The organism is Allobosea sp. P2_A10, assembly GCF_056405115.1.
The window spans coordinates 559,528-615,265 of the sequence record NZ_JBFUCS010000001.1; the positions used below are offsets into that span (position 1 = coordinate 559,528).

A 55,738-nucleotide genomic window follows, 5' to 3' on the forward strand; every position below is an offset into this window, starting at 1 on the left:
TCGAGCCTATTCGGCACGATCTCGGGCAGCGCCGTCGCCAACGTCATGGTCACCGGCACGATGACGATCCCGCTGATGAAGCGCACCGGCTTCCGCGCGCCCTTCGCCGGCGGCGTCGAGGCGGTGGCCTCGACCGGCGGGCAGATCATGCCGCCTATCATGGGTGCGGCCGCCTTCGTGCTGGCGGAGTTCCTTGGCGTCTCCTACGCGCAGGTGACGATCTGGGCGTTAATCCCGGCGGTGCTGTTCTACGTCGCATGTTTTGGCGCAGTGCATTTCGAGGCGCGCCGGCTCGGCCTCGCTGGTATCGCGCGCGCCGACCTGCCGCGCCTGCGCAATGTCATTTCCGAGCAAGGGCATCTCTTCCTGCCCGTGCTCGTGATCCTGGGAATGATCTACGCCGGATACAGCGCGCCGCTTGCGGCGCTGGCAGGGACAGCTGCCTGTTTCCCTGTCGCGGCGCTGCGCAAATCCTCGCGCGGAACGGTGACCTTCGCCAATCTGCTGGCGGCTCTGATCGAAGGCGCGCGCGGTACGCTTGCCGTGGCGCTCGCCTGCGCCTGCGCCGGCATCGTCATCGGCGCGATATCGCTGACCGGCATCGGCATCGTCTTCACGCAGGTTGTCATCGCGGCGTCCGACCAGAGTCTGCTGCTGGCTTTGATCCTGACCATGATGGCAGGCATTCTCCTCGGCATGGGCATGCCGACGACGCCAGCCTATATTATCATGACGGCACTGCTGGTGCCGGCCCTGATCAAGCTCGGCGTGGTCGCCCCGGCGGCACACATGTTCGCCTTCTATTTCGCCATCATGTCGGCAATCACGCCGCCAGTGGCGCTGGCAGTCTATGCTGCGGCAGGCCTCGCCAAATCCGACCTCTGGGATACCGGCTGGGATGCGGTGAAGATCGGCGCGGCCGGTTTCATCGTGCCGTTCATGTTCGTCTATGAGCCGGCGCTGCTGATGATCGGCGACTGGCCGACGATCATCAGCGCGTCGGTCACGGCGACATGCGGTGCACTGATGCTGGCGGCCGGGCTGCATGGCTTTCTGCTGGCACGGGCCACGGCGGTCGAACGGACGATGCTGCTGGCCGCTGCATTCAGTCTGATCAAACCCGGACTGCTTACCGACCTTCTGGGCCTGGCCTTGGCCGCCGGCGTAGTCGCGTTGCAATGGCCGCGTCGGGAACAGACAGTCCAGGCCGTGCCAGTTGCGCCGGTGATCGACAACGTCCAGAACGGCAGCTGACGGCGCTTCCGCGTGCTCTCACGGACAGGGCGACCGCTGCGCGGAACGCCTCGCCCTCACACGAACTGCCCGTGGCAGTGCTTGAACTTCTTGCCCGAGCCGCAGGGACAGGGCTCGTTGCGACCGACCTTGCCCCAGCTTTCGGGGTCGTCGGGGTTGCGGTCGAGCACCGCCGTGTCGGCGTCCATCGCCGCGTATTGCAGGCCAGTCGAGCCGTAGTCGCCGAATGAGGGCGGCGGCAGTTCGTTCTGGGCCGGCGGAGCGCCGTCCTCGGGCTGCTCGAAGCGAACCTCGATGCGCATCAGGTTGCCGGTGACCTGCTCGCGCAGCCGGCCGATCAGCGAATCGAACAGCTCGAAGGCCTCCTGCTTGTATTCGTTCAGCGGGTCGCGCTGGGCGTAGCCGCGCCAGCCGATGACCTGCCGGAGATGGTCGAGCGTGACGAGATGCTCGCGCCAGAGCGTGTCGAGCGTCTGCAGCAGCACCTGCTTCTCGACATAGGCCATCACCTCCTCGGTGTTGCGCTCGATGCGCGCGGCATAATCCTCGTCGGCGATCTTGCGGATGCGCTCGCGCAGTTCCGCGTCGGCGATGCCCTCTTCCTTGGCCCACTCCTCGACGGGCAAATCGAGATTGAGGAACTGCATCACGCCTTCCTTGAGCGCGGCGGTGTCCCACTGCTCGGGATAGGCCTCTTCCGGGATATGGCGGGCGACCTGGTCCTCGCAGACGCCGTGGCGCATGTCGTCGATGGTCTCGCGCACGCTCGCCTGGCGCATGAAGTCGCGGCGCTGCTCGAACACGACCTTGCGCTGGTCGTTCATGACGTCGTCGTATTTGAGGATGTTCTTGCGGATGTCGAAATTGCGGGCCTCGACCTTGCCTTGAGCCTTCTCGACCGCCTTGTTGATCCAGGGATGGACGATCGCCTCGTCCTCCTTGAGGCCGAGCTTCGTCAGCATGCCGTCCATGCGGTCCGACCCGAAGATGCGCATCAGGTCGTCCTGCAGCGACAGGAAGAATTTCGAGCGGCCGGGGTCGCCCTGGCGGCCGGCGCGGCCGCGCAACTGGTTGTCGATGCGGCGGCTCTCATGGCGCTCGGTGCCGACGATGTAAAGTCCGCCGGCTTTCAGCACGCGCTGCTTGAAATCGGCGACTTCTGCGCGGATGCGCTGCTCTTCGGCCAGACGGTTCGGTCCCTCCGGCATATCGCCGAGATCGTGGCGGATGCGCATATCGGCATTGCCGCCGAGCTGGATGTCGGTGCCGCGGCCGGCCATGTTGGTGGCGATGGTGATGACGCCGGGCGCGCCGGCCTGGGCGACGATATAGGCTTCCTGCTCGTGGAAGCGGGCGTTCAGCACGGCGAAATAGTTCGACGGCTTGCCCTGGCGCGCGGCGGCATAGACCGGCTCCAGCGCGTCGGGCGACGTGAAGTCGATCTGCTGGAAGCCTTCCTTGACCAGCATCTCGGCGACGAGTTCCGAGCGCTCGATCGAGGTGGTGCCGACCAGCATGGGCTGGCCGATCTGCTGGGCGTCCTTGATCTCGCGGATGACGCCCCGGACCTTCTCCTCGAAGGTCCGGTAGACCTCGTCGTCCTCGTCCTTGCGCGACACGGGTACGTTGGTGGGGATCTCGACGACTTCGAGCTTGTAGATCTGGAAGAACTCGTCGGCTTCGGTCGCGGCCGTTCCGGTCATGCCCGCCAGCTTGGAATACAGCCGGAAATAGTTCTGGAAGGTGATCGAGGCCAGCGTCGCGTTCTCGGGCTGGACGGTGACGTGCTCCTTGGCTTCGAGCGCCTGATGCAGTCCTTCCGAATAGCGCCGGCCCGGCATCATGCGGCCGGTGAACTCGTCGATGATGACGACCTCGTCATTGCGGACGATGTAGTCCTTGTCGCGCTGGAACAGCGAATGCGCCCGCAGCGCCTGGTTGACGTGGTGGACCAGCGTTACGTTCTGCGCGTCGTAGAGGTCGCCCTCCTTGAGCAGCCCGGCCTCGCGCAGCAGCTCCTCGATATGGTCGTTGCCGGCCTCGGTCAGCGACACCGCGCGCTGCTTCTCATCGACCTCGTAATCGGTCTTGAGCAGGCCCGGCAGAACCTTGTCGATCTGGACGTAGAGCTCGGATTTGTCGTCGAGCGGGCCGGAGATGATCAGCGGCGTGCGGGCTTCGTCGACCAGGATCGAATCGACCTCGTCGACGATCGCGAAATGGTGGCCGCGCTGGGACATCTGCGCGACGTCGTATTTCATGTTGTCGCGCAGATAGTCGAAGCCGAACTCGTTGTTGGTGCCGTAGGTGATGTCGGAGGCGTAGGCGCGCTGGCGCTCCTCGTCATCGATGCCGTGGACGATGATGCCGACGCTCAAGCCCAGGAAGTTGTAGAGCTTCGCCATCCATTCGGCGTCGCGCCGGGCGAGGTAGTCGTTCACCGTGACGACGTGGACGCCCTTGCCTTCGAGAGCGTTGAGGTAGCATGGCAGCGTCGCAACGAGCGTCTTGCCTTCGCCGGTCTTCATCTCGGCGATGGCGCCCTCATGCAAAACCATGCCGCCGACGAGCTGGACGTCGTAGGGTCGCTGGCCGAGCACGCGTTTGGCGGCTTCGCGCACTGTCGCAAAGGCCGGCACCAGCAGATCGTCGAGCTTGGCGCCATCGGCGATCTGCTGCCGGAACTCGACGGTGCGGGCCTGCAGCGCCTCGTCGCTGAGGGCTGCGACCTCTTTTTCGAGCGCATTGATCGCCGCCACGCGGGGGGCGTAACCCTTCACCCGCCGGTCGTTGGACGATCCGAAGAGTTTCTTTGCGAGCGCGCCAAGCATGTCTGGCCTTTCGATACTGGAGCCTTCGCCTGCGTCGGCGGAAACCCGCGCGCGAGCGATCAGCCCGATAATTCTCAATTCGACCGCGTGTTTAGACGCGTGCGGGTGCGCGGTCCAGCGCGCTTTGCATCGGGTGCGGCCCCGCGCTTGCGACCGAATTCGGGGGAGATGTGGGGCTTTGTCGCGCTTCTTCCAAGGGAGCAGGCGGCGCGAGGCGTCCAGGCGCGCCCGCAAGGCCGCAAAGCTTCGTGATCGCAGCGCCCAACCTACTGAACCGCCTTGCCTTCGCCGCGTTCAACTGGCAGTGCAGCCGAAATCCATGATTGACGCCCTCCGCGAAAGGCCAAGCCCGATGACGCCGTCCCGCATCGCCATGCTGTCTCTCGGTTTCGTGCTCGTCGCGACGCCGGCCGCCTTCGCCCAGACCGCCAAGGCGGAGGCCGACAAGATCGTGGCCAAGGTCAACGGCATGGCCATCACCGAGCGCGAACTGGCGCTGGCGACGGAAGACCTCGGCGAGCGGCTGGCCCAGTTGCCAGAGGACCGCAAGCGCGACGAGGTGATCAACTACCTCGCCGACCTCAAGCTCGGCGCCAAGGCCGCGACCGACGCAAAGATCGCCGACGGTCCAGAATTCGCGGCGCGCCTCGCCTATAACCGCGACAAGGTTCTGCTCGATGAATACCTGTCGCGCGAGGCCAAGAAGGCCGCCACGCCCGAGGCCGCCCGCAAGCTTTTCGACGACACGGTGAAATCGCTTCCGCCCGAGGAGGAGATCAACGCCCGCCACATCCTCGTCGAGGAGGAGGCGCAGGCCAAGACCGTGGTCGAGCGCGTCAAGAAGGGCGAGGACTTCGCCAAGATCGCGGCCGAAATCTCCAAGGATCCGGGTTCCGGCAAGGAAGGCGGCTCGCTCGGCTGGTTCTCGAAGGAGCGCATGGTGCCCGAATTCGCCGAGGCCGCGTTCAAGCTCCAGAAGGGCGAGGTTTCCGAGCCGGTGAAGAGCCAGTTCGGCTGGCACGTCATCAAGCTGGAAGACAGGCGCAACAAGCCCTCCCCGGACTTCGCCGCCGTCAAGCCGCAGATCGACCAGTATCTCGAGCGCAAGGCCCAGCAGGACATCGTCGTCGCCCTGCGCGACAAGGTGAAGATCGAGCGGCTGGACCAGCCGGCGGCTCCCGCCGAGCCGAAGAAGCCCTGACGCCGCACGATGCGGCGTTTCACACAGCCTTCTTCAGCGCCTCGTTGATGCGCGTCTGCCAGCCGCTGCCCGTCGCACGAAAGCGCTCGACCACGTCGCGGTCGAGCCTGAGCGTGACCTGAATTTTCGTCGGCGCGACCTGCGGGCCGCGCTGCTTGGTGTTGGGGAAGGCAGCGAGAATTTCCGCCGGCAGTTCCCAGCCGGGCCTGGCCGTCCGGAAATCCTCTACGGTCCATTCTGGGTTCTCATCGTCGAAGACCACTCTACGGGACATGTCGTCTCATCTCCTTGTTGCGAGCGCGTCGCAAACTGATGGCTCGCAACCGGCCATCTCTGCTGACGAAAGCCAGGCAATAGGTCGCGCCGTCGATCAGCCCCCAAGCGCGATAGCGACTCTCGCCATAACCGAACCGGACATCTTCCTGGAACGCCACAACTTCGATATCCCTCGCCCGAGCGAGGGATATTCCGTGCTTGGCCACGTTCAACTCGTCCTTCGCCGGGTCGAACTCGACATCCATGAAGCAATGTAACTACGATTTGCCCTTTGGCAAATCACATTGCGTTCTGCCTTCGCAGGCCCCTCTGCATCGCCTTTGGCAAATCACATTGCGTTCTGCCTTCGCAGGCCCCTCTGCATCATCCCGACCTTGTCTTCCCGCTCGCCCTGCGGCACATCAGCCTCCCCACAGGAGGCGCTTCGATGGCCGGCAAGGATGTTCCCGTTTCTCCGCTCGCGCCCAAGCGCCAGCCCAGGGTGCCGCCGATTCCAGGCGTGCGCTTCGCCACCGCCGAGGCCGGCATCAAGTACAAGGGCCGCACCGATGTCTGGTTCGCCCTGCTCGATGAGGGCACGCAGGTCGCGGGCGTCTTCACCCGCTCGAAATGCCCCTCCGCCCCGGTCGACTGGTGCCGCGAGAACCTGAAGCAGGGTTCGGCGCGCGCGGTCGTCGTAAATTCCGGCAATGCCAACGCGTTCACCGGACTGAAAGGCCGCGATTCCGTCGCCCTGACCGCGAAAGTCGCGGCCAAGGCCGCAGGCTGCAAACCCCATGAGGTCTTCATCGCCTCGACCGGCGTGATCGGCGAGCCGCTCGACGCGACCAAGTTCGAGGGCGTGCTGCAGGATTGCGCCAAACGCGTCGCCGATGGGCCGTGGATCGATGCGGCCAAGGCGATCATGACCACCGACACCTTCCCCAAGGCGCTCTCCCGCAAGGCGAAGATCGACGGGCACGAGGTTGTGCTCGCCGGCATCGCCAAGGGCGCGGGCATGATCGCGCCGGACATGGCGACGATGCTCTCCTTCGTCTTCACCGATGCCCCAATCGCCGCGCCGGTGCTGCAGGCGCTGCTCTCCAAGGGCGTGAAGGGCTCGTTCAACGCCGTCACGATCGACAGCGACACCTCGACCTCCGACACGCTGATGCTGTTTGCCACCGGCAAGGCGAAGGCGCGCGGCGTGCCAGCCATAACCGAGATCGGCGATCCCCGCCTCTCGGGCTTCAAGCGGGCGCTGAATTCGCTGCTGCTCGAACTCGCCCATCTCGTCTGCAAGGATGGCGAGGGCGCGCGCAAATTCGTCGAGGTCCGCGTGGCCGGCGCGACCTCGTCGCGTTCGGCCAAGCGCGTCGCGCTCTCGATCGCCAATTCGCCGCTGGTCAAGACGGCGGTGGCCGGCGAGGACGCCAATTGGGGCCGTATCGTCATGGCCGTCGGCAAGGCAGGCGAGCCCGCCGACCGCGACCGGCTCGACATCTCCTTCGGCGACATCATGGTTGCCGAGCAGGGCGCGCGGGCCCCGTCTTATGACGAGCAGGCGGTCTCCGACTACATGAAGGGCGAGCACATCGTCATCACAGCCGATCTCGGATTGGGCCGGGGCAAGTCAGTCGTCTGGACCTGCGACCTGACCAAGGCCTATGTCGAGATCAATGGCGATTATCGCTCCTGAGGGCGCACCCGGGTCCGGCCCCAGCCGCGCCTTCGTCGTCGGGAACCTGATCGCCTGCTCGGCCTTCTGGGGCTGCAGCTTCCTGTTCATCAAGCTGATGCGCGGCGAGATCTCGCCGCTCGCGATCGCCGCCGGGCGCGGGCTGCTCGCCATGACGGCGCTGGCGCTCTGGGTCGCCTGGCGTGGCCAGAGCCCGATCCCGCGCCGCCACGAACTCAGGCACTGGCTCGTGCTCGGCACCACCAATGGCTGGGTGCCCAATATTCTCGTCGCCTACGCCCTGATCCAGCTCGCCAGCGGCCCAGCCGCGATGATCCAGGCCGCAGGCCCGCTGGCGACGGCGATCTTCGCGCATTGCCTGTTCGCCGAAGAGCGCCTGAGCGGGCGTCGTCTTATTGGCATCGTTCTCGGCATGACCGGCGTCGCGCTGCTGATCGGGCCGCGCCTCGTCGAGGGCGGCGGCACGGCACTGGGCGTGCTCGCCATGGTCGGCGTCATGTTGGGCTACACCATCGGCAATCTCTACGCCCGGGCCGTGCCGGCGGTCTCGGGCGATCCGGCGCGGCTTGCGCTCGGCCAGCAGACCGTCTCCGGCATCGTCGCGCTCATTCTGACGCTGGCGTTCTCGGGCACGGCGGCCTTCGGTCCGATCCGCGACCACATCCCCGCCATGCTGGCGCTCGGCCTGCTCGCGACCGCCATTCCGATGGCGATCTTCATGCGCCTGATCCGCGCGGCCGGACCGACGCGGGCGGCGATGACCGGCTATCTCGTGCCGACGGTCGCGACGATCATAGGCGTCGTCGTTCTGAACGAGACGCTGGAGTTGCGGCGGGCGATCGGAGGTTGCATCATACTGGCAGGCGTCTTTCTGGTATCGGGAGCGCGGCGCGTCACGGGGGACTGAATGCGGCTCGTTCTGGCTCTGGGTCTCGTCGCGGCACTGCTGACCGCCTGCGTCGATCGCAAGCCCGGAACCGTCGCCTTCTCGGTCGAGGAAGCCGCCTTCATAAAGAAGCCCGGCACGACCGTCGTCGCCGGCCATGCCTTCCGCACCAAGGCCAGCGCCGTCGTGGTCAACGCGTCGGGCCAGGTCGTCCGCCTCATTCCAGCGACGGGCTTCTCGCGCGAGCGTTTCCGGCTACTTTTCGGCAACCGCAAATACATCCCCCATACCGGCTACCCACGCGACGACAATCCCGACCCGCGCTACGCCGAATACTCACGCACCACCAAGGCCGAAGCCAATGGCCGCTTCGCTTTCGAGAACGTCGCGCCCGGCGAGTATTTCGTCACGACGCAGGTGATCTGGGGCGATGAGGACGCGCTGTTCCGCGAGGGCGGCGTCGTCTATGACACGGTCACCGTGACGGGGAAGGAAAAAGACCCCGTCAGCGTCATCCTCTCCGGGAATTGAACCGACCTTGAAGCTCCTCTTCGTCGTCGCCTGCGCCCTTGTCGATGCCGACAACCGCGTCCTTGTCGCGCGGCGCCCCGAAGGCAAGGCGCTGGCGGGCCTGTGGGAATTCCCCGGCGGCAAGCTCGAGGCCGGCGAACGGCCCGAGCCGGCGCTGATCCGCGAACTGGCCGAGGAACTCGGCATCACCGTGAAGGAGGACTGCCTCGCACCGCTGACCTTCGCGAGCTACGCCTATCCCGATTTCCACCTGCTGATGCCGCTCTATATCTGCCGGCGCTGGGAGGGCATGGTCACCGCCCGCGAAGGGCAGGCACTGAAATGGGTCCGGCCGGGCAAGCTCAGGGATCTGGCGATGCCGCCGGCGGACGAACCGCTGATCCCGCATCTGGTCGATCTGCTGGGGGTGTGACCGGCAGGCTCTCCTCGCGCGCGAGCTGAAACCGCTCGAAGCGCTGCAACTCCACTTCGATCCGCGCCTTCGTCTCCGCGCTCTCGTGACCGTCGAGCCAGGTCCATTGCTGGATCAGCAGCTTGCCCGCCGCGCGGTAGGTCTTGAGGTCGAGCACCGCGACGATCCGGTCTCCGACCAGCACCGGCAGGCCGAAATAGCCGAAGACGCGCTTCTCCTTCGGCAGATAGGCCTCGAACAGATGCTGGTAGCCGAAGAACAGCTTCAGCCGCTTGCGCTGGATGATCAGCGGGTCGAAGGGCGAGAGGATATGGACGAGCGTGTCGTCGGCGGGCTCTGCCGGCTCCAGAAGCGCGCGCGGCATCCAGTGCGGCGATTTTTCCGCGCCTTCGAGCAGCACGGGCACGAGATCGCGGCGCTTGACGCGGGCCTCGATCAACTCGGCGACGGCCTTCTTGCTGGGGGCGTCGAGATGGCAGATCGAATCGAGGCTGACCAGCCCCTGCGCCCGCAGCGCCCGGTCGAGCAGATAGGCTGTGACCTGCCGCTCCGGGGCCGGCGTCGGGCGCTTCTCCCAGCCGAAATGCCGGTCCATCAGCTCATAAGTCTTGAGCATGCCGGCGCGCGCGGAGACGACCAGTTCGCCATCGTAGAAGGCGCGTTCGAGCAGGCCCTTGGACGGCTTCTTGCTCGCCCAGAGATGCGCCTTCTCGGTCAGGACATCGTCGTCGATGTCGCGGATCGTCAGTGCACCGTCCTTGGCGATACGGCGCAGAAGCTTGCGCGTCTCCTCGCGCCCGCCGACCGCCGACCAGCGCCGGGGTTCCTCGCGATGGGCCTTCATCGCCGGCAGGAAATAGCGGATATCGGCTGAGGGCACATAGGACAGCGCATGCGTCCAGTATTCCAGCACGCTCTTCTCGACCGATTGCGCCTGGACGAGATCGGCCCGCGCATAGCCGGGTATGCGGGCATAGAGGATATGATGGTGGCAGCGCTCGATCACGTTGATCGTGTCGATCTGGACATAGCCGAGATGGGCCACCGCGGCCTTCGTCGCCTCCGCCCCCGCGCCGAAGGGTTCGGCGGTGTCGAGCCGCTGCGCCCGCAGCCAGATGCCGCGCGCCTGCGCTCTCGGCAGCGTCAGGACTTTCTTCGCGCGGGGAGCCATTCCAGAACCTCGAAGGCGGTATGCGGATCTCGAAGCCGACGCGAAAGCGGCAGCCTCACGCCAGCATAGAGCAGCGCCGGCCGGCATCTGTCACCAGCCCGGCCGATGTTCCCGGGGGAACAGCGCGGCCAACCCCCTCACCCCTAGGCTTGCCTGCATCGGCGCAGCGTTTTCGCCGCAAGCCTGGAGCCAGGACGATGTTCCGCAAAACCCTCATCACCATGCTGATCCTGCTGATCGGGGCCGGAACCGCGCTTGCCCGCTCTACCCTGAACGGGCGTCCGCTCGGTCCGACCTTCGGCATCGGCATCGGCGACAGCGATGTCAGGATCGGCGAGCGGCAGCCTCAGCCTCGCAAGCTGGTCCGCTTCCGCGTCTCCCGCCCGGTCACGTTCAGGGTGGCGAGCCAGCGCCGGAGGTCGGGACCGGTCGTGATGGGACCGGGGCCGGGATTCGACTGTCCCTGCATCTGCCGCGCCGTCAGTGGCGGGCAATACTTCTCCCTGCGGCCCACGTTCAGAACTCGCCGTTGAGGCCCATCCGCGCGCCGCCGAAATTGCCGCCGGTCAGGCTGACCCCGGCATTGATGGCGATCGGCATCGCGAGGTTCAGCCGGTGCGCGACGCCAAATCCCGTCGCCCATTCGCCCTTGTAGACCGCCGTGTTGCCGGTCCAGCTCGTGCGCCCCGGCGCCGATGGCATCGAGGCCGATGTCATCGCCATCGCGGCCGCCGTGCCCTGGCGCGCCTCGCGCCGGCCCTCCCTGGCATAGGCGGCCAGCCCGCTGACGCGATCGTTCAGATCGGTCATGCGCTGGTTGATCGCACCAACGTCGATCGACGCCGATGCGAGATTGCCGGCGGCGTCCGTCGTGACGACCTGCGTCGGGCCCGACTGCGCCGCGCGGCTGGCGGCCGAGGTGATGCCGGGCAGCGTGTAGGTGCTCGCCGCCGTGCCGATGGCGACCTGCCGGGGCCTGCTGGCGACGGCGCCCGCGCCAAGCGCGGTGGAACCCTCCGCCCGCGCCTCGGCTCCCGCGCCGAGCGCGACGCTGCTGGCGCCCACTGCGCGGGCCTGCGTGCCGAGCGMGGCCGATCGCGCGCCCTCGGCGCTGGAGCCGAAGCCGGCCGCCACCGCATCCTGGCCCGAGGCCGCAGCTGCTGCATAATTGCTGGTGTTGTTGCCGGAGATGACCCCGCCGGCGCGATCGAGCGCGGTCAGCGCCGAGCCGACATCGGTGTAGATGCCGCCACGCAGGACATAGCGCGGCCCGGTGAAGCTGCCATCGATGTTGTAGGTCGCGCCGCCGCCCAGCACGGTCGTGACATTGCCGCCGACCGCCCGCAGCTGCCGCAGATTGACCGCGTCCGTATCCTGCGTTCCGCCCGCGACATTGGTGATCTGCCGCTCGGCGCCCACCGCCCCGACCGACAGCGCCCCTTGCGTCGACGCCACCCCAACGCCGCTGAAAGCCTCCCTGGCTCCCCCGAGCCCGGCGCGCAACGCGACCGAGCCCGCGCCGAGCGCCACCCCGCCCGCGGCCGAGACGGCCGTATCGCGACCGAGCGCCACGCCGTCGGCCGCCGACACCCCGCCGCGCAGGCCGATCGCGACCGCGCCGGTCGCGGCCGTGGTGGTGACCGTGCCATGGCCGAACGCGATGGCGTTCTGGTCGGCCGCGCTCGCCGTCGGACTCGTGGTGCTGCCRAGCCCGGTGATCTGGCCGCCGCCGATCGCGATGCCGCCGGCGGTATCGACCGTGACGTTGTTGGTCTTGAGCCCGCACTGGCCGGGCGCGGTGATCAGATTGCCGTTCTGGTCGATCGCGCTGAGACCGATCGACTTGCCGCTGAGCGCATCGCGCAGGTTCAGGTTCACATTGCCGACGATGCTGTTCAGCACGGGGTCGAGCAGCCCCGCGAGCAGGCCCGAGGCCGCGCCGGCGATCGGCTGCAGCACCGGGAGATTCACGCTGAGCCCACTGCAAACATCGACGACGGCTGTTGATTGGGCGCGGGCCGCATGAGGTGACATGGCTGCGAACGGCAGGGCGCAAAGCGCGGCAGCGGACAGGCGTTTCATCTGCAACTCCTTTGAAGCAACCATCGGTCCGCAAGAGAGGATTCAGGTTGCAGCAACTATAAGTTGCATTGCTTAATGCGATACTAAAATTCCCTCTCAGGTTGTATTATAGTCGCAAAAAGATACGTCACGAATGACGTCAGGATGGATCCCAGACCGTGACCACAGGTCGGAATGAGGAGGGCCGGAGGCAGACCTGACACGGCAAGGAAGCGACCTTCCTTCGCGGGCATGGGCTATGCCGTCGGCTTGCGCGTGTTGCCTATTGACGAACCCACACCGTCATTCCGGACAAGCCGCGAAGCGGCGCCGATCCGGAATCCATCGAAAGGAACTGCGCCTTACGATGGATTCCGGGTCTCCGCTTCGCTGTGCCCGGAATGACGCCATAGTTCCGCGAAAAATCAGCAGCCTTGCTAAGGCGTCGCGGATGATCCGGCGAGGACGGCCGCAAGCGCCTCGCGCGTCAGTTCCGCCATCGCCATCTGCGCCTTGAAGGCTTTGGTCTTCTCGCCGGGGTTCATCACCAGGATCACCGTCTCGGTGCCCGGACAGGCTGGATCGGCGCAGAGGATTTCGTTGACCGCAATCGCCGCCGCGTCCTTCAGGCCGAGCATCTCGCGAACCTCGCTCTTGATCCGCATCGACAGGGCTTGCGCCTGTGCCTTGTCTGCCCCGCCCTTGCCGAACAGGCCGAGCCGCATCGCCGCGCTCAGGCCGCCGGCAGCGTCAGCACGCCGGCCATGCCGTCTTCCGTGCCGAAGGCGAGGCGCTTGCCGAGCTTGTCCCAGGCGAAGGCGGTGACGCCGCTGCCTTTTTGCGCCGGCCAGACCAGCAATTCCGAGGCGTCGGTGAGCCGGATCATCAGGATGCAGCCATCGTCATAGCCCACGGCCAGCACCAGCGCCTTGGGGTGAAACGCGACCTGCGAAACCTTGGCGTGGCGTGCGCCGCATTCACGTGGGGCCTTGCCGGTCGGCCCCTCACCCTGGAACGGCCAGATGATGGCGGCATCCGCCCCGCTCGAGGCGAGCCATAGGCCATCATGCGACCAGGACAGCGAGCGCGGCTTGGACGGGTAGCCGGTCATGCGCATATGGCTCGGCTTTTCGCCGAGCCGCCAGCCATGCAATGCGTTCTCCTGCATGGAGGAGACGACGAAGCGTCCATCCGACGACCAGACGAGGTCGAGATGCGAGCCCTTCCATTCGAGGAATTCGGGCTTGGCCTCGGTGTTGGGATACCACAGCGAGACGCCGTTCATCTGCGCGATGCCGAGCCGGTAGCCTTTCGGGGCGAAGACCAGACCCTGCGGCGTCGAGGCGACGTCGAGCGAGCGGACCTTGCCCTTGTCGTCGCGGGCATGGACGGTGCGGCCCGTGTTCCAGGCAAGGCTGCCCGAAGCCGACAGCGTCACCGCATCGATCCAGCGGCGCTTCTCGTCACGCGCCAGTTCCTGCGGCCCGCCATCGCCTGTCAGCGCGACGACGCGCCCGTCATCGCCACCGGTGATGATACGCTCGCCATCGGCGCAGGCGGAGAGAATGCCGCCGGCATGGGCCTCGACCGCGTCGGCCGCGCCATCCCGCCAGCGCAGCACGCGCCCGTCTGCGAGCGCCAGCGCAAGCGTCGATTTCAGCCAATGCGCCGCAACGACATGCGCCCCGGCCTCGACGGGGACGACATGCTCGCGCAGCGAGACGGGGTTGACTGTGGTGTTCATGGGGCCGGTCTAGCAAACTATTTCGAGTGGTGCGACGCGTCATTCTCGGGCGGCGCATCGCGCCGAACCGAGAATCTCAGGACAAGAAGGCACTGGTTTCCGAGATGGTCGGGTCAAGCCCGACCATGACGAACGCCTCACGCCGCGCAGGCCAAAAACCCCTTGCGCAGGGCCGCCTCGTCGAGATCGCGCCCGATGAAGACGAGGCGCGAGGTGCGCGCCTCGTCGGTCTTCCAGTCGCGCTGGAGATCGCCGTCGAGGATCATGTGCACGCCCTGGAAGACGAAGCGGCGCGGCTCGTCCTTGAAGGCGAGGATGCCCTTGGAGCGCAGGATGTTGGGGCCCTGCGCCTGGCTGACATCGTTAATCCACGGCATGAACTTCTCGGGGTCGACATCGCCGGGCAGCGTGAACGACATCGAGCGAACCTCGTCGGAATGGTGATGATGGTGGCCCGATTCGAGGAAATCAGGTTCGATGTCGAGGATGCGGTCGAGATCGAAGGCGTTGCGGTCGAGCAGCTTGTCGATGCCGATATCGCAGCGCGTCGTCTTGTGCAGCTTGGCGTAGGGGTTGATGGCGCGGATGCGCGCCTCGACCTCGGCCAGTTCCTCAGCCGAGACGAGATCGACCTTGTTGAGGATGATGACGTCGGCGAAGGCGATCTGGTTCTTGGCTTCCGGCGCGTCCTTCAGCCGTTCGGTCAGCCATTTCGCGTCGGTGACGGTGATGACGGCGTCGAGCCGGGTGGCGTCGCCGACATCCTGGTCGACGAAGAAGGTCTGCGCGACCGGGGCGGGGTCGGCGAGGCCCGTGGTCTCGACGATGATCGCGTCAAACTTGCCCTTGCGCTTCATCAGCCCGTCGAGGATGCGGATCAGGTCGCCGCGCACGGTGCAGCAGATGCAACCGTTGTTCATCTCGAAGATTTCCTCATCGGCGCCGACGACGAGGTCGCCATCGATGCCGGCCTCGCCGAACTCGTTGACGATGACGGCGAATTTCTTGCCGTGGTCCTCGGTCAGGATGCGGTTGAGGAGCGTGGTCTTGCCGGCGCCCAGATAGCCTGTGAGCACCGTGACGGGGATTTTCTCGGACATTGGTTTGACCTTGGCTTCAAACGCTTCAAACGGGCCGCTCCAAACTTACAGCCCTCATCCTGAGGAGCGGGCGCAAGCCCGCGTCTCGAAGGATGCTCCAGCGCCTTCTGGATCATCCTTCGAGACGCCGCCGACGCGGCTCCTCAGGATGAGGGCTGGAGGTAGAGCCGGCGATTAGACCGGGCCGGCGCCGAGCGCCTTCTCGATCTGGCTTATATTGTGTTTCATCATCGCGATGTAAGTCCCGGCCGGGCCGGACGCCTCCGAAAGCGCGTCGGAGTAGATCCGGCCGCCGATCTTGGCGCCGCTCTCCTTGGCAATCTGCTCGACCAGCCGGGGATTGGTGACGTTTTCGAGGAAGACGGCGGGGATTTTCTCGGCTTTGATCTGCCGGATGATGCGGCCTACGTCCTTGGCCGAGGCCTCGGCCTCGGTCGAGACGCCCTGTGGCGCGATGAAGGCGATGCCATAGGCCTTGATGAAGTAGCCGAAGGCGTCATGCGAGGTGATCGCCTTGCGCCGGTCGGCGGGAATGCGCGCCACAGCCGCCCTGATCTCGCCGTCGACTGCGTCGAGCTTCGCCATATAGGCGCTCGCATTGGCCTCGAAGTCCGCCTTTCCGGCAGGGTCGGCCGCGCTCAGTGCGTCGCGGATATTGGCGATGTAGATTTTGGCGTTGGCGACGCTCTGCCAGGCATGGGGGTCGTCCTTGCCGGCGTGATCGTGACCATGCGCGTCCTTCTTGCCGGGCTCGTCCCCATCGGGCAGCTTCTGCGGCGAGACGCCCTTCGTCGCGGTGGCGACTGACCCCTTTGCGCCCGAGGATTTGATCAGCCGGGTCATCCAGCCCTCGAAGCTGAGCCCGTTGACGACGATCAGCTTCGCGCCCGCCATGCTCTTGGCGTCGGCGGGCGTCGGCGAATAGACATGCGCGTCGCCGTTGGGGCCGACCAGCGTCGTCACGGACACGCGCTCGGCTCCGATCTCCCTGACGAAATCGCCGAGGATCGAAAAACTCGCCACGACCGGCAGTTTTTCCTGCGCCCGCGCCATCAGCGGAGCGGTGGACAGGATCAGTCCGGCGGCAAGGCCGGCCAGCAGCGCGCGACGGTTCGGCATGGGTCTCTCCAGCAAATAATGAAACACTATAACATTACTAGCGCTGGAGATGGGGTGCAGGCAAGAGCCGTCTTGCCAACCGTCTTGCAAGGCCGCCCTGCGAGCCGGTCAGGAGCGAGCCGAGATAGAGCGCGCCGGCGGCCAGAATGATCGCCGGGCCGGCCGGGAGATTGCTGCCGGCGGCATAGGACACCACGAGGCCGGCATAGCCGGAGACCATGCCGAAGCCCGATGCGAGCAGGATCAGGCGCGTTATGTCGGCGGTCCAGAACCGGGCGGCAGCGGCCGGGAGCATCATCAGCCCGACCGCCAGAAGCGTCCCCAGCGCATGGAAGCCCGCGACGAGGTTCAGGACCACGAGCCCAAGGAAAGCCAGATGCACGACGCCGCCCGAGCGGCTGACCGAGCGCAGGAAGCCGGGATCGACGCATTCCAGCACGAGCGGCCGGTAAAGCGCCGCCAGCGCCGCCAGCGTCAGGGTTGCCACGCTCGCCAGCAGCACGAGCACGTCGTCGTCGAGCGCCAGCACATTGCCGAACAGGACATGGAACAGGTCGATCGCCGAACCGCGCAGCGAAACGATGGTGACGCCCAGCGCCAGCGAGATCAGGTAGAACGCCGCCAGCGAGGCGTCCTCCTTCATCACTGTGAGCCGCGCAACCGCGCCCGCCGCCAGCGCCACGGCAAAGCCCGCCGCCAGCCCGCCGATCGTCATGGCCGGCAGGGAGAAGCCGGCGACGAGATAGCCGATCGCAGCACCGGGCAGGATCGCATGCGCCATCGCATCCCCGGTCAGGCTCATCCGTCGCAGCATCAGGAACACGCCGATCGGCGCTCCCGAAACCGACAGAGCGAGGATTCCGACCAGCGCCCGGCGCATGAAGTCGAATTCGGCGAAAGGGCCGATGAAGAGGTCGTATAACATCCGGTCTTCTCAATTCAGCTTAGAACTCRCCGGGTCGTCCCGGGCGCAGCGAAGCGAAGACCCGGGACCCATTCCGGAACCTCTCCGAACAGCGTTCAGGAATGGGTCCCGGGTCTCCCTGCGGTCGCCCGGGACGACCCGGCGCTTTCAATGCAGGTCAGAAACCCTGGCCAGAGGCCCTCACGCCGCCGCGCTCTCACACACCGGCGCGTGGCTGTCGAAGGCCTCGACCATCTGGCGCGCCTTGAGCAGGTTGGCGGGGGTGAGCACCTCGGCGGTCGCGCCCCACGCCACGGTCTCGCGCGCCAGCAGCAGCGTCTGCGGGAAGGCGCGACGCACCGTCTCGATGTCGTGCAGCACGGCGACGACCGTTCGCGCCTCGCCATGCCAGCGCTGGACCAGCGCCAGCAGGTCGGCGGTGGTGCGGGCGTCGATCGCAGTGAAGGGTTCGTCGAGCAGGATGATATCGGCGTCCTGCAGCAGCAGGCGGGCGAACAGCACGCGCTGCATCTGGCCGCCCGACAGATTGCCGATCGGCCGGCGCTCGAAGCCGGTCAGCCCGACAGCGGCGATCGCCTGCTCGACCTTGGCCTTCGCACCAAGCCCGATGCGGCCGAAAATCCCGGCAGAGCCCCATAGCCCCATGGCAACGAGATCGTAGACGTGAATCGGGAAGGAGCGGTCGAGATCGGCCGATTGCGGCAGATAGGCGAGCCGCTTGCCGCGCGCCAGCGTCAGCCCGCCATCGAGCGGCGAGAGCGCACCGGCGATGCCCTTCAGCAGGGTCGACTTGCCCGCGCCATTGGGACCGACGATCGCGGTCAGGCTGCCCGTGGCGATCTCGCCGCTGAGATGATGCACCGCCGGATGGCGGTCATAGCCGAGCGTCAGGTCGTCGAGGCGGATGGCGGGCACGGTTACTCTCGTCACAAAATCACGGCGAGCGTCGTCGCCCAGACCACGGCGATCACGACAAGTGCGATGCCGAGCCGCTGCCAGACCGAGAGACGCAAAAGCGACCAGCCCGGATCGTCCGAGACGGCGCGATGGATGTGGACGTACGAATGGCTCATATGGGATGATATAATGTTACGCGAAGCATCCGGCAAGCAGGGCCGCGCATTCGGCTTGAAGTCGCAGTCGGAAAAGAACAGCCATGGCATTTCGATTATCTGGAGTTACATTAAATCGCGAAGCTGGTTTACGACGAGGCCAAACGCGCCCAGACCCTAGCTCATCGCGGGCTGGATTTTGCGCGAGTTGCTGAGGTTTTCGTCAGCCTGACTTTCACCCGGGAAGATGATCGCATCGATTATGGCGAGGCGCGCTTCATCACGGTCGGTACTCTCGACGGGCGTATGGTTGTGATCGTCTGGACGTAACGGGATGATGCGCGCCGCAACATCAGCATGAGAAAAGCCAATGACAGGGAACAAGAGCGCTACGGAAGCCGAATGGGTTGATCCCGATGACGCGCCCGAACTCACGGACGCCTGGTTCGACGGCGCAGATGTCCATCATGCCGGCGTCCTACTGCGGCGTGGGCGCGGTCGACCCAAGGCGGACAGGCCCAAGCAGCAGATAACTTTGCGTCTCGACGTCGACATCATCGAACGTTTTCGTGCCACCGGCCCGGGCTGGCAGGGTCGGATCAATATGGCGCTGCGCAAGGCCGTTTGATCGGCAAGTCCATTTGATCGGCAAGTCCGTTTGATCAGAACGGCCGTCTGATCAAAACGGCAGGTACTGATACAGCCAGGTCTCGGTCAGCACCGCATCTCCACCGCGCAGGAAGCATCGCATCTCGACGGGGTCGTTGCCGTCGACCGTGAGGTCGAACTGCGCCCGCCAGTGACCGGGTACGTCATTGGGCACGGCCTCGGCGAAGACGTAGGAGAAGGTTCCGCGCGAGGCCGAGAGCACGACCTCCGGCTTCACGCCGAACGGCACGCTTTCCAGCGCCGGGCCCTTGAACTCGACCATGAATTTTCGCACGCCCTTCGGGCGGACCGTGCCGGGCTGGCCGCCATTGCCGAGCCGCGTCGCCACGACCCGGCCGAGCGCGGGCACGAAAGGTTCGTCGGCGAGCCAGTGCAGCTTGTAGCGGAAGGCATAGGACGCGCCGGCCCGGGCTGGACCATCGGGCACCCACATCGCGACGATGTTGTCGTGGATCTCGTCGTCGGTCGGGATTTCGATGAGCTGGACCGCGCCCTTGCCCCAGTCGCCTTGCGTCTCGACCCACAGGCTCGGCCGGCGCTCGTAGAACACGCCGTCGAGATAATGCCCGACCTCGCGGTCGCGCTGCACCAGCCCGAAGCCTTTCGGACCCGCATCCATGAAGGCCGAGGCCATCGTGCGGCCGGGATTGTTGAGCGGCCTGAAGGCGCGCTCGCCCGTTCCGGTCCAGAGCGCGAGCCCGTCGGAATCATGCACCTCGGGACGCCAGTCGACGGCGGTCGATTTCGCCGTCTCGGAGTACCAGTACATCGAGGTCAGCGGCGCGATGCCCAGCCGCGCGATGTCCCGGCGCAGATAGAGCGCGGTCTCGATCTCCATCGTCACGCCCTTGGCGCGGTGCATCCGGAAGCGGTAGGCGCCGGCCACGCTGGCGCCTGAGAGCAACGCGTTGACGACGACATATTCGGACGCCTCCTGCGGCGTCTCCAGCCAGACATGGGTGAAGTCGGGGAATTCCTCGGGCTTTCCGCCAACGGCGGGGTCGATCGCCAGCCCACGCGCCGAGAGACCGTACTGGTAGAGTTCGCCGATGGCCCGGAAATAGGACGCACCGAGAAACGCGACCCAGTCGTTCTTCTTCCAGTCGAGCTTTTCGCCCTTGCGGCCGGGATGTTCCGAGCGGCTTTCCTGGAAGCGGAAGCCGGCAAAGCCCGCGCCGGGCGGCAGCTCCTTGGCCGGCGAATCCGCCGGCATCTCGAAATAGCTCTCGTCATAGACGATCTCGCGCGCCTGCCCGGCGTCGACGACATGAATCCGAACCGGCTTCTGGAAATAGCGGCCGAGATGGAAGAACGTCACCGGCCAGGGCGACGGGCCGTCGGCCCACAAAGCCATCTCCGGCTTGAACCTGATCTTGCCATGGGCGTCATAGTCGATCCGCTCCAGCACGTCGGCGCGCGGCGGCGGGGGCGGCTCATAGGGCTTGCCCGCGAGATCGCGCGCCCGCTGCTTCAGGCCCTCGAAACTGAACGCCTCGGCCGCGCCGAGCTTCAGCCCCTGCTGCGCCAGCGCCGCCGGCGAGAACCCGAGCGCGGCGAGCGTCGCGGTTGCGCCGGCGCTCGCAAGCAGCGTGCGGCGGTCGAGGGCGGGCTTTGCGGTACGGGAGGGCATCGGGGCTTGGACTCTCGGGCTCGGGCGCGGACGGGTGACTGTCGGGGCTAACCTGTCGCTTGGGCAAGTACAACACCGTGCATGCACAACACCGGGCAAGAGCAACAATGCGCAAGGGCGACGGCGGCGGCAGGCAAAAGATAGGCAGCCTCCGGAATGACGCAACCAGCCGCTTGCCGCAGGAACATGGCAAAAACATCGCCTCGACGTGAGGAGGGGCGATGCCCATGCGACTTTCTTCGGCTTTCCCTCGACGGCTCGCCTGCTCTACAACAGGCTCAGTTCGGCCGTCCGTGCCGGAAGATCTGGATCGGGAGGTTTCATGACCACGTTCGTATTTGGCCGCCGCCTGGCGGGCATCGCCGCTGCGGCTCTGCTTGTTGCGGCTCCCATGTCGGCCCGCGCCGAGGATTTCATCAATGTGCTGACCGGCGGCACTTCGGGCGTCTACTATCCGATGGGCGTGGCGCTCTCGAAGATCTACGGCGAGAAGATCGCAAACGTTCGTCCCACCGTGCAGGCGACCAAGGCCTCGGTCGAGAACCTCGTGCTGCTACAGCAGGGCAAGGGCGAGATCGCCTTCACGCTCGGCGACTCGCTCGATGCGGCCTGGAAGGGCGATGAGGATGCGGGTTTCAAGACGCCGCTGAAGAAGCTGCGCGGCATCACCGCGATCTACCCCAACTACATCCAGATCGTCGCCTCCAAGGACAGCGGCATCAAGACGCTGGCCGATCTCAAGGGCAAGCGCCTTTCGGTCGGCGCTCCGAAATCGGGGACCGAGCTCAACGCCCGCGCGATCCTCGCCGCCGCCGGCATGAGCTATAAGGACCTCGGCAAGATCGAATATCTGCCCTTCGCGGAATCGGTCGAGCTGATGAAGAACCGCCAGCTCGACGCCACGCTGCAATCGGCGGGTCTCGGCGTCGCCTCGCTGCGCGATCTCTCGACCTCGGTCGAGATCACCGTTGTCGAGGTTCCAGCCGCGGTCGTCGACAAGGCCGGCGCGCCCTTCATCAAAGTGTCGATCCCGGCCAACACCTATACCGGCCAGACGGCAGCCGTGCCGGCAGCCGCGGTGGTCAACTACCTCGTGACCCATGAGGGCATGAAGGAAGAGACCGTCTACCAGATGACCAAGACGATCTACGACAACCTCGGCGATCTCGTCGCCGCCCACTCGGCTGCACGCTCGATCAAACTCGAAAGCGCGCTCGAAGGCATGCCCATACCGCTGCATCCCGGCGCGGCGCGCTATTTCAAGGAGAAGGGCATGAAGGTCGGCTCCTGACGCGTCACGACCTGAAGCATCGTCAAGGCGGGGCCGGTTTGACCGGCCCCGCCTTTTGTCTGTAACGGGACTGCAAGACTGCCTGTCGAAGGCGGCGGGATATCGGGGAACGACAATGAGCCAGGACGAGATCAAGCCGCTTGCCGTTCCCGACATCGGCGGCGTGACAGCCGACAAGCCGGAAATCCTGCTCGATCCCGAGCACGGTCTGCCGCCGGGCTTCGGCCCCGGCTGGCCGGGGCAATTGCTGTTCTGGATCGCGGTCGGTTTTTCTCTGTTCCAGATCGCGACGGCCTTCAACGTTCCGCTCGACCATCGCTTCGCCGGCATCAGCATCATCGACCTGCTGCGCGGAACGATGATGCTCTGGCTCGTCGCGATCCTGGTTCAGGCGGTGCGCGGGCGCGGCTATGCCGGCATGCTGCTCGCCTGGATTCCGCTCGTCGTCATCGTCGAACTGCTCGCCCGCTTCGGCGGCTCGATCCCCAACCAGATTCTGCGCACGCTGCATGTCGGCTTTCTCTGTCTCGTCGCGGGCGGCCTGCTCGCGCAGCACAAGAGCGGCACCCGCATCGCCGCGGCAGCCGCCTGGGTCCTCGCCGTGGCCGGCTTCGGCATCGGCGTCTACCACTGGATGTTCTACGAGGACCTGATCGCGCGCGCCGGCGAGGTGACCCACGCCGACCTGGTCGTCGGCATCGCAGCGATCGCGGTCCTGTTCGTGATCTGCTGGCGCTTCATGGGGCCGGCGCTGCCGATCGTGTCCGGCCTGTTCCTGTCCTATTGCCTGTTCGGCAACTACCTGCCCTCGCCCCTGAATCATCGCGGCTATTCGCTCGACCAGGTCATCGAGCACATGTCATTCGGCACGGAGGGCATTTATTCGACTCCGACCGGCGTCTCCGCGACCTTCATCTTCCTCTTCATCCTGTTCGGCTCGTTCCTCGAGCGGGCCGGCATGATCCAGCTCTTCACCGACATCGCCATGGGCCTGTTCGGCGGAGCGCGCGGCGGTCCGGCCAAGGTCGCGGTCTTCTCATCGGCGCTGATGGGCACGATCTCGGGGTCGGGCGTCGCCAATGTCGTCTCGACCGGCCAGTTCACGATTCCGCTGATGAAGCGCTTCGGCTACAAGGCAGCCTTCGCCGGCGGCGTCGAGGCCACGGCCTCGATGGGCGGCCAGTTGATGCCGCCGGTCATGGGCGCCGTCGCCTTTATCATGGCCGAGACCATCGACGTGCCCTATGCCGCGGTCGTGCAGGCGGCGATCGTGCCCGCGATCCTCTATTACGCCGCGGCCTTCCTGGCTGTGCATCTGGAAGCCGGCAAGCGAGGGCTGGTCGGCCTGCCCCGCTCGGAACTGCCCAGCGCCGGCAAGGCGCTGGCGCAGAAATGGTTCCTGATCCTGCCTTTGGCCGTGCTCGTCTACCTGCTCTTTGCAGGCTACACGCCACTGTTCTCGGGCTCCGTCGGCCTCGCGCTCACCGTCGTCCTGATCCTCGGCGGCTCGCTTGCGCTCGGCATCGGCGCGATTGCGGTGCGCGTGCTGTTCTGGGTCGCGCTCGGCCTGCTCTGCAGTTTCTTCTTCTGGTACGGCATCCTCGTGATCGTCGGGCTGGTGGTGCTGCTGGTTCTTGCAAATCTCTTCACCAAAGGCGGCGCCGAGACGGTGACCGCTTGCCGCGAGGCGCTTGCAGACGGCGCGCGCCAGGCGATCCCCGTGGGCATCGCCTGCGCCGTCGTCGGGATCGTCATCGGCACGATGACGCTGACCGGCATCGGCACGATCTTTGGCAACGCCGTCGTCGCGGTCGGACGCGATTCACTGTTCCTGGCGCTCGTCCTCTCGATGATCGTCAGCCTGATCCTCGGCATGGGTATCCCGACCATCCCGAACTACATCATCACCTCGTCGCTGGCCGCGCCGATCCTGCTCAAGCTCGGCGTGCCGCTGATCGTCAGCCACATGTTCGTGTTCTATTTCGGCATCATGGCGGATCTGACCCCGCCGGTGGCGCTGGCGGCCTTCGCAGCCGCGCCGATCGCCAAGGAATCGGGCTTCAAGATCGGTTTTCAGGCGGTGAAGATCGCCATGGCCGGCTTCGTCATTCCGTTCATGGCGGTCTATGACCCCGCGCTCATGCTGCAGCCCGTCGACGGCAAGACCGGCTTCGCCTACGCGCTCGCCGCCGCCTACATCATCGTCAAGACGCTGCTGGCGATCTGTCTGTGGGGCGCGGCGACAATCGGCTTTCTAAAACGCGACATGCTGGTCTGGGAGCGCCTGCTCGCGGCCGCCGCCGCGCTGGCGCTGGTACTGGCCCTGCCGGTGACGGACGAGGTCGGCTTCGTGCTGGCGGCTATCGTGATCGGCCAGCATCTCTGGCGCGCCAAGCAGGCGGCGCTGGCTCCGGCATGAGCCTGTGCCTCGCCGCCGGCGCGCTGGTCGTCGCGCTCGGCTCGGGCGAGATCACGCTGGGCTGGCGTCATTCCGTGCAGAAGACGCTGTGGCAGGAGGTCTGGCGCGACACGCCCGAGGGCCTGCGGCTGGTCGAGGCCCGCATCGAGGGCTCCGGCGCCGGTATGGACCCGCCCGATGGCGCGAAGCTGATCGACGGCTTCTGGCGCTGGACGCCTGATCTGCCGGCGCTGCCGGAGGTCGTCATGCGCCGCTCGGGTGCAACCGCCGACTGGCAGATCTGCATCGCGGGAGCTTGCAAGGCGATGGGCGATTATCTGCCTGAGGACGCCGACCCGGTCGTGCTCCGGCGCTGCGGCTGAAGCGACGGCTCAGTGATCGGTCAGATGCTCGACCTTGAGCACGCGGCGCATCAGGTTGAGCATCGCATAGCCGGCGATAACCGAGAAGATCGCCATCAGCACATAGCCGAAGACATGGCCGAGATCGAACAGCCCGGCCAGCGCCCAACCGGAGGCGAGCGCGACGCCGAACAGTTCGACCGCGATCAGGATGCCTAGCGAAACCACCATGATCAGGGTCCGCCCGTTGCCGCGCTTTTCGGCCATGCTCTCGATCCTCAAACACTTATGCGCCCGACGACCTAGCGGAGGCGGCGGCGGCATGCAACAAAATCGCAGCCTCGCGGCAAAACGCGCCGTCTCGCTCCAGGCGAGATGGGTGGTCCCATCCAGCTTGAAAAGACCCTGATGATCGAGACGCCTGTCTTCGGCTCCGGCGCGACCGCCGCGCCCCACCATCTCGCCTCCGAGGCCGGACGCGCCATCCTGGCCGAGGGCGGCAACGCCATCGAGGCGATGGTCGCCATGGCGGCCACGATCGCGGTGGTCTACCCGCATATGAACGCGATCGGCGGCGACGGCTTCTGGCTGGTGCACGAGCCCGGAGGCAAGGGCCGCGTCCACGCGATCGAGGCCTGCGGCCCGGCGGGCTCGCTCGCCACGATCGAGCGTTATCGCGAGATGGGCCACGATACGATTCCCGCGCGCGGGCCCGACGCCGCCCTCACCGTCGCGGGCGCGATCGGTGGCTGGCAGGTCGCGCTCGAGCTCTCGAAGAGCCTCGGCGGCAGGATGCCGCTGAAGGACCTTCTGGCAGACGCGATCGGCCATTGCGACGCAGGATATGCGATCTCGGCTTCGGAACTGCGGACCTGGCCGCAGCAGGTCGAGGCCGCCAAGCTCGCGCCGGGCTTTTCGAGCTTCTTCTGGCCCGATGGCGAGCAGCCCAAGGCCGGCGCGCGCCGCAAGCCCGACGCGCTCGGCGCGACGCTGAAACATCTCGCCGATGCCGGGCTCGACGATTTCTATCGTGGCGATATCGGCCGCGAGATCGGGGCCGATCTGGCCGCGATGGGTGCGCCCGTGACCCGCGAAGATATGGCCGCCTTCAGGGCGCGCCTCGTCCAGCCGCTTTCGGTCCAGCTGCCCGGGCTGACCGCCTATAATTTTCCGCCGCCCACGCAGGGGCTGGCGTCCCTGATGATCCTCGGCATCTTCGAGAAGCTCGGCGTCTCCCGGGCCGAGGGCTTCGACCATCATCACGGGCTGGTCGAGGCGGTGAAGCGCGCCTTCCTGGTCCGCGACCGCTTTATCACCGACCCCGCCCACATGACGGTCGATCCCGCGAGCTTCCTGACCGAGGCCGTCTTCGCCCGCGAGGCCGCAGCCATCGACAGGAAGCGCGCCGCCCCCTGGCCGCCGAAACCCGGCGACGGCGACACCATCTGGATGGGCGCGATCGACGCCTCGGGCATGGCGGTGTCCTATATCCAGTCGCTCTACTGGGAATACGGCTCGGGCTGCATCCTGCCCAGGACCGGCGTGAACTGGCAAAACCGCGGCGTCTCCTTCTCGCTCGACAAGAAGGCGCTGAACCCGCTGATGCCCGGCCGCAAGCCGTTCCACACCCTGAACCCGGCGCTGGCCCGCTTCGCCGACGGACGAATCATGTCCTATGGCGCGATGGGTGGAGACGGCCAGCCGCAGTTCCAGGCGCAGATACTGTCGCGCTACCGGCTTGGCCAGAACCCGGCCACCGCCGTCGATGCGCCCCGCTGGCTGCTCGGCAAGACCTGGGGCGAGGGCTCGGTCTCGCTGAAGCTGGAAAGCCGCTTCGACCCGATGCTGCTGGCGCGGTTGACCGCGGCCGGCCACGCGGTCGAGGAATACAGCGAAGCCTATTCCGACCAGTTCGGCCATGCCGGCATGCTGGTCAAACACGCCAGGGGTCATGTCGAAGCCACGCATGACCCGCGTTCCGACGGCGACGCCAGGGGACTTTGACGCCTATGCCTATCGACGACCCCTTCCGCTGTTTCGTGCCTTATCCCGAGGTCGCGGTGAAACACGCCTCGTCGGGGCCGCTCGCCGGCCTGACGCTGGCGGTCAAGGACCTGTTCGACGTCAAGGGTTATCCGACAGGAGCGGGCTCGCCGATCGTGCTGGCGCAATCGGGCATCAAGGCCAAGACCGCGCCGATCGTGAAGACGCTGCTCGACGCCGGCGCGCGCTTCGTCGGCAAGACCCATACCGACGAACTCGCCTTCTCGCTCAACGGCAAGAACGCCCATTTCGGCTCGCCGATCAATCCCTCCGCGCCCGACCGGATCACCGGCGGCTCGTCCTCGGGCTCGATGGCGGCGGTCGCCGGCCGGCTCGCCGATATCGGGCTCGGCTCCGACACCGGCGGCTCGGTGCGCGCGCCGGCGAGCTATGGCGGACTCTTCGGCATCAGGCCGAGCCATGGCCGGCTTTCGCTGAAGCGCGTCTGGCCGCTCTCGGAGAGCCTCGACACGCCCGGCTGGTTTTCCCGCGACGGCGAGACCTTCGCGCGTGTCGCTGAGACCGTCTTCGGCAAGGACCGCATCGCCCTGCCCGGAATCCCGCGCATGCTGCTGGCCGACGACATGTTCGCCCAGGCCGTGCCGGAGGCCGAGAACATCCTGCGCAACGTGGTGCAGCGCGCCATCCCGGCGCTCGGCCAGCCCGAGACGGTCAAGGTCGCGCGCGATCTCGATGCGCTCTACTGGGCCTTCCGCTGGATCCAGGGCCGCGAGGCCTGGGAATCGGACGGCGCCATGATCGAGCGCTTCAGCCCCCCGCTGGGCCCCGGCGTCGCCGAGCGCTTCGCCTTCTCGAAATCGGTGAGCGACGCCGAGCACGCCAAGGGGGAAACGGTGCGCAAGAGCTTCCGTGCCAAGCTCACCCGGCTGCTCGGCTCCGATGGCGTCCTGCTGCTGCCGACAGTGCCCGACATCRCCCCGCTGGTCAGCGCGCAGGAGCCGGAGCTCGACGATTTCCGCAACCGCGCTCTGCGCCTGCTCTGCCTCGCCGGCCTGTCGGGCTTGCCGCAGGTGACGATGCCGGTGGCGCAGCGCGAGGGCGCTCCGCTCGGGCTGTCGCTGATCGGCCCCAAGGGCTCCGACAAATCGCTCGTCGCCTTCGCGGTGAAGTTCGAGCGGGCGGCAAGGCTGCGGATCGCGTGATACCCTCAGCCCTCATCCTGAGGAGCCGCGAAAGCGGCGTCTCGAAGGATGTTCCAGAGGGCTGCGGAGACAACTGGACCATCCTTCGAGACGCAGGCTTTGCCTGCTCCTCAGGATGAGGGCTTTAGAGTTGGACGGGAGGAAACCGATGAGCGGTCATCACCACGATCACGATCACGACAATCACTTCACGCCGATCGAGGCGCGGGTGAAGGCGCTGGAAACGCTGATGGTGGCGAAGGGCTATGTCGACCCGGCAGCGCTCGACGCCATCGTAGAGACTTACGAGACCAAGGTCGGGCCGCGCAACGGGGCCCGCGTCGTCGCCAGGGCCTGGGCAGACCCGGCATACGCCGCGCGGCTCAAGGCCGACGGAACGGCTGCCGTCGCCGAACTCGACTATGGCGGGCGCGGCGGCGAGCACATCGTCGCCTGCTTCAATACGCCCGAAGAACACAACCTGATCGTCTGCACGCTGTGCTCCTGCTATCCGTGGCCGGTGCTCGGCCTGCCGCCGGTCTGGTACAAATCCCCACCCTACCGCTCCAAGGCGGTGCTCGATCCGCGCGGCACGCTCGCCGATTTCGGCGTCACCCTGCCGGAGGGCCAGCGCATCCGGGTCTGGGATTCGACCGCCGAGACGCGTTTCATCGTGATCCCGATGCGGCCCGCCGGAACCGATGGCTGGTCGGAGGCAAGGCTCGCCGCGATCGTCAGCCGCGACAGCATGATCGGAACCGGCCTTCCCACAGCGGAGGACGCGCGATGAACGGCGGACAGGACCTCGGCGGCCAGATGGGCTTTGGCCCGGTCAGGCCGGAACCGAACGAGCCGATCTTCCACGGCGATTGGGAAAAGCGCGTGCTGGCGCTTAACGTCGCCGCCGGCGCAATGGGCCACTGGACGATCGACGAGAGCCGGCATGCCCGCGAAAGCATCCCGCCGGCCGACTATCTCTCCTTCTCCTATTACCAGATCTGGCTCGCCGGGCTGAGCAATCTGCTGATAGCTCATGGTTTCGCCACGCCGGCGGAACTGGCGCAGGGCGAGGCATCGACCCCACCGCGCCCGCCCAAGCGCGTTCTGAAGGGTGAGGATGTGCCGGCCGTTCTGCGGCGCGGCTTTCCCTTCGAACGCGAGGCGCAGGCTCCGGCGAAATTCAGCGTGGGCGACAAGGTCCGCACCATCGTGATGCATCCGTCGCATCACACCCGCCTGCCACGCTATGCGCGGGGCAAGCTGGGGGTGATCGAGCGCATCAGCGGCTGCCATGTCTTCCCCGACACCGGCGCGCATGGCGCGCCGGAGACGGCGCAGTGGCTATACACCGTCGTCTTCGCCGCCCCCGAGCTTTGGGGCCGCGACGCTGATCCGAACTCCAGCGTCAGCATCGAGGCCTGGGAGAGCTATCTTGAACCGGCCTGAAGGCGATCTCGCCGCAAGCCTCGCAGCCGGCACGCCGATCCCGCGCGACGCCGACGGCCCGGTCTTTGCCGAGCCCTGGCAGGCGCAAGCCTTCGCGCTCGTTGTCGTCCTGCAGGACAAGGGTGTCTTCACGGCCGACGAATGGGCGCAGGCGCTCGGCGCTGAAATTGCGGAGGCGGTGGCTGAAGGCGGCTGCCGCGACGGCTCGGATTATTACGAGCGCTGGTGCGAGGCGCTGGAGCACCTGCTGATCGACAAGGGGCTGACCTCGCATGACGGCGTCGACGCGCTTGCGGCGTCATGGGCGCGCGCGGCGCAGGCGACGCCGCATGGCCAGCCGATCAGGCTGGAGAACGATCCGGATCAGGCGCGCTAGGTCTGCCTCTCACGAAACCATTCGGCAGTTCGCGATCAGATGATGAAGGTTGCACCGCCTGAGTTTCATGTCTCGAAGCAGGCATTCGCGCGAGGGTAATACGCTTGGACATATTGCCGTTCCTCATCATCTTCGGCGTTGGCGGCGTGGTATTCGCCATCCTCCTGATTGCCGGAGCGCGCGCGCGAGCGGGCCGGACCTCCCCCGGGACAGGCAAAGCGATGGAGATCGCCGTTGCCGGGCTGGCCTCGACAAATCTCGCCGGCGTCCTTGGCCTGGCATGGTTTGCGGCGGCGATGCTCGTTTCCGACGGCATCATGGTCGTAGAGCATGGTATCTGCGCAGTTCTGATCGTGATCGTTGCCATGATCACGGCTGGCGCCTTCGCGCTCAAGCGTCGCGGCAAGACCAGGTCCGCTGTCGTTCTGTTGGCGGTCGCGGCCTTGCCGACGATCGCCGCTTACGGGTTCCTGCTCTATCTCGGAACCCATCCGATCGACATGCGCTGATCCGCACATAGCGCTCGTAAAGGCGTGCCAACGCCCCGCAGCTTTGACGCCTAACTCCCGACGCCCGCTGCCCACATCCCGAAGAGCAGCGCCGTCCCCAATACCGCCACGAAGGCCGCCGCCAGTAACTCCAGTCCGGCGATCAACCTCGCGCCGCCAAGCGACCCGCCACCGGCAAATCGGAGCGCCGCGAACTTGAAGAAGACCGCCAGCGCCGCAAGCGCGCCGGTCGTCAGCGCGGTCCCCAGCGCCATCGCGAAGGTCGCGGCGATGCCGGCCCAGAGAAGGCCCTGCGAGGCCGAAAAGACCAGGATGATCAGAGCGCCCGCGCAAGGCCGCAGACCCGCGGCGAAGACGACGCCGGCCATCTCGCGAAAGCCGCGCAGCCGCGCGACCTCGTCGGGACCGGGCATGTGGACATGGTCGCAGGTCGGGTCATGCGCCTGCGCGCCATGGCCGAGCGCCAGCAAAGCGCCGGCCTTGCGCCAGAGCACGTAGAGACCGACGAGGCCGACCAGCGCGAAACTCGCCTGCTCGATCACGAATGTCGTGGCACTCATCTGCGCGGCCGTCGCTTTCAGCAGCAGGGTCAGCGTAGCGACGAGGCCAATCGCGACGAGCGCCTGCAGGATCGCGGCGGCAAAGCTCAAGGCGAGGCCGCGCCGCAGGCTGCGGTTGTCGGCGACGATATAGCCGGAGATCACCGCCTTGCCGTGGCCCGGCCCGGCGGCATGGAAGACGCCGTAGCCGAAGGACAGGCCGAGCAGGCCCCAGAGCGCGGCGGGCGTCTGCGCGATCGCTTTCAGCGTCGCCGTCAGCTCGCGGTAGAAGGATGATTGCCAGGCAAGCAGCACGCCGCCGATGCCGGTTGTCGACGGCAGCGCCTCGCGCGGCAGCGACGTGCCGAAGGGGTTGCGTGGCGGCGGGCGCACGGGACCGAACGCGCCTGCGAAATAGGCGGCAAGCGCAAGCACACCGGCGACGAGGGCCAGCGCCGCCAGGGCGACGATCAGCCGGCGCGACAGCGCCGGCCAGGCGAGCATGGCGGGGCGGGGCGAACTCAGGGACATGCGACCAGCGCGCGCGTCGTCACCGTATAGGCGCTCATGTCGGGCGTCGCGGTGACGTCCTCCTGTGACAGCTTGAGCTGGGTCGCGTTGTCGAGCTTGGGCGGGCGGGCGACGCGCACGACGCAGCCCTTGGGCGCATCGCGCGTGATCACCGCATCGGGCGCATCGACGATGTCGAAGGCGACGAAATAGCTGGGGTCTCCGATCTCCAGTCCGAAGGAGCGGTTCGACGCCGCCGGCGTCTTCAGCGGCAGGGTGTAGGTCAGGGTCAAGATCTTGCTGTCATTGTCGAAAACCAGCCCGGCATCCACAGGCGACCCGAATTCCTGCAGTTTGCCATTGGCTTTGGCGGTGGTGAAGAAGCCGACCTCCGGCAGGGATTCCATGTTGACCTTGGCGAGATCCACCAACTCGTCCGGTGACAGCTTGCCGTCGCCGTTCTTGTCGAGGCCCTGGGTGATATAGGACGAATAGGCCTCGTCGAAGCTCCAGATGTGCTTCAGCCCGGTGACCTTGCCGTCCGGCCCATAGAGAATTTCGGCGCGGGCGCTCACAAAGACGTGCGGATGCGCCTGTGCCGGAGCAGCCAGGCACAATCCCAACCCCAGCCAGGCGAACAGGGCGCAGACACGGACGCTTCGCATCAAGGGCGGCTTCCTTCGCTTCAGGCAAAGCCTGCGGGAAACATGGTCAACAAGGTGCTAATACCGTGCTCGGCTGACAGGTTCGATACAGAAAGCCATCGCCGGGAAACAGGGCCAAATCGCGGCGCGGAGCTTTGGTAAAACCTAGTTTGGAACGATGACAGGAAGATTGACCGGCCTCGCAAGATATGTCAGCATTACTGACATAAATCGACGGATATCATTCGCAGCTTGGAGGTCGGATCAACCGGCCCCATATTTCCGCAACGGGACGATCGAGGGAGGTCGGCCATGGCCGAGATTCAGAACGCCGCGACGTCGGACGGCAAACCCCGTTCCAACGCCCTGCGCGAAGTCGCGCTCGACGACAAATACGACCTCGCCAAGCAACGCATCTTCCTGAACGGCACGCAGGCCATCGCGCGCATGCTGATGGTCCAGCGCGAACGCGACCGGCGCGCCGGCCTCAACACCGCCGGCTTCGTCTCGGGCTATCGCGGCTCCCCGTTGGGCGGGCTCGACCAGCAGCTTGCGCGCGCGACCAAGCACCTCACCGCAGCCAACGTCGTCTTTACGCCCGGCCTGAACGAAGACCTCGCGGCGACCGCCGTCTGGGGCACGCAGCAGGCCGAGTTGCAGGGCGAAGGCAAATATGACGGCGTCTTCGCGCTCTGGTACGGCAAGGGCCCGGGCGTCGACCGCACCGGCGACGTCTTCCGCCACGGCAATATGGCCGGCACCTCGCCCCATGGCGGCGTGATCTGCCTGATGGGCGACGACCATACGGCCGAATCATCGACCAACGCCCACCAGACCGAATTCGTCTTCGTCGACCGGATGATGCCGATCCTGAACCCGGCCGGCGTGCAGGAGATCATGGATTATTCGCTTCATGGCCTGGCCTTGTCCCGCTTCGCGAGCGTCTGGGTCGGGATCAAGTGCGTCAAGGACAACATCGAATCGACGGCTTCGGTCGATGGCGACGTCGAGCGGGTGAAGATCGTCATCCCGGATGATTTCGAGATGCCGCCGGGCGGCCTCAGCATTCGCCGCGAGCTCGATTTCCTCGATCAGGAAAAGCGCCTCCACATCCACAAGCGCGCGGCGATGCTGGCTTACCTGCGCGCCAACAAGCTCAACCAGACCATCACCCATGGCGGCAAGACGCCCCGCATCGGCATCATCACCGTCGGAAAATCCTATCTCGACGTGCGCCAGGCTTTCGAGGAGCTCGGCATCGACGAGGTCCGCGCCAACGATCTCGGCATCCGCCTGTTCAAGGTCGCCTGCCCCTGGCCGATCGACCCCTCCGAATTGAAGAGCTTCGTCTCCGGGCTCGACCTCGTCATGGTCGTCGAGGAGAAGCGCTCTCTGATCGAGGTGCAGGTCCGCGAGGAACTCTACGGAGCCGAGCAGCAGCCGATGGTGATCGGCAAGAAGGACGAGAACGGCGAATGGCTGTTCCCGGTCCATGGCGCGCTCGACCCCAACGATGTCGCGATCGCGCTTGGCGCGCGCCTGCTCCAATATCAGGAGGACGCAGGCCTGCGGAGCCGTCTCGAGGAGATCGCCAAGGCGCAGGGGCGGCTCGCCGAGGCGCAGGAAGTCGCCAAGCGCACGCCCTATTACTGCTCGGGCTGCCCGCACAACACCTCGACCGTGGTGCCCAAGGGCTCGCGCGCCTATGCCGGCATCGGCTGCCACTACATGGTGCAGTGGATGGACCGCGACACCGTCGGCTTCACCCAGATGGGCGGCGAGGGTGCGAACTGGATCGGCGAAGCGCCCTTCTCGACCCGAAAGCACGTCTTCCAGAATCTCGGCGACGGCACCTACACCCATTCCGGCTCGCTCGCGATCCGCTGGGCTGTCGCGGCCGGCGTCAACATCACCTACAAGCTGCTCTACAACGACGCTGTCGCGATGACCGGCGGGCAGCAGGCGGAGGGGCATCTCTCGCCCGACCAGATGGCCCGCCAGATCGCCGGCGAGGGCGTCAAGCGCATCGCGGTCGTCAGCGACGAGCCCGACAAATACCCGGCCGGCACGATCTGGCCGCCGGGCACGACCTTCAACCACCGTGACGACCTCGACGCCGTGCAGCGCGAATTGCGCGAAGTGCCGGGCGTCTCGCTGCTGCTCTACGACCAGACCTGCGCCACCGAAAAACGCCGTCGCCGCAAGCGCGGCACCTATCCCGACCCCGACAAGCGCGTCATCGTCAACGAACTGGTCTGCGAGGGCTGCGGCGATTGCGGCGTCAAGTCGAACTGCGTCTCGGTGCAGCCGCTGGAGACCGAATTCGGCCGCAAGCGCCAGATCGACCAGTCGAACTGCAACAAGGACTTTTCCTGTGTGAAGGGCTTCTGCCCCTCCTTCGTCACCGTGCATGGCGCGCGGCCGAAGAAGGCTGCCCCGCGCAAGCTCGACGCCGGCGCGATGGGTGAAAGCCCGATCCCGGAGCCGATCGTACCCGCGCTGACCCGCAGCTATGCCGTCGTCGTCACCGGCGTCGGCGGCACCGGCGTCGTCACCATCGGCGCCATCCTCGGCATGGCCGCGCATCTCGAAGGCAAGGGCTGCGGCATGATCGACATGGCCGGCCTCGCCCAGAAGGGCGGCGCGGTCTTCAGCCACGTCAAGCTCGCCCCGACGCCAGACGAGATCCACGCCATCCGCGTTTCGGCCGGCCAGGCCGATCTCGTGCTCGGCTGCGACCTCACCGTCACCGGCTCGAAGAAGGTGCTCGGCTCGATCAAGCCGGCGGGCTCCTGCGTGGTGGTCAACACGGCCGAGAGCCTCGGCGGCGATTTCACCCGCAACGCCGACCTGTCGCTGCCGGTCGAGCGCCTGAAGCGCTCGATCCTGTCTGCCGGCGGGCGCGACCAGACCCATTTCGTCGATGCGACCGCGGCCGCCGTCGCCTTCATGGGCAACGCCATCGCCGCCAACATGTTCATGCTCGGCTACGCCTGGCAGTTCGGCGGCGTGCCCTTGTCTCGCGAGGCGCTGCTGCGCGCCATCGAGCTCAATGGCGAGGCAGTGCCGATGAACAAGCAGGCCTTCGAGCTCGGCCGCCGCGCCGCGCATGATCCTGCTGCTCTGGTTGCGGCATTGTCGGAGGCAAAAGCCCCGACGCAGGCGCGCCACATCTCGGAGACGCTGGACGAGATCATCGCCCGCCGTGTCAGCTTCCTCACGGCCTACCAGAACGCGGGATACGCCGCCCGCTACCGCGACCTCGTCGCAAAGGTGCAGGCGAAGGAGGCGAGCATCCTGCCCGGCCAGCACGCGCTGACCGAAACGGTCGCGCGCTATCTCTTCAAGCTGATGGCCTACAAGGACGAATACGAAGTCGCCCGGCTCTATGCCGACGGCTCGTTCCAGAAGCAGGTCGAGGCGACCTTCGAGGCGACCAGCGCGTCGGGCGAGAAACTGCGCTACGAGTTCAACCTCGCCCCGCCGCTGCTGGCAAAGGTCGATCCCGCGACGGGCGTGCCGCGCAAGATGACGTTCGGCCCCTGGATGATGTCGGCCTTCGGCCTGCTGGCGAAGCTGAAGGGCCTGCGCGGCACGGCGTTCGACGTCTTCGGCTACAGCCATGAGCGCAAGACCGAGCGGGCGCTGATCACGGATTACGAGGCGCTGATCGGAGAAATCCTCGGCAAGCTTTCAGCCGGCAACCACGCGCTCGGTGTCGCGCTGGCCGCGATCCCCGAAAAGATCCGCGGCTTCGGCCATGTCAAGGAGCGCCACCTCAAGGCCGCCAAAGCCGAGGAGGCCGAATTGCTGGCGAAACTGCGCGACGGTTCGGCGGCAGCGCTGGCGATGCCGAGGGCGGCCGAATAGGGGCCTCTTCCCTTCTCCCGCAAGGGGAGAAGGGAAGACGTGCGCGTCCTGTCGGCTTGAGTTTCACGCTGCCCGCCTCATACTGATGGATGCCCCTCCCAGGACACGCCCCGCCTTGATCTCCGCCGAAGAGCTCCGACACATCGCCGCCTGGTCGCGCGACCTGACGGACGCCGAGTTCGAGGAGGCGCGGCGCGGTGTGACGTTCAAGGCCTATGGCAAGGGCGCCAATATCTGCCATGTCGGCGACAGGATGGAGGCCTGGACCGGCGTCGCCGACGGCCTGGTCAAGATGTCCACCACCTCGAAGACCGGCAAATCGGCGACGCTGGCGGGCATGCGCGCCGGGGCCTGGTTCGGCGAAGGCACCGTGATCAAGGGCGAGTTGCGCCGCTACGAACTGGTGGCGCTGCGCGAGACGAGGCTCGCCTTGATGCGCCGCCCGACCTTCCTCTGGCTGTTCGAGCATTCGGCCGCGTTCAACCGCTTCCTCGTCCACCAGTTCAACGAGCGCCTCGCCCAGTTCATCGCGCTGGCCGAAACTGAGCGCACGCTCGATTCGACCGGCAGGCTGGCGCGCAACCTCGCCTGGCTGTTCAACCCGACGCTCTATCCCGGCCAGGACCGGACGCTGGCGATCAGCCAGGAGGAACTCGGCCTGCTCGCCGGCATGTCCAGACAGATCGCCAATCAGGGGTTGGCGAAGCTCGAGAGCCTCGGCCTGCTCGAGGTCGGCCATGGCAGCGTCACAATCAGGGATCTCGACCGGCTGGCGCGCTACGAGGGTTAAGAGCTTAAGGGAGCATTAGTTTTGCTGCAGGAGAAGCATTTGTGACTTGTTTTTGCCCGTTGGGCACGATGATCTCATGACCCAAGCTATTTTCCTTCAAGCTGCCCTCGCGACCTTTTTGATTCTGCTGTTCGTGATGGGATGGCAGCGGCAACCCGTCAAAAGTGCGTTTGGCCCAGCGGTCATCGGCGCGATTATCGCCACCGCATTGCTATTGTTCAGTGTGTCGTTTGATGGATTCGCGCTTATGTGGGCACTGCCCACTCTGGCGTCCATGGTCGCCTACGGACTGGCGGCATTCGGATTGGGCCGGGCCATGAGATGGCTCTCGAACTTCATTCGACAATCGAGATAGACGTCAGAAAAGCGAATTAGATCGTCGGACGCGGTCAAAGCGAAAGTAGATTGTCGCTGCGCGCGCAGTCCCCGCCGGGGCAGTTTTCAAACGCAGTCACGATCGCGTGCAAAAACGCCCAAATAGACTTCTGCAAGACAATAGCGACCAAATGCTGGCTTGTCTGTCAAGCCCTCCCTTGCAAAGGTGAGGGGCGGCTGCGAGGTTTGCATAACGAAGACGGGTCGAAAACGGTCCGAACGATGGCCGGTGCAATGTACGCCGGCCGCTCAGGGTGGAGAACGGCATCGTGGCAAGCGCAAGCGCCGGCCAGGCGGATACCTTTCCGAAATTGCTGCTGCGCAATGCGCGCGAGCGGGGCTCGCGCGTCGCGTTCCGCCACAAGGACCTCGGCATCTGGCAGTCCTGGAACTGGGCCGAGGTCGCCGACCAGGTGCGCGCCTATGCCCAGGGCTTGCGCGAGCTCGGCCTGAAGCGCGGCGATAAGGTCGCGATCATCGGCTACAACCGGCCGCGGCTTTACTGGTCGATGGCGGCCGCGCAATGGCTCGGCGCCGTGCCGGTGCCGGTCTATGCCGACAGCGTCGCCGACGAGATGGCCTATGTGCTGGATCATGCCGAGGCGGTGTTCGCCTGCGTGCAGGACCAGGAGCAGGTCGACAAGATCCTCTCCATCGCCGACCGCCTGCCGCATCTGCGCCAGATGCTCTATGACGAGCCGCGCGGATTGCGCGACTACGACCATGGCAAGCTGCACCAGATCGACAAGGTGATCTCGGCCGGCGCAGCCTCGCTGAAAAGCGACCCGACCGCCATGGCTGCGATCGAGGCCGAGAAGGAGGCCGGCTCCGGCGCCGATCTCGGCATCATCCTCTACACCTCCGGCACCACCGGGCGTCCCAAGGGCGTCATGCTCAGCCATTTCAACGTGATCACGGCGGCCGAGATCGGCTGCCAGTTCGACGGGCTGACTCAGGACGACGAGATCATCGCCTATCTGCCGATCGCCTGGGTCGGCGACCATGTCTTCTCCTACGCGCAGGCGATCATCGCCGGCTTCTGCGTCAACTGCCCGGAAGGGCCTGAGACCGTGATCGACGACCGGCGCGAGGTCGGCACCACCTATGCCTTCGCCCCGCCGCGCGTCTTCGAGACGATGCTGACGGTCACGATGGTGCGGATGGAGGATGCCGGCCCGCTGATGCGCAGGATGTTCCACTATTTCCTCGGCGTCGCGAAGAAGCACGGCGAGAAGATCCTGAATGGCGAGAGAGTCCCAGTGGGCGCAAGGCTGCTCTACAGGCTCGGCGACATCCTGGTCTATGCGCCGCTGCGCAACCGCTTCGGCCTCAGCAACATCAAGGTCGGCTACACTGCCGGCGAGGCCATCGGCCCGGAGCTGTTCAGGTTCTACCGCTCGATCGGCGTCAACCTGAAGCAGCTCTACGGGCAGACCGAGGCCGGCGTCTACATCACCATGCAGCCCAATGGCGAGATCAAGGCCGACACCGTCGGGCGGCCCGCGCCGCTGGTCGAGATCCGGATCGACGACAATGGCGAGGTGCTCTACCGCTCGCCCTCGATCTTCGGCGGCTATTTCAAGGACCCCGAGAAGACCGCCGAGACCATGACCGCCGACGGCTATGTCCGCTCGGGAGACGCCGGCTTCTTCGACGAAAGCGGCCATCTCAAGATCATCGACCGCGCCAAGGATGTCGGCAAACTCTCGAACGGCGAGCTGTTCCCGCCGAAATACATCGAGAACAAGCTAAAATTCTATCCCAACATCAAGGAGGTCGTCGCCTTCGGCCAGGGCCGCGACTACGCCACGGTGGCGCTCAACATCGACCTGACGGCGGTGGGCAACTGGGCCGAGCGCAACAACGTCGTCTACGCCTCCTATCAGGAACTCGCCGGTCACGATCTCGTCTACGACATGATCGCAAAACACATTGACGAGGTGAACCGCTCGCTCGCCGCCGAGCCGCTGATGGGCGGCGCGCAGATCAGGCGCTTCCTGATCCTGCACAAGGAACTCGACGCCGACGATGGCGAACTCACCCGCACCCAGAAGGTCCGGCGCGGCTTCATCGCCGAGCGCTACGCGCCGCTGGTCGATGCGCTCTACAACGGCACCGACGCCGCCGACATCTCCACCGAGGTGACGTTCGAGGACGGTCGCAAGGGCGTGATCTCGGCCCGCGTCAAGGTTCGCGACGCAAAGATCTATCCGGCTACCTCCGCTCCGGCTCCGACCACGGCGAGGGCGGCATGAACGCGGAAGCGATGAACGTGACCGGCGAGCCGATCGCCCGCAAGAAGGGCGAGGTGCTGCTCGCCGTCGAGAACATCTCGCTGCGCTTTGGCGGCGTGAAGGCGATTTCGGATGTCTCCTTCGACATCCGCAAGGGCGAGGTCCGCGCGATCATCGGCCCCAACGGCGCCGGCAAGACCTCGATGCTGAACTGCATCAACGGGTTCTACCACCCGCAGGAAGGCCAGATCACCTATAAGGGCCAGCGCCGCGACAAGATGAAGCCGCATCGCGCGGCCGCCGCCGGCATCGCCCGGACCTTCCAGAACGTCGCGCTGTTCAAGGGCATGTCGACGCTCGACAACATCATGACCGGCCGCACCCTCAAGATGAACCGCAACTTCTTCTGGCAGGCGCTGCGCCATGGCCCGGCGATGGCCGAGGAGATCGAGCATCGCAAGGTCGTCGAGGACATCATCGACTTCCTGCAGATCCAGCACATCCGCAAGCTGCCCGTGGGCAAGCTGCCCTATGGCCTGCAGAAGCGCGTCGAACTCGGCCGCGCGCTCGCGATGGAGCCGGAGCTGCTCCTGCTCGACGAGCCGATGGCGGGCATGAACCTCGAGGAGAAGGAGGACATGTGCCGCTTCATCCTCGACGTGAACAACGAGTTCGGCACCACCATCGCCCTGATCGAGCACGATATGGGCGTGGTGATGGACCTCTCCGACCGCGTCGTCGTGCTCGAATACGGTCGCAAGATCGCCGACGGCACGCCCGAAGAGGTCAAGTCGAACCAGGCCGTGATCGACGCCTATCTGGGAGTGGGGCACTGATGAACGCGCCTCTCTCATTGCCTTTTTCCCTGGAAATGCGCGCCGTCATTCCGGGCGCAGCGAAGCGGAGACCCGGAATCCATCGTAAAGCGCCGGCGCTCGACGATGGATTCCGGATCGGCGCGGCTGCGCCGCTTGTCCGGAATGACGGTGCGGGTTCGAATGGTCGTCAGGACACCACGACATGAGCGACGTCGCCGCACGGCCCGCCCCGAACCTCCTTACCAACCCCTGGATCAAGACTGGTCTGATCCTCGCAGCCGTCGTGGTCGCCGCGATCATCGGCGCTCGGCTCGACAGCTCAGGCACGCTCTACAAGATCGTCATCGACCCGTTCCAGCAGATGGTGTCCGCACCCGATCTTCTGGTCCAGACGATTTGGGAGGGGCTCGTCTCCGGCGTGCTCTACGCGCTGATCGCGCTCGGCTTCGTACTGATCTTCAAGGCGTCGGGCGTGTTCAATTTCGCGCAGGGCATCATGGTGGTCTTCGCGGCGCTGACGCTGGTCGGCCTGCATGAGAAGGGCGTTCCGGCCTGGCTCGCCGTCATCCTGACGCTCGGCGTGATGTTTGCGCTCGCCGTGACGATCGAGCGCGTCGTGCTGCGCCCGCTGGTCAACCAGCCCGACATCATCCTGTTCATGGCGACCTTCGGCATCACCTATTTCCTGATCGGCTTCGGCGAGGCGCTGTTTGGCGGAAACCCCAAGCAGATGATCACCGAGCAGCTCTGGCTGCCCAAGGGCGCGATCGACCTGAAGCTCTTCGGCGGCCTCGTCTCGCTGCAGAAAATCGACATCGCCGCCGCGATCATCGCTTCGATCATGATCGCGGCGCTTGCCGTCTTCTTCCAGTACACCCGGATCGGCCGCGCCCTGCGTGCGGTCGCCGACAGCCACAAGGCCGCGCTCTCGGTCGGCATCTCGCTGAACCAGATCTGGGTCATCGTCTGGTTTACCGCCGGCATCGTCGCGCTGATCACCGGCATCATGTGGGGCGCGCGCTCCGACGTCTCCTTCGCGCTGGAAATCATCGCGCTGAAGGCCCTGCCGGTACTGATCCTCGGCGGCTTCACCTCGATCCCCGGCGCGATCATCGGCGGACTGATCATCGGCATCGGCGAGAAGATGGGCGAGTTCTACTGGGGGCCGCTGGTCGGCGGCGGCATCGAGAGCTGGCTCGCCTACTTCATCGCGCTCGGCTTCCTGCTGTTCCGTCCGCAAGGACTGTTCGGCGACAAGATCATCGAACGCATCTGAGAGGCTGACACCGTGTTCTACCGCGAAGCCGGCCAGTACAAATCGACCTATTCCGCCGATATGGCGGTGTTCCCGATCCTGCAGGACCGGGTCGGCATCGCCGTCATCCTCGCCATCGCCTTCATCGGCGTGCCGCTGATCGGCAACGACTTCTTCACGACCTCGGTGATGATCCCGTTCCTGGTGTTCTCGCTGGCGGCGATCGGGCTCAACATCCTGACCGGCTACACCGGGCTGATTTCGCTGGGCACGGCGGGCTTCATGGGCGTTGGCGCTTATGCCTGCTACAAGATGACGACCCTCTTCCCGGGGGCGAACATCTTCGTGCTGGTGCTGGTCTCCGGCCTGTTCTCGGCCGCGATCGGCGTGCTCTTCGGCCTGCCCTCGCTGCGCATCAAGGGCTTTTACCTCGCGGTGGCGACGCTGGCCGCGCAGTTCTTTCTGCAATGGGCCTTCATCCGCGTGCCCTGGCTGTTCAACTACAACGCCTCGGGCGCAATCGAGGTGCCGCAGCGCCTGTTCTTCGGCATCCCCGTCACCGGCGCCTCGGCGCTGCCGCTGACGCGCTATTATGTCTGCCTCGTCCTCGTCGTCGGCCTGACCTGGTTTGCTTCCAACCTCGTCCACGGCAAGCTCGGACGCTCCTGGATGGCCGTGCGCGACATGGACATCGCCGCCGAACTGATGGGCATCAAGCTGCTCAACGCCAAGCTGCTCGCCTTCGCGGTCTCGTCCTTCTATGCCGGCGTCGCCGGCGCGATGATGATCTTCTTCTGGTATGGCGGCGGCGAAGCGGCCGACGTGTTCAACATCCGCCTCTCCTTCAACATCCTGTTCATGGTGATCATCGGGGGGCTGGGCTCGCTGATCGGCTCGTTCTTCGGCGCGATGTTCATTGCCGGGCTGCCGACGATCATGAAGTTCGGGCTGCCGGCGATCGGCATCCCGCTCTCGGGCGCAACCGCCGAGCATGTCACCTTCATGCTGGTCGGCGCACTGATCGTCGTCTTCCTGATCGTGGAGCCCCATGGCCTCGCCAGGCTCTGGCAGATCGGCAAGCAGAAACTGAGAACCTGGCCGTTCCCCTATTGAGGCGGCCCAGAAAAACGACCCGTCGCGCATATCAAGCGGCGGGCAAAGCAGACGGACCCGGCCAACCGCCGGGAACCGGCAACAACAACGGAGGACGTCCAATGACCAAGACTCAACTGATGAAGGGGGCGGCGCTCGGCGCCCTGCTCGCATCCGCCGCGGCCATTGCCCCGGCAAGCGCGCAGGACTCGGTGTATTTCGCCAACAACGCCTATCGCACGGGTCCCTTCGCCGGCTCCGGCATCCCGATCGGCGACGGCATGCGCGACTACATCACCATGATCAACGAGCGCGATGGCGGCGTGAACGGCGTCAAGATCGTCTACGAGGAATGCGAGACCGGCTACGACACCAAGAAGTCGATCGAGTGCTACGAGCAGGCCAAGTCGAAGAACACGATCCTGTACTCGCCCTGGTCGACCGGCGCGACGCTGGCCGCGATCCCGCGCGCCCATATCGACAAGATCCCGATCCTCTCGATGGCCTATGGCCTCTCGGCCTCGGCTGACGGCACCAACTTCCCCTGGGTCTTCATCCCGCCGATGACCTATTGGGACGGCGCCTCGCTGATGGTCAAGCACATGGCCGCCGAACTCGGCGGCATGGACAAGCTCAAGGGCAAGAAGCTCGGCCTGATCCATCTCGACGCACCCTTCGGCAAGGAGCCGATCCCGGTGCTCGAAAACCTCGCCAAGAAATACGGCTTCGAGGTCAAGCTCTATCCGGTCGCGGCCGCCGACATGCAGAACCAGGGCTCGCTCTGGCTCTCGATCCGCCGTGACCGGCCCGACTATCTCTTCAACCAGGGCTGGGGCGCGATGAACCCGACCGCGGTCAAGGAGGCGATCAAGAACAACTTCCCGATCAACAAGCTGGTCGGCGTCTGGTGGGCCGGCGGCGACGACGATGCGCGCGCCGGCGGGCCGGAGGCCAAGGGCTACAAGTCGCTGAACTTCAACGCGGCCGGCACCAACTTCCCGGTGATCCAGGACATCCAGAAGTTCGTCGTGGAGAAGGGCAAGAGCCTGTCGCCCAAGGAGAAGGTCGGCGAGAACCTCTACAATCGCGGCGTCTACAACTCGATGCTCGTCGTCGAGGCGATGCGCAACGCCCAGAAGCTCAGCGGCAAGAAGGTCGTGACGGCGGAGGACATGCGGCGCGGCCTGGAGAGCCTCAACGTCACCGAAGCGCGGCTGAAGGAGATCGGCATGGAAGGCTTCGCCACGCCGACCACGATCTCCTGCACCGACCATTCCGGCCACAGCAAGGCCTATGTCGCGGAGTGGGACGGCACGAAATGGACCAAGAGCGGCGACTGGCTCGAGCCCCTGAAGGACGAGGTCCGGCCGCTGATCGAGACCAACGCCAAGGACTATGTCGAAAAGGCCGGCAACTGGCCCAAGCGCGCCGAGCCCTGCGAGAAGTCGTCCTGAGTTGAAACGGCGGCGCGGCTAGCCGCGCCGCCAGCCAACGCTCCTCTTCTCCCCTTGCGGGAGAAGGTGGCGCGCAGCGCCGGACAAGGGGTCGGGCTGCGCTTTCAATGTCGTCCTTTCCTTTTGGAAAGGTCGACGCAACCCCTCATCCGTCTCGGCTTCGCCGAGCCACCTTCTCCCGCAAGGGGGGAAGGGAAGGAGCGCGAATGTCCACCTTGATCCTAGACCAGCAGACCGCAGTCGCCCCCGCGACGGACAACATCCTGTCGCTGAACAACATCGAGGTGATCTACGATCACGTCATCCTCGTGCTGAAGGGCGTATCGCTCAACGTCCCGCGCCAGGGCATCGTCGCGATCCTCGGCGCCAACGGGGCCGGCAAGACGACGACGCTGAAGGCGATCTCGAACCTGCTCAAGGCCGAGCGCGGCGAGGTCACCAAGGGCTCGATCGTGTTCGAAGGCGAGCGCGTCGACAGGATGTCGCCCAACGAACTGGTGCGGCGCGGCTGCATCCAGGTGATGGAAGGCCGGCACTGCTTCGGCCATCTCTCGATCGAGGAAAATCTGCTGACCGGCGCCTTCACCCGCCGCGACGGCAACGCCGCGATCAAGCGCGACCTCGAGAAGATCTACGAGCTGTTTCCGCGCCTGAAACAGCGCCGCAATTCGCAGGCCGGCTACACCTCGGGCGGCGAGCAGCAGATGTGCGCGGTCGGTCGCGCCATGATGTCGAAGCCCAAGATGATCCTGCTCGACGAACCCTCGATGGGACTGGCTCCGCAGATCGTCGAGGAGATTTTCGAGATCGTCCGCCGGCTCAACGCCGATGAGGGTGTCTCCTTCCTCGTCGCCGAGCAGAACACCAACATGGCGCTGCGCTATGCGACCTATGGCTACATCATGGAAAACGGCCGCATCGTCATGGACGGGCAGGCCGCGATGCTGCGCGAGAACGAGGATGTGAAGGAGTTCTATCTCGGCGTTTCCGAAGGCGACAAGAAGTCCTTTCGTGACGTCAAGAGCTACAAGCGCCGGAAGAGATGGCTGTCGTGATGTGCCGGCTTCCAGTTTGTTCTCCGTCATTCCGGGCGGAGCGCAGCGGAGACCCGGAATCCATCATAAGGCTAGACAGCGCTCTACGATGGATTCCGGATCGGCGCCGCTTCGCGACTTGTCCGGAATGACGGCGAGATTGAAGACCAAAGCTGTGGCGGGCCAGGAACGAGACCGATGAGCGAGCATCACGACAGCGCCGAGACCCGCTCGCCGGAAAGCCGCGAGGCCGATCTGTTCGCGCGCCTGCCGGGCGTGCTCGCCGCCGCAATGCAAGCCCCAGCCTACGCCGCTCATCTGGGAGCCATCGACGCTGCCGCGATTACCGACCGTAACGCGCTCTCGACGCTGCCGATCCTGCGCAAGGCCGATTTGCCGGCCCTGCAGAAGCAGAACCTGCCCTTCGGCGGCTTCGTCTCCGCGCCGCTCGGCTCGTTTGGCCGGCTCTTCACCTCGCCGGGCCCGATCTTCGAGCCGGAGGGCGCCCATGGTGATGCCTGGGGTGCGGCGCGCGGGCTTTATGCCGCGGGCTTCCGGGCCGGCGATGTCGTGCTGAACACCTTCGGCTATCACCTGACGCCGGGCGGCTTCATCATGGATTCCGCCGCGCGCGCCTTGGGTTGCGCGGTCATTCCCGCTGGCCCCGGCAACACCGAGCAGCAGATGGAGGTGATCACCGCCTACCGGCCCGGCTGCTATGCCGGCACGCCAGATTTCCTCAAGATCCTGATCGAGGCGGCGGAAATCCGCGGCGTCGACATCTCCTGCATCAAACGCGCGGTGGTCTCGGGCGCAGCCTTCCCGCCTTCGCTTCAGGCCTGGGTCAGGGAGCGCGGCATCGACGCCTACCAGCTCTACGCCACCGCCGATGTCGGCGTGATCGCCTATGAGACCGGCGCGCGCGAAGGCATGGTCCTGAACGAGAACCTGATCGTCGAGATCGTCCGGCCCGGCACCGGCGACCCGGTCGCGGAAGGAGAGGTCGGCGAGATCGTCGTCACCAATCTCGATCCGCATCATCCCCAGATCAGGCTTGCGGTTGGTGATCTGACAGCCGTGATCCCCGGTCTCAGCGCCTGCGGCCGCACCAACGCCCGCATCAGGGGCTGGATGGGCCGCGCCGACCAGACCGCCAAGATCAAGGGCATGTTCGTACGTCCCGAACAGGTTGCCGAGATCGCCAAACGCCATGCCGAGATCGCCAAGCTGCGCCTCGTCGTCGGTCGGGCCAACGAGGTCGATACGATGACGTTGAAGGCCGAAATCTATGCCGAGCCGGCGGGACTGGTCGACGCCGTGTCGCTCAGCCTGCAGCAGATCACCAAGCTCAAGGGCGCAGTCGAAATCCTGCCGCTCGGCGCGCTGCCCAATGACGGCAAGGTGATTGCCGACGAGCGCCCGGTGGGCTGACGGAGCGCCTCACCACCTGATTGGCGGCTCACCTCGCTCCACCAGCCATTCATTCGCCCGCGAAAACGGCTTCGACCCGAAGAACCCGCGCCGCGCCGACAAGGGCGAGGGATGCACGCTGGCGATCACCAGATGCCTCTGCTCGTCGATCAGCCCGCGCCTGGCCTGCGCGGGATTGCCCCAGAGCATGAAGACAACATGCGGCCGCTTCGCCGAGACTGCGGCGATGATCGCGTCGGTCACCGCGCCCCAGCCGAGCGCCAGATGCGAACCCGCCTTGCTTGCGCCCTCGCGCACGCTCAGCGCCGTGTTGAGAAGGAGCACGCCCTCCGCCGCCCAGCGCGTCAGGTCGCCTGTGACGGGCGCACCCACGCCGAGATCGTCACCAAGCTCGCGATAGATGTTGACCAGCGAACGCGGCAAAGGCGGCGGACCGGCATAGGAGAAAGCGAGCCCGTTGGCGTGACCCGGCGTCGGATAGGGATCCTGCCCGAGAATGACGACGCGAACCGCGGAAAATGGCGTCGCGGCCAGCGCCGCGAAGACCCGCCCGGGCGCTGGCGCGACGACATGACCGGTCGCGATTTCAGCGTCGACGGCCGCGCAGGCGCGCTCCGCCGCGCCTTCGGCGAAGACGCTCAGTTCCCGCCAGCCGGCGGAGCCCGGCGAAGCCAGAAAGGCGGCAAGCGCCGCCCGGTACCCGCTCACTTCAGGCCATTCTTCACTTCAGCACCGCCCTGCCCTCGATTTTGGCGTCGACCGTGCCCATGCGGCGCAGATAGACCATGACCTCGTTGGCCATCAGCTTGCCGTCGGTCAGGCCGATCAGGGTCTTGCCCCGGCCGAGCGCCGTATAGCCGTCGCCGCCAGCCAGCATGAAGTTGTTCGAGGCCACGGTGTAATTCGCCGCTTCGTCGATCGGCTTGCCGTCGACCATGACCGAGACCACGCGCTGCCCGGTCGAGCGCTTGAGATCGGCCTCGAAGGTCAGGCCGGAGACTTCCGGAAAGCGGCCGGCTCCCTGCGGCGCGTCGCGCAAGCCGTTCTCGATCGCGTCCTTCACGTCCTTGCCGGTGATCTGGACCATGATCGAGGCGTTGCCGAAGGGCAGTTCGCTCAGGACGTCGCGCCGCGTCAGCTTGTGGCCGGCCGCATATTGCTTGTTGGCGCGGATGCCGCCCGCATTGGTGATGGCGAGTTGCGCGCCGGTCGAGGCGCGCAAGGCATCGGCGATCAGGTTGCCGATCGCGGTTTCCTGCGTGCGGATGACGCCGGTGCGTGAATCGAGCGGGCTGGCGAGCGTGGCGATCTCGACGTCGAGTTCCTTCGACAGCTCGGTCTCGTAGCCTTTTACGATTGCCGCGACTTCCGGCTCGGGCGTGGCGGCCCGGCTGTCATTGACGCGGAAGGTAGGCGTCCACGCGACCTGCCGGGCCGCGCCCTCGCCGGTCACTGTCACGGCGATATCGATCGCGGTGACGTAATTGCCCTCCTCATTGGACTCCACCATCACCACCTTGCCGTCATAGGCGATGGCGAGGTCGTGGTCATGGCCGGTCAGGACGATGTCGACGACGCGCGAGCGCACGATCTCAAGGTCCATCCTGCGATCGGCGTGAACGACCGCGACAAGAATCTCGGCCCCTTGTGATTTCAGCGTGCGCGCCTCGCGGCGCAGCGCATCCATCGTCGAGGAGAATTGCAGGTCGCCGGGGCTGGAGAGCTGCGGCGTTGGGTCATAGGTCGTGCCGATGACACCGACCTTGACGCCGCCGAGTTCGAACAGCTGCGAGTCCTTGTGGCCCGGCAGCGGCTTGCCCGCAGCATCGCGCAGGTTCGCCGCGAAAGTCGGATAGGTCTGGGCCGCCGTGAGCTTGAGATAATTCTCCTTGCCGAAATCGAACTCGTGGTTGCCGGGCACGAAGATGTCGATGCCCATCCTGTTCTGCATCGCGACGATATGAGCGCCCTGGTCGAAGCCCGACATCAGCGAAGGCGAGTAGCAGTCGCCGGCATGGCAGAAGAGCAGCGGCACGCCCTTGGCGCGCTCGGCCTTGGCGATGCCTGCAGCCCTTGCGAAGCCACCTTTACCCTTGTCGTCGCCCATCTTGTAGATGTCGTTGACCAGCAGCAGCGTGAAGGCCGGCGCGGGCACCTGCGCCATGGCGGCAGGCGCGGTCGCCGCGAGCGCCGCAGGAGCGGCGAGAACGCCAAGCGCATTGCGGCGTGTGAGCTTGGTCATGGGGCGACGCCTCCGCTTTTCTAAAACGATGACAGACTAGCAAGGCCCGCACCCCACTGGCCAGCACAACGCAGGACCGGGGCGCGCACGCGCGTGTTCGCCATTGTCGCACCCCGATCTCCGCCAGCCCTAATCACTGGACGAAAGCCGGAACTTGTCTAAATCACGAGTAAAGGAAAGCGCGCGACCATGACAGTCGAGACCAGTTCCGCCGCGACCGACATGCGCGCCGTCAAGTTGCCGGGCGACCATCCGCGCATCCGCGCCGGGCGCATCGGCGTGCTGCTGATGAATCTCGGCACGCCCGAAGGCACCGACTACTGGCCGATGCGGGCCTATCTGAAAGAATTTCTCTCCGACCGTCGTGTCATCGAGACCACGCGCTGGATCTGGTGGCCGCTGCTGAATCTGGTGATCCTGACGACGCGGCCCGGCCGCAAGGGCAAGGACTACGCCTCCATCTGGAACAATGAGCGCAATGAGGGGCCGCTCAAGACGATCACGCGCTCGCAGACCGAACAACTGGCGCAGCGCCTGGGGCCCCTGACCGGCGAGCGCGTCGTCTTCGACTGGGCGATGCGCTACGGCTTCCCAGACGTGAAGAGCCGCATCCAGGCGCTACTCGACCAGGGCTGCGACCGTATCCTGCTGGTGCCGCTCTATCCGCAATATGCCGCGCCGACCTCGGCGACGGCCTGCGACCACGCCTTTCGCGCCCTGATGGAGATGCGCTGGCAGCCCGCGGTGCGCGTCGCGCCACCCTATCACGACGACCCCGTCTATATCCGGGCGCTGGCGGATTCGATGCGCGGCGAACTCGCCAAACTCGATTTCGAGCCCGACATCATCCTGTGCTCGTTCCACGGCATGCCGAGGGAATATCTGCTCAAGGGCGATCCCTATCACTGCCAATGCGCCAAGACGTACCGGCTGCTGCGCGACGAGCTCGGCCTTTCCAAGGAGCGCTTCCGCCTGACCTTCCAGTCCCGCTTCGGTCCGGCCGAATGGCTTCAGCCCTATACCGACCAGACGGTCGAGGCGCTGGCCAAGGCCGGCACGAAATCGCTCGCCATCGTCGCGCCCGGCTTCTCGGCCGATTGTCTGGAGACGCTTGAGGAACTCGATGTCGAGAACCGCGAGATTTTCATGCACAATGGCGGCGAGCGTTTCGCCTATCTGCCCTGCCTGAACGATTCCGACGAAGGCATGCGGGTCATCACCGAGGTGGTCCAGCGCGAGCTGATGGGCTGGATCTGAACGCCGCTAGTCGACGACGAAGCGCGTCACAGTCTCGACAACACTGCGCGCCTGCAGGATGCGCCGGTGGCCGAGCCCGCTCATGGCCGCGAGCGTGACGAAAGGACCGGCGGCCGCCAGCGCCTGCGCATGCTCGAAGCCGACCTCCTTGTCGTTGCGGCAATGCACTACCAGCGTTGGTCGGGCGATCACGGCAAGCTGGCTTGCGCCTTCGAACGCCGTCACCGGCGCGCCAGCGACCACGTGGATGCGTCGCTCCATCGCCGCCTGACCACGCGCACCGAGCCCGATCGTCGCGCCGAAATGCCGCGAGACCATCTGCATCGAGGCCGGAGCCGAAATCATCGCCAGCCGTGCCGCCCGGACGGCGGGCTGGCCCGGCACCGTGCGCGCGAGCGCAGCCATCGCGATCGAGCCGCCGAAGGAATGCGTCACGATCGCATGCACCGGCGCGAAGGCGCGAGCGACCGACGTCAGGCTCGCAACTCCGATCGGAATGTTGAGTTCGCTGCCGGTCGAACCGCCATGGGCCGGCAGGTCATAGGCCACGACGCGAAAGCCCGCCATCAGCAGCGGCGCGACGAAGGCGGTCATAAAGGCGGCTTCGCCGGTCCAGCCATGCAGCAGGATGACCGTCCGTCGCGGCGCTTCGGTCTCCGCCTCGCCCGGAGGCTCGAACAGATAAGCCGCGACCGAGCCGCAGGGAAATGGCACCGAAATTGTCTGCGCCTGAGCCAGCCGCGCCACGACGGACTTGACCGCGTCGCCGCGATTGGCTCCCTGCTTGCGACGGGGCGGGGTACAGAAAGCCTTGAAGGCGAGCCGGCCGGTGATGGCAGGCGCCACGAAACTGGAGACCGCGACAAGCGGCCGGAGCAGACGGAGTGCGGTGACAGCCATGGCGCGACCTCGATTCTGTTCATCGCTGAACAATTATGTTCAACCATGAACAAAAAGCAAGAGGCTGAATTGCCGGGTTCCGACGCGACGAAACCCGAGCGGCAGGTGCTGCCCTGGGATCTGCCGCGCTTCCACAACTGGATCGCGGTCGCGCGCGTGCATCAGCTCTGGAAGAAGGTCTTCGGCGAGGCGCTCGTCCCGCTCGGCATCCAGCTCGCCCATTACGACGTGCTGGCCAACATCTTCCATGCGCCCGGGCTGACGCAGCAGGCGCTCGCCGAGAAGCTCCTCGTCGGGCGCAGCGCCATGAGCATGCTGTTGCCGGAGCTCGAACGGCGCGATCTGGTCGAACGCCGCAACGACGAGGCCGACCGCCGCGTGCGCCGGCTCTGGCTGACGCCGGCCGGCGAGGCGGTCACGCGGCAGGCCATGGCGATCCATGTCGTGCGCATCGAGGCGATGATGACGGTGCTCAGCGACGAGGAGTGCAACGCCGTCGGCGAGATGATGCGCCGCGTCGCCAAATCGCTCGAAGACTGAGCCCGCCACCTTTCGCGTGGCTCGCACAACGAAAAAGGCCGCTCGCGAGAGCGGCCTTTCGCATTCGTATCCGATCAGGCGATGCTTACTTCGGCGCGAAGATGCCGAGGCTGCTGGCGGTGATGTCGAAGGAGAGCGAGCCGACCACGGTCGGGTTGCACCACTTCGAGGTGAAGCCGCCGCCGGCATTGCCACGGGCGATGCCCGACGGGTCCGAGGTCAGAAGGAAGCAGTTCGACTTCGACAGGTTGGTGTCGTGATAGCGCACATCCGCCGTCAGGTTCTTGTAGGTGTAGGACAGACCGACATTCCAGTAGTTGTAGTCGGGCAGCCGGATCGCGACGGGGAAGGCGATGTTGGTGTTGGTCGTCCCGAGCCAGTAGCGGCCAAACTCGCCCGAAACCGCCAGGCCTTCGAGGAAGGGCAGGTTGTACTTGGCGGTGGCGGAGATGTAGGTCGCGTCCGCGCCTGTGCCCAGCCAGTTCCACGAATAGAACGCATTGGCGCCGACCGTCAGCTTGTCCTCCCAGTTGTAGGAGACCTTGCCGGCGAGTTCGAGGAAGTCGGTGTTCTTCGGCGTCCAGATTGCGCCGAGATTGTCGATGAACCGGCGCTCCGTGGGATAATAGTACTGGATCACGCCGAGATCGAAGGTGACCGGGCCGAACTTCGGCCGGATACCGGCGGTGAAGTCGATTTCCGCCGGGGGGTTGGTGGCGAGATCGACGCTCGAGGCCCAGACGCCAGCGTAGAACAGGTTGTCGTAAAACTGCAGCTCGGCGCCGCCCTGGATGGCGGGCTTGCGGTCGCTCTGCGAAATGCCACGGAAGTTATAGTCCGTCGTCGCCTTGATGGTGACGGCGACGTCAAACCAGGTGATCGCGGGCGGGATCGGGGCGACCGGAGCGCCCTTCTTGCTCGGCAGGTCGGCCGCTTGGGCGGAGCCGCAAAGCACAGCCAGTGAAACCGCCGCGCCGGCCAGGGAATAACGGGAGAAATCGAGCACCATCATCAGCTCCGTCATGCGTTCGAATCTGCGCGCAAGCTGCCGCGCTTTCGACATGATGAAGCCAGTGGTTCGCCCAGATCGGCAAGACGAGCTTTTCAGCAACTTGCCTGCTGCGCAGGCAAAAAGCTTATAGCCGCCTGGTTTCGACGCCTTCGAAACAGGCGTAGCCGACAAACCGAGGCGATGTGATATTTACGTCACGCATGCCGGGCACATGACGCCCGGCACAACCCATCAGCGCGTCAGCGACTGGCTCGCATAGGCGGCGGCGGGCTGTTCGAGCTGCGTCGTGCGCAGGCCGCTGGCGCGCCGCGGCGGCAGCGGCGCAAGGATGCTGGTCGGCGAGGATGGCACGCTGGAGGCGACCGCAGTCGAACCCTCGGTCGTGCTCGGCGGGGATGACGAACCACCGATCAACGGCACGAAGCTGAACGCGCGCTGGTAGAACGGTGCGCCGGCCGGCTGTTCGGTGGCAGGCGTCGGCGCCACACTCGCGACGATCGGCGCAGGCGAGGCCGCACCGGGAACGACCTTGGCGACCTGCGTCGCAGCGCTGGGCTTGCCTGGCGCCGACGGCTTGGCGGCAAGGCTCGCCGTGGTGGTCTCTGCCTCGTTCTGCGCCGGCGCAGCCGCGATCGCGGCAAGCACGGCGTCATGGTCGGACGATTCGGCCCGAACCGTCGTCTTCGGCTTGCCCGAATTGTCGAGCACGACGACGCGCGGCCCGCTGGAGATCGCATCGGGCCGGCTCACGCCGACATCCCGCGAGGCCCAGGTCGCCGTGCGGTTCAGCGAATCCGACCCATTGGCGGCGAGCGCACGTTTGAACGAGCTGTGGCTGTCGCCATCGTCATAGAGAAGCTTGATCGCAGGCGTGCCCTTGGCGACGAGCGCGGCGACCTGGATATCATCCTGCTGACGCTTGTGCTGCACGGCCTGGGCCACGGACGAATCCGAGCCGGGCGTGCTGAAGACATAGCGCCCACCCGAGACCGAAACCGGCGGCTCATCGCCCGTGACCTCGAAATAATCCGTGCCTTCCTTCAGGTTCTTCCAGAAGGCGATGTTGGAATCGAGCCGATGCCTGGCGAGGTTTTCGGCGTTCATGCGGAAGGGAAGAGCCTGCATCTGCACGGATTTCTGCCCGGCATTCTGCGCCTCGCGCATCAGCGCGTAGATCTCGCCGATCTGGTCGTCTGTCATCGAATAGCAGCCGGCCGAGGAGCAGGCGCCATGCACCATCAGATGCGCGCCGGTGCGGCCATAGGAGCGGTCATAGGCGTTGGGATAGCCCATGTTGAACGAGACGTAATAGGCCGAGTTCGGGTTCATCTGCGCCGGCGTGATGGCGTAGAAACCTTCCGGCGCCATCCGGTCACCCTCGCGGACCTTCGGCCCGAGCTGGCCCGACCAGCGGCACATGGGATAAGTCTTCAGCAGCGCATACTGCCCGTTGGGCTTGCGCTTCCAGATCTCGAGCTCCGATTCCTTCTTGTAGGACCGGATCAGGATCGGCTGATCCTTGCTCATGCCCTTCTCGGCCATCAGCGTATAGGTCGCCGAGGGGATCGGGATGTTGTGCCGGGCGGAGCCGCGATAACGGTCCTCCTCACAGGCGCCCAGGGACAATGCAACAAATGCCACGAGCGCGAGTTGCTTGAATGCCACGTCGTCAATCCCATCGTCGGTCGGCGCAAGCGCGACGTTCTGACTTTGCAACACGGCCAAATTGTGCCGCCTGCACGGTTGTAGAAGCATTAGCCTTGAGGGTTCCTTACCACAGGGCCATTTGCGTTGGCCATATGGTCAACGAAGTCTTTCACCGCCGAGATGCGTGCTGGCGCAACAGTCACCCAGCGCCCGCAAGACAAAGCGTTCGATCCCAGATTTCTCAGAGATTCCGGCCGATCGCGAGAAACTTCTCGGCGCGGCGCTTCACGATGTCGTCGGCTCCGACGCCGGCGAAATCCGACAGGGCCGAGGCGATGGCGTCGCCTGCGCGCATGATCGCGGCCTGCGGATCGCGATGCGCCCCGCCCGTCGGCTCGGTCACGATCCGGTCGATCACGCCGAATTTCAGCAGGTCCTGCGCGGTGATCTTCATGCCGGTCGCGGCGTCCTGCGCCCGGGCGGTGTCGCGCCAGAGGATCGAGGCCGCGCCTTCCGGCGAGATCACCGAATAGATCGCATGCTCCAGCATCATGACACGGCTGGCCGCCGCGATCGCGATCGCTCCACCTGAGCCGCCCTCCCCGATGACGAGCGCGACGCTGGGCGTGCGCAGGCCGAGACAGGCCTCCGTCGACCGCGCGATCGCCTCCGCCTGGCCGCGCTCCTCGGCCTCGATGCCGGGATAGGCGCCAGCCGTGTCGATGAAGCTCAGCACGGGCAGCCCGAAACGGTCGGCCAGTTCCATCAGGCGCACCGCCTTGCGATAGCCCTCGGGCTTGGGCATGCCGAAATTGTGCCGGATGCGGGTCTCGGTCGAATCGCCCTTTTCCTGACCGATGACGCAGACGGCCTCGCCGCGAAAGCGGGCAAAGCCGCCGACGATCGCCTCGTCCTCGCCGAAGGCGCGGTCGCCGGCGAGCGGCGTGAACTCGGTCACGAGCGCAGCGCAGTAGTCCTTGAAATGGGGACGCTGCGGATGGCGCGCGACCAGCGTTTTCTGCCACGGCGTCAGCGCGGCGTAGAGGTCCTTCAGCGCCTGGCTCGCCTTGGCGTCGAGCTTGCCGATCTCGTCGCCCAGCGCATAGCCCTCGCCCTTCGCCTCAAGCGCGCGCAACTCGTCCGCCTTCGCCTCGAATTCGGCGACCGGCTTCTCGAAATCCAGATAGCTTCGCATCATCATCCAGTTCAGTGCCGCCCATTGGGCCCGCGCATATGCGTTTGAGAGGGAACCGAGGCCGCGAAAAGCGGCGGACCTTGGCCGCGCGCCGAGACAGTTGTCAACCCGAGGCGCCATCTCTCACAGACTCTGCGATCCGGGGCGTCGGCGTCGGTTGTGGCAGCAGGATCGGCCGGAACGCGAAGCTGCGCCGTGTCGCGCGCAACGGCGCGCGCCGGTAGAACTGCTTGGTCGCGTCGATGATGTGCACGCCGGCAAAAGGCAGCGACAACCCCGCGCCGGCCCGTTCCCAGGCGGCAGCCGAGCGCATCAACAGGCGACGCTTCACAGGCGGCACATAAAGCGCCTCTGCCCAGTTCTCGGGCGAGAATTCCGCAGCCCGCATCAGCGATTCCAATTGCGAGCGGCTGAAGGGCCGGCCATGGCCGAACGGCGTGCCGTCCATCCTCGCCCAGAGTCCGCGGCGATTGGGCACAACGACGAGCATGCGCCCGCCGGGCGACAGCACGCGCGACACCTCCTCCAGCAGATCGTCGGGGCTTTCCGTCTCCTCCAGCGCATGAACCAGCACGACTCGGTCGATCGAAGCGGTCGACAAGGGCAGCAGCGTCGGCTCGACCAGCGCCGAGGCCGAGGGACCGTCGGAGGGCCAGTTCACCACGCCCTGGGCCGCCGGCATGAAAGCGAGCACGCGCTCGGAGCCGACGCCCAGTACGGAAAGATAGGGCGTCGCGAACCCGAGGCCGAGCACGCGCTGGCGGCCGCAATCGGGCCAGAAGCGCAGCATGG

54 protein-coding genes (2 of these 54 running past the window's edge) are annotated in these 55,738 nt (G+C 65.9%); 31 read left to right on the plus strand and 23 right to left on the minus strand.

The window, feature by feature from the left end; translation table 11 throughout:
* A protein-coding gene (locus AC1DZY_RS02720; protein ID WP_476818514.1) for a TRAP transporter permease crosses the window boundary here: on the plus strand, positions 1 to 1,254 show its 3' portion. The gene continues 639 nt to the left of window position 1, outside the view; 1,254 of the gene's 1,893 nt are visible here — the last part of the coding sequence; its start codon lies beyond the left edge, outside the window; its stop codon occupies positions 1,252 to 1,254.
* A 56-nt stretch (positions 1,255 to 1,310) separates the two neighbouring features.
* On the opposite strand, the gene secA is transcribed toward AC1DZY_RS02720, so the two are convergent.
* On the minus strand, positions 1,311 to 4,085 hold the full coding sequence (gene secA, locus AC1DZY_RS02725) for a preprotein translocase subunit SecA (protein ID WP_476818515.1): 2,775 nt from the start codon (positions 4,083 to 4,085) through the stop codon (positions 1,311 to 1,313).
* Positions 4,086 to 4,404: 319 nt separating this feature from the next.
* Between secA and AC1DZY_RS02730 the strand changes: the two genes are divergently transcribed.
* Positions 4,405 to 5,286: a peptidylprolyl isomerase gene (locus AC1DZY_RS02730; RefSeq protein WP_476818516.1), complete on the plus strand. Its 882-nt coding sequence runs from the start codon at positions 4,405 to 4,407 to the stop codon at positions 5,284 to 5,286.
* 19 nt (positions 5,287 to 5,305) lie between these two features.
* On the opposite strand, the gene AC1DZY_RS02735 is transcribed toward AC1DZY_RS02730, so the two are convergent.
* Complete coding sequence (locus AC1DZY_RS02735) at positions 5,306 to 5,560, minus strand: BrnA antitoxin family protein (protein WP_476818517.1); 255 nt, start codon at positions 5,558 to 5,560, stop codon at positions 5,306 to 5,308.
* A complete protein-coding gene (locus tag AC1DZY_RS02740) occupies positions 5,550 to 5,807 on the minus strand; it encodes a BrnT family toxin (protein WP_476818518.1) in 258 nt (85 codons plus the stop codon). The genes AC1DZY_RS02735 and AC1DZY_RS02740 overlap by 11 nt, the downstream gene beginning before the upstream one ends.
* Positions 5,808 to 5,989: 182 nt before the next feature.
* On the opposite strand from AC1DZY_RS02740, the gene argJ reads away from it, so the two are divergent.
* The 4 genes from argJ to AC1DZY_RS02760 are packed head-to-tail and all read left to right on the plus strand — an operon-like array spanning position 5,990 to position 9,069.
* Positions 5,990 to 7,240, plus strand: coding sequence for a bifunctional glutamate N-acetyltransferase/amino-acid acetyltransferase ArgJ (gene argJ / locus AC1DZY_RS02745; protein WP_476818519.1), 1,251 nt, complete (start codon positions 5,990 to 5,992; stop codon positions 7,238 to 7,240).
* Positions 7,221 to 8,147, plus strand: coding sequence for a DMT family transporter (locus AC1DZY_RS02750; RefSeq protein ID WP_476818520.1), 927 nt, complete (start codon positions 7,221 to 7,223; stop codon positions 8,145 to 8,147). The genes argJ and AC1DZY_RS02750 overlap by 20 nt, the downstream gene beginning before the upstream one ends.
* Positions 8,148 to 8,657, plus strand: coding sequence for a peptidase associated/transthyretin-like domain-containing protein (locus AC1DZY_RS02755; protein ID WP_476818521.1), 510 nt, complete (start codon positions 8,148 to 8,150; stop codon positions 8,655 to 8,657).
* Positions 8,653 to 9,069 carry a (deoxy)nucleoside triphosphate pyrophosphohydrolase gene (locus tag AC1DZY_RS02760; RefSeq protein ID WP_476818789.1) on the plus strand — a complete coding sequence of 139 codons (417 nt, stop codon included), beginning with the start codon at positions 8,653 to 8,655 and terminating at the stop codon, positions 9,067 to 9,069. The genes AC1DZY_RS02755 and AC1DZY_RS02760 overlap by 5 nt, the downstream gene beginning before the upstream one ends.
* On the opposite strand, the gene AC1DZY_RS02765 is transcribed toward AC1DZY_RS02760, so the two are convergent.
* Complete coding sequence (locus AC1DZY_RS02765) at positions 8,999 to 10,240, minus strand: winged helix-turn-helix domain-containing protein (RefSeq protein ID WP_476818522.1); 1,242 nt, start codon at positions 10,238 to 10,240, stop codon at positions 8,999 to 9,001. The two genes, AC1DZY_RS02760 and AC1DZY_RS02765, sit on opposite strands and share 71 nt — an antisense overlap.
* Before the next feature lie 197 nt (positions 10,241 to 10,437).
* Here AC1DZY_RS02765 and AC1DZY_RS02770 point away from each other — a divergent pair, with 197 nt between their 5' ends.
* The gene (locus AC1DZY_RS02770; protein WP_476818523.1) at positions 10,438 to 10,773 is read left to right on the plus strand and encodes a hypothetical protein; all 336 of its coding nucleotides are present in this window, start codon (positions 10,438 to 10,440) and stop codon (positions 10,771 to 10,773) included.
* On the opposite strand, the gene AC1DZY_RS02775 is transcribed toward AC1DZY_RS02770, so the two are convergent.
* The 8 genes from AC1DZY_RS02775 to AC1DZY_RS02810 form a co-directional block, all read right to left on the minus strand.
* On the minus strand, positions 10,757 to 12,322 hold the full coding sequence (locus tag AC1DZY_RS02775; protein WP_476818524.1) for a hypothetical protein: 1,566 nt from the start codon (positions 12,320 to 12,322) through the stop codon (positions 10,757 to 10,759). The two genes, AC1DZY_RS02770 and AC1DZY_RS02775, sit on opposite strands and share 17 nt — an antisense overlap.
* Positions 12,323 to 12,738: 416 nt before the next feature.
* Positions 12,739 to 13,026, minus strand: a complete 288-nt coding sequence (locus tag AC1DZY_RS02780; RefSeq protein WP_476818525.1) for a hypothetical protein — start codon at positions 13,024 to 13,026, stop codon at positions 12,739 to 12,741.
* A gap of 8 nt (positions 13,027 to 13,034) precedes the next feature.
* Positions 13,035 to 14,045 carry a WD40 repeat domain-containing protein gene (locus AC1DZY_RS02785; RefSeq protein WP_476818526.1) on the minus strand — a complete coding sequence of 337 codons (1,011 nt, stop codon included), beginning with the start codon at positions 14,043 to 14,045 and terminating at the stop codon, positions 13,035 to 13,037.
* Between the two features lie 137 nt (positions 14,046 to 14,182).
* Positions 14,183 to 15,145 carry a CobW family GTP-binding protein gene (locus tag AC1DZY_RS02790; protein WP_476818527.1) on the minus strand — a complete coding sequence of 321 codons (963 nt, stop codon included), beginning with the start codon at positions 15,143 to 15,145 and terminating at the stop codon, positions 14,183 to 14,185.
* Positions 15,146 to 15,319: 174 nt separating this feature from the next.
* Positions 15,320 to 16,264, minus strand: a complete 945-nt coding sequence (locus AC1DZY_RS02795; RefSeq protein WP_476818528.1) for a metal ABC transporter substrate-binding protein — start codon at positions 16,262 to 16,264, stop codon at positions 15,320 to 15,322.
* Positions 16,265 to 16,301: 37 nt separating this feature from the next.
* The gene (locus AC1DZY_RS02800; RefSeq protein WP_476818529.1) at positions 16,302 to 17,189 is read right to left on the minus strand and encodes a metal ABC transporter permease; all 888 of its coding nucleotides are present in this window, start codon (positions 17,187 to 17,189) and stop codon (positions 16,302 to 16,304) included.
* 180 nt (positions 17,190 to 17,369) lie between these two features.
* Positions 17,370 to 18,104, minus strand: coding sequence for a zinc ABC transporter ATP-binding protein AztA (gene aztA / locus AC1DZY_RS02805; RefSeq protein WP_476818530.1), 735 nt, complete (start codon positions 18,102 to 18,104; stop codon positions 17,370 to 17,372).
* An 11-nt stretch (positions 18,105 to 18,115) separates the two neighbouring features.
* Positions 18,116 to 18,262, minus strand: coding sequence for a hypothetical protein (locus AC1DZY_RS02810; protein WP_476818531.1), 147 nt, complete (start codon positions 18,260 to 18,262; stop codon positions 18,116 to 18,118).
* A gap of 123 nt (positions 18,263 to 18,385) precedes the next feature.
* On the opposite strand from AC1DZY_RS02810, the gene AC1DZY_RS02815 reads away from it, so the two are divergent.
* Complete coding sequence (locus AC1DZY_RS02815; RefSeq protein ID WP_476818790.1) at positions 18,386 to 18,571, plus strand: BrnT family toxin; 186 nt, start codon at positions 18,386 to 18,388, stop codon at positions 18,569 to 18,571.
* A gap of 40 nt (positions 18,572 to 18,611) precedes the next feature.
* The gene (locus AC1DZY_RS02820; protein ID WP_476818532.1) at positions 18,612 to 18,869 is read left to right on the plus strand and encodes a BrnA antitoxin family protein; all 258 of its coding nucleotides are present in this window, start codon (positions 18,612 to 18,614) and stop codon (positions 18,867 to 18,869) included.
* A 51-nt stretch (positions 18,870 to 18,920) separates the two neighbouring features.
* Here AC1DZY_RS02820 and AC1DZY_RS02825 read toward each other — a convergent pair whose 3' ends face one another.
* The gene (locus AC1DZY_RS02825; protein ID WP_476818533.1) at positions 18,921 to 20,540 is read right to left on the minus strand and encodes an OpgD/OpgG family glucan biosynthesis protein; all 1,620 of its coding nucleotides are present in this window, start codon (positions 20,538 to 20,540) and stop codon (positions 18,921 to 18,923) included.
* 322 nt (positions 20,541 to 20,862) lie between these two features.
* Between AC1DZY_RS02825 and AC1DZY_RS02830 the strand changes: the two genes are divergently transcribed.
* The 3 genes from AC1DZY_RS02830 to AC1DZY_RS02840 all read left to right on the plus strand — a co-directional run bounded on the left by AC1DZY_RS02830 (position 20,863) and on the right by AC1DZY_RS02840 (position 24,612).
* Complete coding sequence (locus tag AC1DZY_RS02830; RefSeq protein WP_476818534.1) at positions 20,863 to 21,831, plus strand: TAXI family TRAP transporter solute-binding subunit; 969 nt, start codon at positions 20,863 to 20,865, stop codon at positions 21,829 to 21,831.
* Between the two features lie 115 nt (positions 21,832 to 21,946).
* Positions 21,947 to 24,250, plus strand: coding sequence for a TRAP transporter permease (locus AC1DZY_RS02835; RefSeq protein WP_476818535.1), 2,304 nt, complete (start codon positions 21,947 to 21,949; stop codon positions 24,248 to 24,250).
* Complete coding sequence (locus AC1DZY_RS02840) at positions 24,247 to 24,612, plus strand: DUF1850 domain-containing protein (RefSeq protein ID WP_476818536.1); 366 nt, start codon at positions 24,247 to 24,249, stop codon at positions 24,610 to 24,612. The genes AC1DZY_RS02835 and AC1DZY_RS02840 overlap by 4 nt, the downstream gene beginning before the upstream one ends.
* Positions 24,613 to 24,621: 9 nt before the next feature.
* Here the strand turns inward: AC1DZY_RS02840 and AC1DZY_RS02845 are convergent, their stop codons facing one another.
* The gene (locus AC1DZY_RS02845; RefSeq protein ID WP_476818537.1) at positions 24,622 to 24,858 is read right to left on the minus strand and encodes a hypothetical protein; all 237 of its coding nucleotides are present in this window, start codon (positions 24,856 to 24,858) and stop codon (positions 24,622 to 24,624) included.
* Positions 24,859 to 24,999: 141 nt separating this feature from the next.
* On the opposite strand from AC1DZY_RS02845, the gene AC1DZY_RS02850 reads away from it, so the two are divergent.
* From AC1DZY_RS02850 to AC1DZY_RS02875, 6 genes are all read left to right on the plus strand, one after another.
* The gene (locus tag AC1DZY_RS02850) at positions 25,000 to 26,595 is read left to right on the plus strand and encodes a gamma-glutamyltransferase family protein (RefSeq protein WP_476818538.1); all 1,596 of its coding nucleotides are present in this window, start codon (positions 25,000 to 25,002) and stop codon (positions 26,593 to 26,595) included.
* A gap of 5 nt (positions 26,596 to 26,600) precedes the next feature.
* The gene (locus tag AC1DZY_RS02855) at positions 26,601 to 27,797 is read left to right on the plus strand and encodes an amidase (RefSeq protein ID WP_476818539.1); all 1,197 of its coding nucleotides are present in this window, start codon (positions 26,601 to 26,603) and stop codon (positions 27,795 to 27,797) included.
* A gap of 148 nt (positions 27,798 to 27,945) precedes the next feature.
* A complete protein-coding gene (gene nthA, locus AC1DZY_RS02860) occupies positions 27,946 to 28,566 on the plus strand; it encodes a nitrile hydratase subunit alpha (protein ID WP_476818540.1) in 621 nt (206 codons plus the stop codon).
* Positions 28,563 to 29,222, plus strand: a complete 660-nt coding sequence (gene nthB, locus AC1DZY_RS02865) for a nitrile hydratase subunit beta (RefSeq protein ID WP_476818541.1) — start codon at positions 28,563 to 28,565, stop codon at positions 29,220 to 29,222. Before nthA ends, nthB begins: the two co-directional genes overlap by 4 nt.
* The gene (locus tag AC1DZY_RS02870) at positions 29,209 to 29,598 is read left to right on the plus strand and encodes a nitrile hydratase accessory protein (protein WP_476818542.1); all 390 of its coding nucleotides are present in this window, start codon (positions 29,209 to 29,211) and stop codon (positions 29,596 to 29,598) included. The genes nthB and AC1DZY_RS02870 overlap by 14 nt, the downstream gene beginning before the upstream one ends.
* A 221-nt stretch (positions 29,599 to 29,819) precedes the next feature.
* On the plus strand, positions 29,820 to 30,107 hold the full coding sequence (locus AC1DZY_RS02875) for a hypothetical protein (protein ID WP_476818543.1): 288 nt from the start codon (positions 29,820 to 29,822) through the stop codon (positions 30,105 to 30,107).
* A 50-nt stretch (positions 30,108 to 30,157) separates the two neighbouring features.
* Here AC1DZY_RS02875 and AC1DZY_RS02880 read toward each other — a convergent pair whose 3' ends face one another.
* Both AC1DZY_RS02880 and AC1DZY_RS02885 read right to left on the minus strand, forming a co-directional pair.
* Complete coding sequence (locus AC1DZY_RS02880; protein WP_476818544.1) at positions 30,158 to 31,177, minus strand: nickel/cobalt transporter; 1,020 nt, start codon at positions 31,175 to 31,177, stop codon at positions 30,158 to 30,160.
* The gene (locus AC1DZY_RS02885; RefSeq protein ID WP_476818791.1) at positions 31,168 to 31,821 is read right to left on the minus strand and encodes a DUF1007 family protein; all 654 of its coding nucleotides are present in this window, start codon (positions 31,819 to 31,821) and stop codon (positions 31,168 to 31,170) included. Before AC1DZY_RS02885 ends, AC1DZY_RS02880 begins: the two co-directional genes overlap by 10 nt.
* A gap of 291 nt (positions 31,822 to 32,112) precedes the next feature.
* Between AC1DZY_RS02885 and AC1DZY_RS02890 the strand changes: the two genes are divergently transcribed.
* From AC1DZY_RS02890 to AC1DZY_RS02940, 11 genes are all read left to right on the plus strand, one after another.
* On the plus strand, positions 32,113 to 35,670 hold the full coding sequence (locus AC1DZY_RS02890) for an indolepyruvate ferredoxin oxidoreductase family protein (protein WP_476818545.1): 3,558 nt from the start codon (positions 32,113 to 32,115) through the stop codon (positions 35,668 to 35,670).
* 115 nt (positions 35,671 to 35,785) lie between these two features.
* The gene (locus tag AC1DZY_RS02895; protein ID WP_476818546.1) at positions 35,786 to 36,460 is read left to right on the plus strand and encodes a Crp/Fnr family transcriptional regulator; all 675 of its coding nucleotides are present in this window, start codon (positions 35,786 to 35,788) and stop codon (positions 36,458 to 36,460) included.
* A 76-nt stretch (positions 36,461 to 36,536) separates the two neighbouring features.
* Complete coding sequence (locus AC1DZY_RS02900; RefSeq protein ID WP_476818547.1) at positions 36,537 to 36,815, plus strand: hypothetical protein; 279 nt, start codon at positions 36,537 to 36,539, stop codon at positions 36,813 to 36,815.
* 286 nt (positions 36,816 to 37,101) lie between these two features.
* On the plus strand, positions 37,102 to 39,090 hold the full coding sequence (locus tag AC1DZY_RS02905; protein WP_476818792.1) for an AMP-dependent synthetase/ligase: 1,989 nt from the start codon (positions 37,102 to 37,104) through the stop codon (positions 39,088 to 39,090).
* Positions 39,087 to 39,905 (plus strand): ABC transporter ATP-binding protein, encoded by an 819-nt coding sequence (locus AC1DZY_RS02910; protein WP_476818548.1) that lies wholly within the window; start codon positions 39,087 to 39,089, stop codon positions 39,903 to 39,905. Before AC1DZY_RS02905 ends, AC1DZY_RS02910 begins: the two co-directional genes overlap by 4 nt.
* Entirely contained in the window at positions 39,905 to 40,093 is a 189-nt protein-coding gene (locus tag AC1DZY_RS02915; protein WP_476818549.1) for a hypothetical protein, read from the plus strand. The genes AC1DZY_RS02910 and AC1DZY_RS02915 overlap by 1 nt, the downstream gene beginning before the upstream one ends.
* A gap of 155 nt (positions 40,094 to 40,248) precedes the next feature.
* Positions 40,249 to 41,163, plus strand: coding sequence for a branched-chain amino acid ABC transporter permease (locus AC1DZY_RS02920; RefSeq protein ID WP_476818793.1), 915 nt, complete (start codon positions 40,249 to 40,251; stop codon positions 41,161 to 41,163).
* A gap of 12 nt (positions 41,164 to 41,175) precedes the next feature.
* Complete coding sequence (locus AC1DZY_RS02925) at positions 41,176 to 42,255, plus strand: branched-chain amino acid ABC transporter permease (RefSeq protein ID WP_476818550.1); 1,080 nt, start codon at positions 41,176 to 41,178, stop codon at positions 42,253 to 42,255.
* 101 nt (positions 42,256 to 42,356) lie between these two features.
* Entirely contained in the window at positions 42,357 to 43,688 is a 1,332-nt protein-coding gene (locus AC1DZY_RS02930; RefSeq protein WP_476818551.1) for an ABC transporter substrate-binding protein, read from the plus strand.
* A gap of 206 nt (positions 43,689 to 43,894) precedes the next feature.
* Positions 43,895 to 44,743 (plus strand): ABC transporter ATP-binding protein, encoded by an 849-nt coding sequence (locus tag AC1DZY_RS02935; protein ID WP_476818552.1) that lies wholly within the window; start codon positions 43,895 to 43,897, stop codon positions 44,741 to 44,743.
* 177 nt (positions 44,744 to 44,920) lie between these two features.
* Positions 44,921 to 46,153 carry a phenylacetate--CoA ligase family protein gene (locus tag AC1DZY_RS02940; RefSeq protein WP_476818553.1) on the plus strand — a complete coding sequence of 411 codons (1,233 nt, stop codon included), beginning with the start codon at positions 44,921 to 44,923 and terminating at the stop codon, positions 46,151 to 46,153.
* A 9-nt stretch (positions 46,154 to 46,162) separates the two neighbouring features.
* Here the strand turns inward: AC1DZY_RS02940 and ung are convergent, their stop codons facing one another.
* Together ung and AC1DZY_RS02950 are read right to left on the minus strand one after the other, a co-directional pair.
* Positions 46,163 to 46,861 (minus strand): uracil-DNA glycosylase, encoded by a 699-nt coding sequence (ung, locus tag AC1DZY_RS02945; RefSeq protein WP_476818554.1) that lies wholly within the window; start codon positions 46,859 to 46,861, stop codon positions 46,163 to 46,165.
* A 13-nt stretch (positions 46,862 to 46,874) separates the two neighbouring features.
* Positions 46,875 to 48,395: a bifunctional metallophosphatase/5'-nucleotidase gene (locus AC1DZY_RS02950; protein ID WP_476818555.1), complete on the minus strand. Its 1,521-nt coding sequence runs from the start codon at positions 48,393 to 48,395 to the stop codon at positions 46,875 to 46,877.
* Between the two features lie 189 nt (positions 48,396 to 48,584).
* On the opposite strand from AC1DZY_RS02950, the gene hemH reads away from it, so the two are divergent.
* The gene (gene hemH / locus AC1DZY_RS02955; protein ID WP_476818556.1) at positions 48,585 to 49,652 is read left to right on the plus strand and encodes a ferrochelatase; all 1,068 of its coding nucleotides are present in this window, start codon (positions 48,585 to 48,587) and stop codon (positions 49,650 to 49,652) included.
* Between the two features lie 6 nt (positions 49,653 to 49,658).
* Here the strand turns inward: hemH and AC1DZY_RS02960 are convergent, their stop codons facing one another.
* On the minus strand, positions 49,659 to 50,552 hold the full coding sequence (locus AC1DZY_RS02960; RefSeq protein WP_476818557.1) for an alpha/beta fold hydrolase: 894 nt from the start codon (positions 50,550 to 50,552) through the stop codon (positions 49,659 to 49,661).
* 45 nt (positions 50,553 to 50,597) lie between these two features.
* On the opposite strand from AC1DZY_RS02960, the gene AC1DZY_RS02965 reads away from it, so the two are divergent.
* A complete protein-coding gene (locus AC1DZY_RS02965; protein ID WP_476818558.1) occupies positions 50,598 to 51,092 on the plus strand; it encodes a MarR family winged helix-turn-helix transcriptional regulator in 495 nt (164 codons plus the stop codon).
* 85 nt (positions 51,093 to 51,177) lie between these two features.
* Here the strand turns inward: AC1DZY_RS02965 and AC1DZY_RS02970 are convergent, their stop codons facing one another.
* From AC1DZY_RS02970 to AC1DZY_RS02985, 4 genes are all read right to left on the minus strand, one after another.
* Complete coding sequence (locus tag AC1DZY_RS02970) at positions 51,178 to 52,116, minus strand: TorF family putative porin (protein ID WP_476818559.1); 939 nt, start codon at positions 52,114 to 52,116, stop codon at positions 51,178 to 51,180.
* Positions 52,117 to 52,335: 219 nt separating this feature from the next.
* Entirely contained in the window at positions 52,336 to 53,769 is a 1,434-nt protein-coding gene (locus tag AC1DZY_RS02975; RefSeq protein ID WP_476818560.1) for a L,D-transpeptidase family protein, read from the minus strand.
* A 223-nt stretch (positions 53,770 to 53,992) separates the two neighbouring features.
* Positions 53,993 to 54,946, minus strand: coding sequence for an acetyl-CoA carboxylase carboxyltransferase subunit alpha (locus AC1DZY_RS02980; protein ID WP_476818794.1), 954 nt, complete (start codon positions 54,944 to 54,946; stop codon positions 53,993 to 53,995).
* A gap of 103 nt (positions 54,947 to 55,049) precedes the next feature.
* Positions 55,050 to 55,738 carry the 3' portion of a class I SAM-dependent methyltransferase gene (locus tag AC1DZY_RS02985; protein ID WP_476818561.1) on the minus strand. The gene runs 79 nt beyond the window's last position, so 689 of the gene's 768 nt are visible here — the last part of the coding sequence; its start codon lies beyond the right edge, outside the window; the stop codon is at positions 55,050 to 55,052.

Bases quoted from the DNA above. Each gene is read 5' to 3' on its own strand.
- AC1DZY_RS02770 (WP_476818523.1), top strand. From the start codon at position 10,438: ATGTTCCGCAAAACCCTCATCACCATGCTGATCCTGCTGATCGGGGCC.
- AC1DZY_RS02935 (WP_476818552.1), top strand. From the start codon at position 43,895: ATGTCCACCTTGATCCTAGACCAGCAGACCGCAGTCGCCCCCGCGACG.
- AC1DZY_RS02960 (WP_476818557.1), bottom strand. From the start codon at position 50,552: ATGGCTGTCACCGCACTCCGTCTGCTCCGGCCGCTTGTCGCGGTCTCC.
- AC1DZY_RS02890 (WP_476818545.1), top strand. From the start codon at position 32,113: ATGGCCGAGATTCAGAACGCCGCGACGTCGGACGGCAAACCCCGTTCC.
- AC1DZY_RS02820 (WP_476818532.1), top strand. From the start codon at position 18,612: ATGACAGGGAACAAGAGCGCTACGGAAGCCGAATGGGTTGATCCCGAT.
- AC1DZY_RS02850 (WP_476818538.1), top strand. From the start codon at position 25,000: ATGATCGAGACGCCTGTCTTCGGCTCCGGCGCGACCGCCGCGCCCCAC.
- AC1DZY_RS02825 (WP_476818533.1), bottom strand. From the start codon at position 20,540: ATGCCCTCCCGTACCGCAAAGCCCGCCCTCGACCGCCGCACGCTGCTT.
- AC1DZY_RS02735 (WP_476818517.1), bottom strand. From the start codon at position 5,560: ATGTCCCGTAGAGTGGTCTTCGACGATGAGAACCCAGAATGGACCGTA.
- AC1DZY_RS02840 (WP_476818536.1), top strand. From the start codon at position 24,247: ATGAGCCTGTGCCTCGCCGCCGGCGCGCTGGTCGTCGCGCTCGGCTCG.
- hemH (WP_476818556.1), top strand. From the start codon at position 48,585: ATGACAGTCGAGACCAGTTCCGCCGCGACCGACATGCGCGCCGTCAAG.
- AC1DZY_RS02970 (WP_476818559.1), bottom strand. From the start codon at position 52,116: ATGACGGAGCTGATGATGGTGCTCGATTTCTCCCGTTATTCCCTGGCC.
- AC1DZY_RS02780 (WP_476818525.1), bottom strand. From the start codon at position 13,026: ATGCGGCTCGGCCTGTTCGGCAAGGGCGGGGCAGACAAGGCACAGGCG.
- AC1DZY_RS02930 (WP_476818551.1), top strand. From the start codon at position 42,357: ATGACCAAGACTCAACTGATGAAGGGGGCGGCGCTCGGCGCCCTGCTC.
- AC1DZY_RS02795 (WP_476818528.1), bottom strand. From the start codon at position 16,264: ATGCCGAACCGTCGCGCGCTGCTGGCCGGCCTTGCCGCCGGACTGATC.
- AC1DZY_RS02885 (WP_476818791.1), bottom strand. From the start codon at position 31,821: ATGCGAAGCGTCCGTGTCTGCGCCCTGTTCGCCTGGCTGGGGTTGGGA.
- AC1DZY_RS02965 (WP_476818558.1), top strand. From the start codon at position 50,598: ATGAACAAAAAGCAAGAGGCTGAATTGCCGGGTTCCGACGCGACGAAA.
- AC1DZY_RS02800 (WP_476818529.1), bottom strand. From the start codon at position 17,189: ATGTTATACGACCTCTTCATCGGCCCTTTCGCCGAATTCGACTTCATG.
- AC1DZY_RS02730 (WP_476818516.1), top strand. From the start codon at position 4,405: ATGATTGACGCCCTCCGCGAAAGGCCAAGCCCGATGACGCCGTCCCGC.
- nthA (WP_476818540.1), top strand. From the start codon at position 27,946: ATGAGCGGTCATCACCACGATCACGATCACGACAATCACTTCACGCCG.
- AC1DZY_RS02790 (WP_476818527.1), bottom strand. From the start codon at position 15,145: ATGTCCGAGAAAATCCCCGTCACGGTGCTCACAGGCTATCTGGGCGCC.
- AC1DZY_RS02765 (WP_476818522.1), bottom strand. From the start codon at position 10,240: ATGGCTCCCCGCGCGAAGAAAGTCCTGACGCTGCCGAGAGCGCAGGCG.
- AC1DZY_RS02755 (WP_476818521.1), top strand. From the start codon at position 8,148: ATGCGGCTCGTTCTGGCTCTGGGTCTCGTCGCGGCACTGCTGACCGCC.
- AC1DZY_RS02940 (WP_476818553.1), top strand. From the start codon at position 44,921: ATGAGCGAGCATCACGACAGCGCCGAGACCCGCTCGCCGGAAAGCCGC.
- AC1DZY_RS02835 (WP_476818535.1), top strand. From the start codon at position 21,947: ATGAGCCAGGACGAGATCAAGCCGCTTGCCGTTCCCGACATCGGCGGC.
- AC1DZY_RS02875 (WP_476818543.1), top strand. From the start codon at position 29,820: ATGGAGATCGCCGTTGCCGGGCTGGCCTCGACAAATCTCGCCGGCGTC.
- AC1DZY_RS02740 (WP_476818518.1), bottom strand. From the start codon at position 5,807: ATGGATGTCGAGTTCGACCCGGCGAAGGACGAGTTGAACGTGGCCAAG.
- nthB (WP_476818541.1), top strand. From the start codon at position 28,563: ATGAACGGCGGACAGGACCTCGGCGGCCAGATGGGCTTTGGCCCGGTC.
- AC1DZY_RS02915 (WP_476818549.1), top strand. From the start codon at position 39,905: ATGAACGCGCCTCTCTCATTGCCTTTTTCCCTGGAAATGCGCGCCGTC.
- AC1DZY_RS02910 (WP_476818548.1), top strand. From the start codon at position 39,087: ATGAACGCGGAAGCGATGAACGTGACCGGCGAGCCGATCGCCCGCAAG.
- AC1DZY_RS02830 (WP_476818534.1), top strand. From the start codon at position 20,863: ATGACCACGTTCGTATTTGGCCGCCGCCTGGCGGGCATCGCCGCTGCG.
- AC1DZY_RS02950 (WP_476818555.1), bottom strand. From the start codon at position 48,395: ATGACCAAGCTCACACGCCGCAATGCGCTTGGCGTTCTCGCCGCTCCT.
- argJ (WP_476818519.1), top strand. From the start codon at position 5,990: ATGGCCGGCAAGGATGTTCCCGTTTCTCCGCTCGCGCCCAAGCGCCAG.
- AC1DZY_RS02880 (WP_476818544.1), bottom strand. From the start codon at position 31,177: ATGTCCCTGAGTTCGCCCCGCCCCGCCATGCTCGCCTGGCCGGCGCTG.
- AC1DZY_RS02845 (WP_476818537.1), bottom strand. From the start codon at position 24,858: ATGGCCGAAAAGCGCGGCAACGGGCGGACCCTGATCATGGTGGTTTCG.
- AC1DZY_RS02785 (WP_476818526.1), bottom strand. From the start codon at position 14,045: ATGAACACCACAGTCAACCCCGTCTCGCTGCGCGAGCATGTCGTCCCC.
- AC1DZY_RS02980 (WP_476818794.1), bottom strand. From the start codon at position 54,946: ATGCGAAGCTATCTGGATTTCGAGAAGCCGGTCGCCGAATTCGAGGCG.
- AC1DZY_RS02920 (WP_476818793.1), top strand. From the start codon at position 40,249: ATGGTGTCCGCACCCGATCTTCTGGTCCAGACGATTTGGGAGGGGCTC.
- AC1DZY_RS02810 (WP_476818531.1), bottom strand. From the start codon at position 18,262: ATGAGCCATTCGTACGTCCACATCCATCGCGCCGTCTCGGACGATCCG.
- secA (WP_476818515.1), bottom strand. From the start codon at position 4,085: ATGCTTGGCGCGCTCGCAAAGAAACTCTTCGGATCGTCCAACGACCGG.
- AC1DZY_RS02900 (WP_476818547.1), top strand. From the start codon at position 36,537: ATGACCCAAGCTATTTTCCTTCAAGCTGCCCTCGCGACCTTTTTGATT.
- AC1DZY_RS02750 (WP_476818520.1), top strand. From the start codon at position 7,221: ATGGCGATTATCGCTCCTGAGGGCGCACCCGGGTCCGGCCCCAGCCGC.